Genomic DNA, 57,671 nt, shown 5'->3' with positions numbered 1-57,671 from the left:
CCTTTTATGAAAATGAAATTACCATCGAAAACTTAAAAGTGCTCTCCACTAAACATCACCTAGACTCGACAACCTTTAACCTCTCCCTAGCCCTCTCCTTCCAGGAGAGGGGATTTATTGACGACCGCTTCATGCCGTCTCAATGATTGTCAGAGTTCATTAAAACCAGGGTCTGGAGGTGTCAATATGAGTATCAACCGATACAATTAATGACTATGATGACCTTTTTCTTTAGCGTGTTTGTGTCCTTCCTTAACGCCTCGGTAAATCTGTTTAGTCATTCTTTCTGTGCTGATAAATCCCCAGGTCCATTTAGCATCGTATTTCGCCAATGGATTTAACTTAACCACTTCCGCTTCACTTTTACCCTGCTTGACTAATTTAGTAATGATTTTCCTCACATCAACTAACATTTCGATAGCCATTTTAAGGTCCTTTTTGTTCGCTAAAGGTCCATGTCCGGGAATGATTTTAGTGTCGTCATTACTCAGCTTATAAACCTTTTTCTGAGCTTTGATAAACCCATCAACACTACCACCGCTGTCTAAGTCGATGAAGGGAAACATCCCATTAAAAAAGGTATCGCCCATATGGATCACATTCGCATTTTTAAAATGGATGACCGCGTCTCCATCGGTATGTGCGTGAGCTACATGGAAAATTTTGGCGTCTTCTCCATTTAAGTGAAAGCTCATTGAGTGAGAAAAAGTGATAACAGGCAGAGCTGCCTTCGGCGCTTTCTCGTTGCCTTTTTGCGTTCGAATTCCTTTCGTCAATAAATGCTGGCGTAGGTTTTCATGGGCAACAATACGCGTACCCTCTTTACCCATGTTTTCATTGTTACCTGTGTGATCGCCGTGGACATGAGTATTAATTAAAAAATCTACCGGTTTATCAGTAACACTTTTAATCGACTTTTTCATTTTATCCAGCAATGGGGGCATAGAATCATCAATCATCACCACACCATCTTCACCCACCGATAATCCAATATTGCCGCCGGTGAATCCGCCGACTCCTGCTAACATATATAAGCCCGGCGAGACCTCCGTAGTGCTAAAATCAACTTCCTGCTTTTTTTCAGCAGCGAAAAGTGATGTGGTTAGAATGAGTGTGCTAGCAGCCACTAGCCCTTTTGAAATCGCAGCTTTCTTGAAGTATTTCATCGTTAACTCTCCCAAAGAGATTGTTTTTATTTGCATTAATATTTTGAAACTGTTCAATACTGAGAACTGATAGAGACTTCTGTTACAGTTTAGTTCGGGATCTGTAGCCCCTGATGACTGGAATTAACTATCTTAAACCAACTGGCTCGGTGCACAAGACTGTTTTCTCCATAAATAGCATTTTGAGATATAAATTATTCCTGGATAGAAAATGAAAACATTACATATCACCAATGGCAGCAATACCACTGATTTAATGGAGGCAGCTAATATTGTTGGAGATAAATTATCTTGGGACGACTTACTCCACGAAGGTCCCGTCATTTCGGGGCTGTCACTGGAAGAATTATCCGATATTCGTGCTGATTACATTGCTGAAATGAGCGGTGAAAGCAAGCAGTCCATCCGTGAGAAGTTCGATAAGCGAAACAGCACTCTAAACCAATTGAACAATTATGAGCAGGTCACCTTGTGGTTTGAACATGATCTTTACGATCAACTTCAACTTCTCCAGCTTCTGGACTGGTTCAAGCATCAGAATCCACGCAATACAACATTAGACTTAATCAACACCGATAAATACCTCGGTTATCACACTCCAGAAGAATTTGCCCAATTAACCAAATATCAAACCCCGGTTTCAGACAAACAGTTGGTATTGGCCGCATCCGCCTGGGAAGCATTTACCGCCAATGAACCAGCTCAACTAAGCCAATTACTCAGCCAGGATTTAAGCCCGCTTCCTTTTCTTCGGGCTGCTCTGGTGAGATTGTGCCGGGAATTCCCTGATGAACATTCAGGACTTCCAATGACGGAAAAACTGATTTTAGATGTATTACAAGAAAATCGACCGCTAGAAAACGGCCCCTTAGCGCCAGGAAAACTCTTCCAACAATACCAATCCCACGAAGAGGCCCAATTTATGGGTGATTCACCTTTTTGGTGGCGACTCAATCAGATGACATTCTGCAAATATCCATTGCTAGTCTATACCGTCAATGAGCCCATTAGCTTTCCATTAAACCCCATCCAAAAAATCAGTATTAGCCCTTACGGCGAACAAGTATTAGCCGGCAAGGCAAACTGGTTTACTGATAACGCTCTGTCTCGATTTATTGGCGGCTGCCAGCTAACAAAAGACAATCGATGGCGTTGGAGTAAAACCAATGGCAATTTAATCAAAAAATAATGATGGAATATTTATTGACGCACATCGTTTGCTTCACCATCAGGTTGTTTGTCTAATCAAGACTTTTTTGCTTGTCCAAGAAAAGCTTAGCTGCAGCAGTACTGACTCGTACTTCCTAACTGGCAACTCGCGATCAGCTACCCTGAACAGTGTATCAACCAAAATAACAATTGACATATTATGTCTAAACTTGCTAACCTAAGGACATATTATGTCGCACTTTCAGTGCAAAAATGTCAATATTAGGGAGTATTATTATGAATCTCGTAGACAAAATATTCACTTCAATTCGCGGTGGAGCCAGAGAACTGGGAGAAGCACTTGTTGATTCGCAATCAATCAGAATCTATGAGCAGGAAATCATGGATTCTAAAGAACATCTGGCAAACGCTAAAGAAAACCTGACAGAGATAATCGCTAAGAAGCTAGCTGCTGAAAGACAGTTATCGGCAATCAATGCTGAAATAGCTGAACACGAAAACTATGCAGTAAAAGCCCTGGAAAAAAATGAGCAAGAATTAGCCGTGCAGATCGCCGAAAAAATAGCCAGGTTGGAATCTAAAACTGAAATACTCAAGGAAGATATCAGCATTTATCAACAAAGCGCAGAGTCGTTAAAAATACAAATTCAACAAGCAGACACAATGATCAGCGAATATGAGCGTGACCTCGCTATTGTGGATACGACAGCTTCATTACAACAAGCTAGAAGCACAATGGTGCAAGCAACTACACTTGATGATTCTGCACTTAGCGCTGCGCAGCAGTCATTAGAAAAAATTAAACAGAAACAACAATTTCAACAAGATAAGATAGCCGCTTCCATTCAACTCAAAAAGGAATTGGAAGGTGAAGATTTGGAAGAAAAACTAAAATCCTCGGGCATTATTCAGGATAAAAATTCTGCTGAGGCAGTGTTGGCCCGGTTGAAGAAATCAACTTCAGAGGAACCAGCTACAACCAAAACTGAAGATGGCTCTTAATCAGGGCCCAACTTCTGCAAAACAGGTTAGCAATAAAAATTGCCCTGTGGAATAATCCATAATCTTAACTATGAGGAACTCATTATACAGTGAATCGAAAAACCGTTAACGACTACCGAATATTACTATTTTTCACCGCCTTTATCTGGCTGCTGGAAATAGCGAATTTAATATTCGATCACCAACTCAACCAATTCGCATTGCAACCAAGGCAGGTGAGTGCTTTACCCGGTATCGTTACAATGCATTTTCTCCACTGGAATTTATTCCACATAATCTCTAATTCAATACCACTATTGATACTCGGCTTTTTTGTTTGTTCAGTGGGAAAAGGTATTAAAGTCACCATCAGTATAATGCTAATATCAGGCGCGCTCGTCTGGTTATTTGCCAGAAACGGTCTACACGCAGGCGCATCAGGATTAGTGATGGGTTATTGGGGCTATCTAATCAGCAATGCAGTATTCGACCGAAGTTTAAAAAATATATTTTTTGCGATATTGACTATCGCTTTTTATGGCGGGATAGTATTCAGCCTTATCGATTTTAGAGAACACGTTAGTTTCGAGGGGCATATTTTCGGCTTTTTAGCAGGAGTCATGAGTGCATGGATTTGGCGCGACAAAGCCAACCATAGATAAACTCAATAACAATGAAAACGAATTTAAAAGGGAGTCAATAATGGATGCGTTTTTAATCAATATCAGTAGCTTCCCAACAATAATATTTACAATTGGATTAGGCGTAGTCATCGGGTTCTGGTTTCTTGTCATACTCGGCCTGTTCGATCTGGAATTTTTTGACATCGAAGTTGACCTGGATATCGACGCGGATATTAGTCAGGTTGGTGGTGTCGCCGGTTTACTCACCACATTGGGATTAACCGGAGTGCCGATAACGGTAGTCATTAGCCTGCTTATTCTTAATAGCTGGTTCATTTGTTATTTCGCCAGTAAGCTGGTTCCCAATTTCCCCGATTTAATCTCTCTCTTGCAGACATTATTAAATCTGGCGGTAGCGATCATCAGTTTTTTAATCTCAATTCCAATTACGGCACGAATGATAAGACCGCTAAAAGGTTTATTTAAGACTATTAATCAAGAGCCAATATCAAAATCTCTTATTGGAAAAACCTGTCGCATTCGCAGCAGTCGCGTTGATGAGGATTTTGGCGAGGCTGAATGCATTCACAACGGTGCAAGTTTAATCATCAAAGTAAGAACAACTGGAGATAACAGCCTGAAAACAGGCCAGAATGCCGTTCTTATTGAACATAAATCAGAAGATACTTTTTTCGTCATTAGCGAAGAAGAATTTAATAAAAGCATGACATAACATGCCGTTAAATTCTTTTTTGAAACTTTTAAAATAAATACTGGAGTACTAATAAATGGATACAGAAATATTAATAACGATAGGTAGCTGGGTTGGGCTGATTTTGCTATTCGTTTTCGGAATAGCAATCATGTTTAGCGCATTTTACAAAAAGGTACCGCAAGGATACGCGCTAATAGTTAATGACATGTCGTCAAAACCAAAAGTTCATTTTACGGGCGGTATGGTTTATCCAGTGATTAACAAAATGGAAATCATGAAGATATCCTTGATCACTTTAGAAATTGATCGTAGAGCAAAAGATGGCTTGATTTGTAAAGACAATTTGCGAGCAGATATCACAGTTGCGTTTTATTTGCGAGTTAACGAAACACGAGAAGATGTTCTTCGAGTAGCAAAATCAATCGGTGTTGAGAGAGCTTCAGACAAGGAAGCGGTTAACGAATTATTTAATGCAAAATTCTCCGAGGCGCTTAAGACTGTTGGTAAACAAATGATCTTTTTGGATCTATTCGAAAATAGAATTCAATTCAGAGAAAAAATCATTGAAGTTATCGGTAATGATCTGAATGGTTACGTATTAGAAGATGTCGCTATTGACTACCTTGAGCAAACGCCTAAAGAGAAACTTGATCCAACCAACATTCAGGATGCAGAAGGTATTCGCAAAATAACCGAAATTACCGCAGAGCAAAGCGTTGAAACTAACCGCCTGGAAAAAGATGAAAGCCTCGCGATAACCAAAAAGAACGTCGAAACCCGCGAAGCAATGCTTGCGCTGGAAAGACAGGAAACAGACGCTGAATTGAGACAGAGACGAGAAATCGAAACACTACGTGCTCGTGAAGAAGCTGAAACTAGAAAGGTTCAAGAAGAGGAACGATTAAAAGCAGAGCAAGCTCGAATTGAAACCGAAGAACAAGTTGCCATTAGAGAAGAAGTAAAACAAAGACAAGTTGAAGTGGCGGAGCAAAATCGAGAACGAGCCGTTGTTATCGAAAAGGAAAAAGTAATCCGAGCACAGCAAATGGAAGCGGTTAATCGTGAAAGAGAAGTGGAACTTTCGGAAATAGATAAAGAAAAAGCGCTGGAAGAAGAACGCAAAGTTATCGCGTTAACCATCAGTGAACGTATTGCCGTTGAAAAGAAAGTTGCCGAAGAAGAAGAAAGAATAAAAGAAGTACAAGAAGTGTCTGAAGCCGACCGTCAAAAGCAGGTAAAAGTATTAGCGGCCGAAGCCTCTGCGCAGGAAGAAATGGTACACACCGTTAAACGAGCCGAAGCGGAAGAACAAAAAGCTCAGTTTAAAGCACGAGAAATTAACCTGATAGCACAAGCCGAGTTAGAAGCAGCGGCTAAACAGGCAGAAGCAGAAAAGAAAATTGCTGAAGGCTCGCAAGCCAGTGAAGCAGCCAGCGGCCTGGCACAAGCGAAAGTGTTAGAAGCGAAAGCCGATGCATTTGAAAAAGAAGGTTTGGCACAAGCGAGAGTTCAAGAAGCGAAAGCCATTTCATCAGAAAAAGAAGGTCTGGCTGAAGCCAAGGTTCTGGAAGAAAAACTAACCGCCGAAGCTCGCGGTAAAGAAGAGTTAGGTAAAGCCGATGCAGTTGCGACGAAAGAAGTCGGTGTAAGTGAAGCAGAAGTATTGCGCGAAAAAGGAAAAGCTGAAGCCGATGCCCTGGTTGATAAGTTCGCGGCAATGAATAATATGGATAAAGATTCTCGTGAGTTCGAAGAATTCAGATTAAATCTGGAAGTTCACCTTAAAGAAGTCATGGCTTCGATTGAAGCTAACAAAGATATTTCAAGAGATCAGGCTGACGTATTAGCTGCCGCACTTAAAAATGCCAATATCGATATCGTCGGTGGTCAGGGAGATTACTTTGATAAATTGGCTAAAGGAATGGGCGCAGGAAACGCAGTCAACGGTTTTATTGAAAAAAGCCCAATCGTCCAGGCATTAATGGAAAAATTGTTAGGCGGCGCCAATAACGCCGAGTCTAATGTCCCTAAGCTTGATAAGGATGACGCTTAATCAAATAGCTGGCGGAGACACTTCGCCAGCCTTCCACAATGTTAATGCACGTGGATTATTAAACATTAATGTTAGCGTTATCGTTTCAAAGACGATGTTTTAGAGACCATGTTTTATAGGCTCCGTTTTATACCGACCATATTTTATAAATCATGTCTAAAGGGTTAAGTTTTTAAGGAATACCTCATTAGAATTCTTTTCATAGGGTAACAAATGAGTTTATTCCGATAAGGGAAAAGAACGTGACAGATCAAACACAAAACAACTCAATTGTAGAACAAGCAGTCGCCGAAGGTGGTGCTTACGATATCATTCGTCAGCGACTCACTGATCAGGGACGAAGCTTCGACAAATTAATTAGCGACATTAATCAAGCCAGGCAAGAAGAGTTCGGCTCAACTGAAATGAGCGTGCTGGGCCGAATGCGTTTGAGAACTGAGAATAATTGTCAGGCAAAAGACTTGGTCATCGTCGGTGATTATGTTTTGTTCGGTTACAATGTTTACATTGGTCTGCGCAAAGAAACTCGAATTGAAGATGTACTGTCTCTTTACCAACTATCTGAAAAAGAAGGCCAGTACGAACTTCGCTCTGTCGCCATCAAGGATTCTTTTCTAGCTGATCAGCGCTTCCAAAGCGAGTTTGGTGAACTTTACGCCTACTACAAAAATACTTCATTGTCCCAGCTGGTGCTTAAGGGAAATAAACTTTTAGCCTCATTCCAAATTGGTGACAGGCTAACCGATATTCGCGTTTTTCGCTGGGAAATTTCAGCCGACGGAAAGAGAATTGACTACATTGATAATCGTGGTGAGCGAGATATTCAACTACCGGCAAGCCACGATTTTGAGTGGGTAGAATGTCACAGAGACGATGTGGTCGATGGACGTAACCCGCATATCAATATCCTCGACACACTCTTCGTTGACTCACTACGCGGCGATATCACCATCAAAGTTGAGAATAACACCAATGTTGGTTTGGGAATTTATTCGGAGCCAGTAGAGGAAAAAAACCAATCGTTAGATGACGCAGAGTTTTATTACGCCGATCTCAACCAGATAATTTTACTCAAAATAAAGCCCTATCAAGAAGATGATTACCGCTACCTGGTTTTTAATCGTAACAATCAGGAAATTAGTCGCATTGATGCCATTGGCGATGCTTGTCTACAACTTCCAGAAAATCACGGTATCATATTTCCAGGTGGCTACTATCTTACCTCCGGTGACTATAAAACCTTTGACGACAGTCTGGAGGGTTTAGTTTACAAACGTACTTTGCGCTCACCTAATGGCGAAGATGTGTTGTACGTATTTTATCAACCAACAACCAATGTTATTGCGCTCTATCCCTACAATATTATCGATAAGTCGCTACAAAATCCGTTGTTCGGTCACGGTTACGGCTTTTATGAAGATGGTCGCATGATTATCTTTTACGCCGATGAAGAACCTAATCGAGTACACCCAATTCAAATCTGGCAAACCCCCTACTTCTCAGAAGTCTATGCCAGTGCTCAGCCGGAATCGCAAAGCTTCTATGGAAAAATAGGTAACGCAGAATTAGTTCGAGGTATTTCTGAGTTCTACAGTATTGCCAGAAGCATTATGTCAGAGGATGTCTCAGCACAGCACTATCACGATTTAAGCAAACAGTGCGTTAATATTTTTGATACCTATTTTTGGCTGGACTCGCCAGAACTCAAATCAATCGCTGACTTAGTTCGTCAAATTGGAGAAACGGCAGAATCAGTCATCGATGAATACGAAAAAGTTGAAAGCATTCGCAACCAGTCGGTGAAAGCACTCAATGAAGCGGAAGCGCAACAAAAAGAAATTATCCGGCATATCGAACCTGACAGCTGGCACTCGCCGCAAGAGTTTGTTGATGGCTTAAATCATATCCGCCAGTACCGCGGACACTTGATGACCATTCGCGAATACCGTTATATCGATATCGCAAGAATTGATTCACTCAACGAAGAAATTGAAAAAGTAGAGCAAACACTCAATCAACAAACTATTGAGTTTTTGGCATCGGAAGGTGCGCTAGAAAGTTATTATAAAGAACTTGATAAGATCACCAACGAAAGCCAAAAATGCCAAAGTAACGCGGAACTGAAACCTTTTTTACAAGCGCTGGAAAAAATGGCCCAGGGTTTAGATCTCATTTCCGAAATGATGGCAACCTTAAAAGTTGACGATGCCACTTTGCAAACCAAAATTGTCGACTCGGTATCTGAGCTTTATGGCAAACTCAATCAAAACAAAGCCAAACTCGATCATCAGCGTAAAAACATGGGAAGCGCTGAAGCCACGGCGCAATTCGGTGCACGACTTAAGCTTCTCAATCAAAGTATCCATAACGCAATCAGCCAGTCAACCACTCCAGCCAAATGCGACGAACATGTTTCTCGTTTACTTGTTCAACTGGAAGAGCTAGAGGGAGAATTTAGCGAATACGATGATTTCATCACTGACATTATCAGCAAACGAGACGAAATATTTGAAACGTTTGAAACCCATAAGCAAAGCCTGATTGAAGCACAGCAACGCAAAGCACAATCACTTGCCGATGCAGGCGAGCGAATTTTGCAAAGCATTCAAAGACGCGTAAAGCGATTTACCGAACAGGATGAATTAAACGCGTTTTTCGCTGCAGATGGCCTGGTCAATAAAATCCGCGACATAGTCACTCATTTAACAGAATTGGATGACAGTATTAAAGCCGAAGATATCGACGCAAAATTAAAAGGCATTAAAGAACAGGCAATTCGTGCTCTCAGGGATAAAAGCGATCTGTTTGAAGATGGCGGACAAGTGATAAAACTCGGCCCAAGGCATAAATTCTCAGTTAACAATCAAGAGCTGGATCTCACCATATTACCAAAAGACAACCAGTTGTACGCCAGGCTAACCGGTACTGACTTTTCAGAACCACTCGAAAGTGAACGACTGGAAAATTTACAGGCATTCTGGAATATTGAAATCGAGTCTGAATCTGAAAATTTATACCGCGCGGAATATCTTGCTTATCAAATGATTAACGCTGCTGAAGATGAATCGGACAATTTATCCTGGCACAAGCTAACCGCGGCCGCAGCTGATAGCAAACAGCTCAGCGCGTTAGTAAATGAATTTGCGACGCCTCTGTATCGTGAAGGTTACGAGAAAGGTATACACGACCATGACGCAACGCTGATTTTAAAACCACTGGTATCGGCCTATGAACTTGCCGGCGTTTTCAAATATTCGCCACAAGCTCGTGGACTCGCCGCTATATTCTGGGCTAACCAACAAAGAGATAAATCGACTCAGCTCTGGCAACAGCGCGCCGTTAATGCAGCCCAAATGGAAAAAGTATTTAACGACAACAAAGCCAAACGCTTATTGACTGAAGAAATCTCCCAATCGCTAAATACTTTTGTCAGCGAGAATAACTTGTCTTTCGACAACTTGATGCTAAAAAGTGCGAGTGAATATCTGTGCGAAGAACTGTCGCAAAACTCTGTCAGTTTTGCGACATCAAAGTACGCCAGACATCTTTGCGATGAATTTAAAACTCATCTGGAAATGCATAATGTTTGGCGAGACTACCAAAAATCGCTGGACGATTTAAAAGGCCAAGTAGGTAAACGCTGGATTTTATCTGAAAGTTGGTTAACCGCTTTTGTCCAATCACAGCAAAAAACGGAGTATCAGAACTTTATCGGTGAAGCGATAGGCATTCTGAACGCAGAGCAAAGGATTAGTCGCAATGATCGGGAAATTGATATTCAGTTTAACGTAGAGAACTTACTCGGCACGCATCCAAGAATAGAGAATCAAAGTTTATCCCTTCAGCTCGATGATTTTTTAGATCGCAACAAGCATCACTGCGAAATGATTATTCCGGGTTATCGAGAATTTATCAAAGTACGCCAGCAAGTTGTTAATGAACAAAGAGAATTTTTACGCTTGAACGAATTTAAACCCAAGCCGTTAGCCTCATTTGTCAGAAACCGTTTAATCAACGATGTCTATTTGCCAATTATCGGCGACAACCTGGCAAAACAGATTGGTACTGTTGGTGATAAAAAGCGAACTGACCTGATGGGATTATTATTAATGATATCACCACCGGGATATGGAAAAACCACTCTGATGGAATATGTTGCAGAGCGCCTTGGTCTGATTTTTATGAAAATTAATTGCCCGGTTATCGGACACTCCGTTACTTCGGTAGATCCGGAACAAGCCGACAACAGTGCTTCCAGGCAAGAACTTGAAAAGCTGAATCTCGCGCTTGAAATGGGTAATAATGTCATGCTCTACCTTGATGACATTCAACATACCAATAGTGAATTTCTGCAGAAATTTATTTCTCTTTGTGATGGTACACGACGAATTGAAGGGGTCTGGAAAAAACGTACCAAAACCTATGATATGCGCGGCAAAAAGTTTTGTGTCGTGATGGCTGGTAACCCTTACACTGAATCGGGAGAGGCATTTCAAGTGCCGGACATGTTGGCAAACCGTGCTGATATTTATAATCTCGGTGATGTGCTCAGCGGAAAGGAAGAAGTTTTTGCCTTGAGTTACATTGAAAACGCACTGACATCAAATCCAATTTTAGCGCCGCTGGCCACTCGGGAAATGAGTGATGTTTATAAGTTTCTTGATATGGCCAATGGTATCGACGTGGCCACAACCGATCTTTCACATCAATATAGTGGAGCAGAAATTAAAGAGATTGTTGGCGTATTGAAAAAGCTGCAGACAATTCAGCAGATTGTGTGGCGAGTTAACCAGGAATATATCGCGGCGAGTGCGCAAGATGATAACTATCGAACGGAGCCTGCATTTAAATTGCAGGGTTCTTATCGAAATATGAATAAAATGGTTGAAAAGGTTTCAGCCATTATGACTGATGATGAGTTGCGCCGTTTGGTCGATGATCATTATCAGGGAGAATCCCAGTTATTGACCACGGGAACTGAAGCTAATTTACTGAAACTGGCTGAATTGCGAGATTGTTTAACTGAGGAGCAAACTGAGCGCTGGAATCAAATTAAAACAGACTTCCTACGTAATAAAGCCATGGGCGGCGATGATGCCAATACCGGTAACAAAATTGTCGCACAACTCAATGATTTAGTGAGTGGCGTGAATGCCTGGCGCGAGTCGGCTCTACAATCAACAGATTCTTCAACAATGGAAAGCCAGGACAACTCAGGTGTTGAAATTACCAGGGCGATTGGCCAGCTTTCCAACAAACTAGAGCAACTTCTGGAAAAACAAACCACTCCAAAATCAGATAACACTATTGCGAGCATCACTAAATTGCTTGAAGAAACGCTTCACCCGCTCATTCGAGTTATGGATGGCAAGCTAGATCTTGATTTAGGCACTCACAAAAAAATGACTGAGTTGAATGATAAGTTAGATGCGATTGCCAGCCGAGCTGGGCAGCCATCTAAATCAATTCCTAAACCAAGCAAAACCGAAAGCTCGAAACGACCTAAAACCAGTAAAAAAGAGTAATTTGAAAATATGTCAGCAATAATTGTTAGCCGCACACATCAATACTCAATTGAAGAATTGAAAAATAAAATTGATAAAATAATTTTGGATATTCAACAAGAACTTGAGTTTCAATCAGAATGGGAAACTGAAAGTAATTTAGTATTTCGCCGCAAAGGTGCCAATGGTTCGATTGATATTGATGAGAATAATTTTGAATTAACACTTAGATTGGGAATGATGTTCAGAGCATTAAAAGGCACTATTGAGCGGCAGATAATTAAAGTGGTGGATAGTCATTTGAATGTTTAAATAACAGAGAACTTAACCTCAGATGTTTAACTAGACCAAAAGATTAATCCTCTCCCACTGATAAGGTTCCTAATTTTCTGAGCACTATTCGTCTAAGGAGCCTATAATTTAAATCACCAATAATTTAAACCGCCGGGTATAAATATCCGTTAATTGGAATGTTTGACGAACTTTGGTGAAGTAACCCATGACCACGAGCTTTACTGAATTAGCTTTCCTCTTATGAAACCTTTCGTGGAGGAAGTATGTGAATTTTGCCAACCAGCCATACCCGATACTCCGGCTGGTACTATCCTCACAGCTTGGCTTAAGGCATTCAATTCAGCCGAGTTGACGCAAATGCAGACCTTCGACAAAAACCACGGACACAAGGGAACTCCACCTCTGGCACAGATGCTAGATTTTCGTGAACAGACTGGTGGTTTCGCGCTATTGCAAATTGAAAAAAGTGAGTTCCATTCACTAATTGCGCTCATTCAGGAGAGGAATTCAGATACAGTTGCCAGGTTAATCTTGTCTACGAATTCCTCAGAGCCGCCACAACTTGTAAAAATGACTTTATTAATTACTGCCCGCCCTGCTGACTTAGCTATTCAACGGATGACGAAAGCAGACGCGCTGACGTCTCTCTCGGATCGCGCTGATGAGGAGGCCAAGAACGATCGTTTCTCGGGCGCTGTACTTATCGCAAGGCATGGAAAGATCTTGCTCCAGAAAGGATGGGGTTATGCTAATCGTGAGGAAGGTGCAGCCATCACTCTCGACACGCAGTTCCGCCTTGGATCGCTCAACAAGATGTTCACTGCTATTGCGACGTTGCAACTTATTGAAGCAGGTAAATTGAATTTGGATAACACAGTGGGCATGTATCTCTCGGATTATCCAAATGAAGATGTAGCCTCGAAAGTCACCGTACGTCATCTGCTCACGCATACCGGAGGCACGGATGATATCTTCGGTCGTGCTTTCACAGAAAACCGCCTGAAACTGCGAGAGCACTGTGACTATTTAAAGCTATATGGAGCACGAGATCTTGTACATGAACCGGGTGCTGAGTATCGATACTCGAATTATGGCTATGTCCTACTTGGGGCGCTTATAGAAAAAGTGACTGGCATATCCTACTACCAATATATGCGACTCAATATCTTTCAGATTGCAGGTATGGAGTCCACCGATTCGTTGCCCGAAACCGATGATGTGCCAAAGCGTGCCTGTGGGTACATGAGGTGTAACGGAATGTGGCAGTCAAATGTTGATACCCTTCCGTGGAGGGGGAATGCGGCGGGGGGAGGTTACTCGACTGTCGGTAATCTCTTTCGATTCGCTCAAGCGTTAGAGTCAGGGGCATTAATATCAAAGACGCTGCTTGCTGAAGCAACGAAACCACAAGCACAGCAATATGGTTATGGGTTTGAACTTTCGGGAGATGGGCTGCTACATAGTTATGGTCATGGCGGCGGTGCTCCAGGGATGAACGGTTACTTTCGCATTTTCCCACATCTCGGCTATGTGGTTGTTGGTTTAAGCAATTTCGACCCACGGGCTGCGTCACGGCTCATAGAGTACTTCACAAACCGAATGCCGGTGGCTCCATAGCCTGCCAGGAGACGCCTTTGTGGATTCTCTGGGTGACAGCTTGACCGCGCCCTGATATCTTTAAGTTGTTATTGAACGGCAACCAAGTGATCTGCCCTCCTCGATTGTAAATTTAAAACTGTGCAGATTAAGTTTCATTTTAGCGTGATTTGCTGCACTCAATAAGCTGTTATGTTTGTAGAGAACTCAATTTATGAAATCGAAGTTTGCAATAATCATATTGCTAACGATCTTTCTCTCTAGTTGTGCAGGAAGACAGATAAATATTATCGATCACGAAGGGAAAGTCATCGGTGAATGTATAGCTGGTTATGATTGGCATTTTTATGGGCTACAAGATTCAATAGACTATGCCTTGTATCTATGTGCTAAAGACTCGATTGAAAAAGGCTACGCCATATCTGATAAATCGCTGCTTGAACGTGATTTTACTCTTCCAAAACCACCTGAGGGTAAGTCTTGGAATAAGAAATTAGCTATGCACCACTTTAAAAATGGTGATATTACAGAACAAAAACTGGGGTATATTCTTGCTGCTATCGAGCATGAATATTTATTAATTTCAAGGGATGCAGAAGTTAAATTCACTCAAGGTACAATCAGTAAAGCCGAGTTTGATCAAATTATAAGTGATGCTAGACATGTTTGGCTTGGTGAATAAGAAACATAACAAAAAAATGCACGCGAATAAAAGCTAGACAAAAATAGAAACACACTTGAGTGAGAGTGCAATTAAAATTAGTAAGTCTCTATTCTGCGTTATATATTAAATAAAATTCTGAAATAAGTTGAAGGTTATTAAAATGAAGAGAAGGGATTTTATTAAAATATGTGGTTTACTAGGAATATCTTTCCCTTCCTTTGGAGCTAAACCAAAGAACGATGCTAAACACTCACAAGATTCGGATAACGTCTTAATAATTGGTTCTGGTGCTGCCGGAATAGCGGCAGGGTATTTGTTAGAACAACAAGGTGTTAATTATAAAATACTAGAAGCTTCTGAGACTTACGGCGGCAGGATGAAACGCACCACTTCTTTCGTAGATTTTCCGCTACCGCTGGGAGCCGAGTGGCTTCATGTATCAGAAAAGGAACTGGCTAAGATTGTTAATAAAAATTCAAAAGCTATCACTACTCAATTAAAAGAATACTCTGGCCGCGAGGCGATTGGCTACTATGAAAATGGTAGTTTAAGTTATTCAGCTTTATCAGAAGTATTAGGTAGCGACTTTTCCGACAAGAAGTTTATCAATTCCTCTTGGTTTGATTTTTTTGATGAGTATATCGTTCCACACATTCGAAAGAATATACAATTAAACACACAAATAGTTTCAATAAATTATCAAGGTAGTCGTATTAAGCTTATTGACGCCAAAGGCTCTCGTTACGAAGCCGACAAAGTTATCATTACAGTACCACTGAAAGTGCTACAAAATAACATAATTTCATTTGTACCAACATTAACAAAAAGGAAAAAAGAAACTATTCAAGAAGCACCAGTATGGGGAGGCATAAAAGTGTTTATTGAATTTGCTAAGCGGTTTTATCCAGCATTTTTAGCTTTTCCTGACAGTATAACGAATAAAGGGCAACGAACTTATTTTGATGCTGCTTTTGCGCAAAACACATCTTCTAATGTTCTAGGGCTGTTTGCTGTTGGCGAACAGGCAAAACCCTATCAACGCTTATCACACCGTGAACAATTAGCTTATATTTTAAATGAACTAGACCAAGTTTTTGAAGGCGAAGCGTCTCGCCAATATAAGCAACACATCGTTCAAGACTGGAGCAAAGAGCCGTTTATTCAATCAGCCTATTTGTCTGATGAAGCTCCATCCTATATCTCAAGCTATTTATTCACTCCTGTTAAAAATAAACTATTTTTTGCTGGTGAATCTTATACCCATGAAGATGATTGGGGTGGTGTTCATAATGCAACACGAAGTGCCAGGCGAGTTGTTGAAGAAATAATTAGTTTAAGGATGGAATAAGAATTAATTTTCTACGACGGTGAATTTAAGAAAATACAGATTCCAGAATCAGAATATATAGGAAAATTGAGAGCGTACTTGCTAAGTGGTAATAAACGTGACTTACTTGAGAAAATCGAAAATGTATAATAATTCGATAAAAAAGACACCAATAACAACACGCTTATTAGCAGAGCGTTAAGTTCGGGAGTATTTGCTATGAAGTATCTTATTTTCCGAAATCGTATGTTTGATCAAATCAAGACAAATGGGGTACTAGAAGTACTACCGTTAGAAAATGGTTCGTTTAGAATCTTTTTTGATATAGATGGATCTACAAATGTCCCAGATGTGGTTGATTGTGAAGGTTTAGATGATTTAGAGAATACTTCCTATCGCCATATAAGTGCTGACTTTGACATTACCCTCCCATATGAGGTCGGAATGGAGAAAGGGCTAGATTACTTCAGGAATTGGCAATTTTCTCCTTATAAACAAGAAAAGAAATTATTCGAATCCTACTTACGAGATGAAGTCATTAGAGATGCGTTTAGGATAATGTACTACGATGATGCACATGAAATGCCTATGTTCAATCTTATAAGAGTGTTAGAGAACGAGAGCGGACAATGTTTTTTATATTGGGAGTGTTACGGTCTTGAAGAAAGCGAGTACAAAGAAATAGTGGTTGATGATTCAGATTCTTGGCTTTGCCGCGAGCCGTTATTCATTATACATTGGCCTATAGAAATAAAATTTAAACAAAAAACTTAACAATGCGCTGAAATTTAGCGTAAAAAACTAACTTAGCGTTAACTTCTATTATGACTGAACTACTTTTATCAATTACGATTTTTATGACTCTCCATATATCTGCAATGGCAATTTTTGTTAAGCTTTGCGGAGTAAAGATCAAAGAAATCACCTATGGAGCAGGACCCACACTAGCAAGGATAGGTATTTTTCAATTCAAACCGCTTCCTCTAAGTGGATACGTTAAAACTCTTGATTCTAGAGAGAGTGAAGTATCTGAAAAAGAAAAGAGATTTGCATTTAATCATCAACCAGTATGGGTACAAGTTTTTGTTCCTTTATCAGGTTGCTTGTTTTTATTGATATTATCAATCCTTATTCAAGGAGAAAATGTGATGTCATCATTTATAGGTGCATTTCCACAAATGATATTTGGTGCATTTAGTCCACTTTCTGAAGCACAAAACTTAATTAGAGAAGCACATTTATTTATTCAGAAAAACTCTTTATTAACAGTTATTGTAATTGCGCAAACGAAACTTGTAGCTTTTAACCCATTACCTCTTACCATCTTTAATGGCGGTCAGGCAATTGTCGGTTTAATTAAGTGGGGCAAGTCATCTACAAACTGGGAGACTGTAGCGGCTCAAGTGTCGTTGGTTATAGCTATAGTTTTAATAGGCAGCTGGTTAACAGCAATAATATATTATGCTTGGTAATTTTAAAAAAGTTAACAAGTCAAGGCATAGGACACAAGCGCCTATGTCTGAGGCGCTGTTAAACTTCCGCTTATGGCGAATTTTGAATTCAATAAAAATATATGGTTATGGAAGAATTAAAACTCAAACTAGATGAATTAAAAAAGGAAGATGAACGCTGCAATGCTTTTGGGGCAAGTTCGCATGGATATGAATTGAATATTCCTTTGTCAGAAACCGAGTTTAAGGCAATTGAGGCAAAATATGGATGTATTTTTCCCGATGAGTATCGAGAGTTTATCACCACCGTCGGAAACGGAGGCGCAGGACCTTTTTACGGAGTTTTTCCAATTGAAATGGAAGATGACAACCATGATATGTGTTCTTGGACAGATGGAACACTTGTAGGAAATTTGTCGAAACCATTTCCTTATAGTTCAAATTGGAACTTGCCAGATTCGTTTTGGGAAAATGAGCCAGATTGTGACAATTGTGAATCCGACGAAGAGGAAGACGCACTTTGGGAGACATGGGAAGAACAGTTAAACGAAAAATATTGGGCTGAAAATGTTATGTCGGGCGCAATACCTATTTGCCATGCAGGATGTGCAAGAAGAATATGGATGGTTGTAAGTGGTCCAATGAAAGGAACTATTTGGAGTGACCTTAGAGCAGACTATGCGGGAATTGAACTGCTCAAAGATGATGACGGAAGAAACCTAAGTTTCAAAGGATGGTATCTGAGTTGGCTCAACAAATCATTGAAGGAAATTAGAGAATCGAAGAACTAAAGTAATCTACGCGTTTTGAACTAAGGTCCGCAATTGGCCGAATCACGACCAAATCTTAAAACAAAAATCAAACAACCTAAAACTTATTAAATAAACTCAAACTTCAATTCAAATAATCACCAAAAATTCACTTCACCACCTGCTCAAGAATTCCATTCGCTAGAAAAAGCCTGCGTCAAATAGCGCATAACTAATTTAATCCTTTCAACTTTACGTAAATCAGGATGAGTTAATAGCCATAAATTACTGGGAAGGCTCTCTTTAACTCGAAACAATTTTATCAGTTCAGGTCGTGACTGATCCTCAGGTAAAAACGCCAAGCCCTGCCCAGATTCTGCAAAATAAGACATCGCAGTTAAATCATCGCAGCGCGTTACAACTTGATTGGTAAAATGCTTGTCCTGCCAGACAAATGCCGGCAGGTTACTTAAAGCACCTGTCGCACCAATTAAAGAATGGTTTACTAACTCTTTCATATTGTCAGGTAAACCAAATTTATCCTGATATTTCTTACTCGCATAAACACTCCAGTTAAGCGTTGCCACCTGCCTGCCAACCAAATGTTCCGGCGGCGAAGGCGTTGCTCGCACTGCGATGTCAGCTTGACGGTTTGACATATTAAATTCCTGGTTACTAACCAAAAGCTCAATCTGAATCTCTGGATATTGACGATTAAACTCGGAAATATAACGGGGTAAATAACGATAGGCAATATTGGTGGGCGCCGTGATTTTTACGTTACCTTTGGGTTGAAAATCCTTGCCTACAATGTGACGGTCAATACTATCAAAAGAATCTTCAATGTTTTGTGCAAGATCAAGCAGCTCATAACCTAATGTCGTCAGCTCGTAACTATTGTTAATACGTTCAAATAGCTTGCCACCAATTTCCTCTTCAAAAGCATTCAAGCGCCTGAAGATAGTCGAGTGATTAACGTCAAGCTCATTAGCCGCCCCCGATAAAGATCCACAACGAGCAATCGCTAGAAATACTTTTAACGAGTTCCAATCCATACTTTTCTCTCTTTATCACTCTTGCAAAATTGCAATTCGAATTTGCATATATTGCCAATTTAAGTGCAAATTCGCAAGAGAGATAATGTTCGAGCATATGAAGCAATCGCACTTAACTGACCAGAAGGAAATCACAATGAACAATTTATTGAACCCAGATACCAGCCCATTGATCTTACGAATTTCGCTCGCCATGGTACTACTGGCGCATAGCCTCTATCTTAAGTTGGTGCTGTTTACTTTGGCTGGCACCGCGCAATATTTTGACTCGATCGGGCTACCTTCCATACTTGCCTATTTTGTTTTCGCTGTAGAAACTATATCCGGCGTGTCGCTGTTATTGGGCTTTAAAACTCGCTTTTTTTCCGCACTTGTCGTGCCTATTCTGCTCGGCGCCACCTGGGTGCATTCGGCCAATGGATGGTTATTTACCAACGCGGGCGGCGGTTGGGAATACCCGTTAATACTCACCTTAATGGCAATTGCGCAGATTGGTCTGGGAAATGGAAAATACGCGCTCGATACTTATTTTCAATCAAAACAACAACTAACCCAATCATAGGAGCGGATTCCATGACACAACCAGACTTTCATCTTATTGCACACGTATTATGTCCTTACGTACAACGCTCCATTATCACCCTTAAAGAAAAAGATATTCCTTACACCAGAACAGATATTAATCTTGCTAAAAAGCCCCCATGGTTTAAACAAAAATCGCCTTTGGGAAAAGTTCCGATTTTATTAGTTGATGAAGAATACACATTATTTGAATCTGCAATTATCTGCGAGTATTTGAATGAAATAACACCGGCTTCCTTGCACCCAGTCGATAATCTTGAGAAAGCTCATCACCGCGCGTGGATAGAATTTGGTTCTAGTATACTGAATAAAATCTCCAGCCTGTACAACGCAAATGAAGCACCACACTTTCAAAGGATTCACACTGAAATACAAGATAAATTTGGACATATTGAAGCAGAATTGAATGACGGCCCTTTCTTCTCCGGAGAGAAGTTTCATTTGATTGATGCTGTTTACGGACCAATTTTTCGATACTTTGATGTATTCGATACGTTTGCTGATTTAGGCACCTTTGACACTCTGCCTAAGTGCCAGCTTTGGCGAAGCACATTGCAACAACGAAAATCTGTTCAACAAGCGGTATCGCAAGATTACCCGGATCTTTTAATCAAATTTTTAATTGCTCGTGAAAGCTATCTATCAAAGTTGATCAAGCTAAAGAAGATTTCAAACTAACAAGGTATAATAACTATACTGTATAAATGTAAACATAACTTACGCCTTCTTATCGATGTATTAAAATGAATTCAGTGCTTTTTGCCCAGCTCACCGTCATCTTCACGAGTCTAACGCTTGCGCTTATTTTTCTTATGGCCTGGTATACGATGGGTAGAAAAAAGTATATTTTGCTTTGGTCGATTACATTTCTGATTATCGTTATTCAACGTGTCTTTAACGTTTTTAGCGAAGACATCAAGCCCCATATTCTGTATTGGATGATTGTGTGCAGCCTTTCAATGTTGTCGGTTGTTATCGGAAGCTGGGGGCACTTCCTCAGAACTCGCTCTCGCTTAAATATCAAATATTTCTTTTCTAGTACCATAGTACTATTGATTCTCACCTACTATTTTACTGCCGTAAATAACCATACTGGCTTAAGTATGTCTCTATATATTTATCACAATGCAATCATTTTATTCATTGTAGGAATCGTCATACTAAAGTATCGAGAGAAGAGTCCGCCAGCCGACTTGGGTGCTTCAATATCTTACATCCTACTTTCTATCTTTCAATTTATGGCAGCAACTTTTGCCTTGTTACAAGGCGCAGAACTCAATCCATTTTTTCGAGAGTTATACATTTATCTGAATTTTGTCACCATGCCTGCAGCGTTTACGGCGATGGGTTTATTTGTTGTTTTTATGCTGGCTTCGGATCTTTCGGAAAATATGAAGACGTTAGCAATGACAGATCCCTTAACTCGATGTTTGAATCGTCGAGGCTTTTACGAACAGGCACAGAAAAAAATCACCAATATGTTAAAAAGATCTCAACATGTTTGCATTGTCCTAATGGATATCGACAAGTTTAAATCGATTAATGACAAATATGGTCACGCTGCCGGTGATCAGGTGTTAATTGAAACCGTTGATCAGGTAAAAACTCATATTAAACACGAGGATTTGCTGGGTCGGTTAGGTGGCGAAGAATTTGTTATTTTACTTGGCCGCATCGAGTTTAATGAAGCGAGTAATGTTGCGGAACGATTGAGGAAAATAATCGAAAACCATACGATTTTTTTCGACGAATTAGAAATTAATGTATCTGCCAGTTTTGGTGTGGTATTTATAGAAGATGATAATTCTGACGTTGAGAAAGCCATTGATAGAGCCGACAACGCACTCTATCAAGCGAAGGAATATGGTCGAAATCAAGTAGTGATGACAACTTAATCAGCCTGAGCTTGGGATAAGAACAGATTAATCAGCAGCGTCGAGACGAGTGCTCAAACTGTCGTGGCATTTTGATTGATAAACTCTTTCGGTGAAACCCCGGTTTTATTCTTGAAGACTCGATAAAAACTTGCCTCGGAATTAAAGCCCGACTCAAGTGCTAAAGACAAAATAGATACCTTACTTTGTCTATCGAGTAATTTTTCTTTTACATCTTCGATACGATACTCATTGATTAATTCTCGAAAGCTTTTATCAAAATGCGTATTAACCACTTGCGAAAAATTGGACTGACTCACATCAAGTCGCTCAGCAACCTGTCGAATGTTAAGTGTAGGCTCCAGGTAGATTTTCTGTTGCTCTAGCAAGTGACGAAAACTATTGGCCAACTTTTCCGTTTCAGCACATGAAGCCTTTTTATTAGCAGATTTTAATTCTGATGGATAAATTTGATCGAGATCCGGTGCCTGTTGGCGATAGGCCATAAAACTAAGATAATAAGTGATCGACGCAATGTAGACAAAATAGACTTTCCAATGCAGGTCGGTGTGCATTTCAAGGTCAGTTAAACGGCTGAGAGTCATATTTGATAAAAGAAACAGCCACAATACGATACTCAAAACAAGAATGTTTCGTAACCAGCTAAGTGTCGGGTAAGCGCTATCAGCGGTGCTGTTTCTTACCTGCTGTTGGAAAGCAATAAATCTTCGATAGCCCAAATAAAGGTAGCTCAAAATAGAAACAACTATCGCCCAATCTTCTATTTCTTTGAATAATTTGTAATAGAGTTGATGAGCAACCTCATCTTGTATGACGGCAGTTGGGTAAGTGTAAACTGACCCGTATATAAAAAACGCATAAAATTGAGCGATAATAAATGGAATGAAATGCTTAATAAATTTCCACTTCCATGTAAAACCTTTCTTCGTCAACGCAACAACATAGAAGTAAAACAGTGGCGCAGTCGCTAATTCAAAAGCATTAGGGAAATAACGAAACGGAACGTCACGCGCCAGACCGGTAAAATTTATTAATATTTTAAAAAATAGTAGACAAAATGACAGAATAGCCAACGCCAAAAATACGTTACTTAATCGCTTGTCTCGAGCAAAAAGTAGTAGTGGGACCGCCACCAGACCTTGGGTTATCCCTATCATTAATAGAACGTCAAAAAATGAAAAAGACATCATAAAAACTAATTTTCCTAATTCGTGTTCATCTTAAACCCAAGTGCCTGAAAATGAAACCCCAGGTTAAGTCTATTGCAACATGCGGCCCAGGTTTCACCAAGCTCTCATCAGCAGAGACTCACAAAAAGAAACTCTCAAAACTTATTCTAAGAGGTAAGAACGACTCGTAATCGCTATGTTGAGTTTTTTTGTTATGAGAAAAACCATGAAAAACATAAGCGATAAAAACCTGTTTGTAACTGCTACATCATTAGCCTTGATCGCATCAATCTTGCTGATGCTATTTTTTGAATTTCGTGGTGTTAACGCTTTGATAGTCGTGCACGTTATTTTAGGGAGCCTGGCCTTTGTTATCGGTGGCATTGCCTTAATATCAAAAAAAGGCAGCCCGCTACATAGGTTGACTGGGAAACTATTCTATATTTCGATGACGGTATCAGTATCTCTCACCCTCCTGGTGTCAATGATGCCAAACCATGTCAGCCCTTCCTTGTTTCAAATTGGCGTCTTGAGCCTGTATTTTTTAATTGGCGGCAGACGAAGTCTTGCCTTCAAACGGTCTGAACACCAGTTATTGATCGACCGGATACTCGCCTACAGCGTAATATCAGTCAGTCTGGTCATCATGTTATATTCAGTGGTTCTAGACGGCGAATTTTACCCTTTACGGACCGTCTTTGGTTCAATCGGTATCGCATTCGGCTTGATTGATTTAATCTTGTTCAATCAACCTCAAAATATCAAAAGAAAGTGGTTAGTCCTACATATATCTAAAATGTTGGGGGGCTACACCGCGGCGGTAACAGCATTTTTTGTCGCTCAAAATATACTCTCCGGTTACTACAATTGGTTTATCCCCACCGTTTTCGGCTTGATCTATATATTCTTCTGGCTGGTTAAATTAAAGACATTCAAGCCAGCATTAAGCACCTGAAAAAGCCTATTTTTCTAAAAAATTACTATCAAAGCGTCGTTTGAGAGGTCTGTTGGCGCTAAATCCTTATGATTTAGCAGGCTTTTGCGAATACGACGATCATTTTTCAATACTGAGGAAGGTAGTTAATGATAAAGAATTTACTGATTTTATTTAATATCACTGGTGAAAAAAATAGGCCACTAACTATTCAGTGGCACCTGGCGACAGGTATCTTGCTACTCACTATTTTTAGCTCTACTACAACGCTTAGGGCTAATGAGACCCCCCTTAACCAGGCGGAAGCCGCTTTGGAAAACCAACAATATGAACAAGCACTGCATTTATTTAAAAAAATAGAGAATGATCAATCGTTTAAAACCCAAGCGTTGTTTGGATTAGCTAGAATCGCTTTTTATACCAATCAATTAGACGATGCCGAAGATTATGTGACTGAAGTCCTAAAAGCATCTTCAGATAACCCAGAGCATTTATTTATCGCCGCCAGAATTGCTGCAAAGCAAGCACAGTCGGCGAGCATATTTAGCAAGCTTGGCTACGCAAAAGATGCCAAGCGCTATTTTACCCGGGCACTAGAAATAGATAACAGCCACCAACCATCATTGATTGGCCTAATCAGATTTCACCAGCAAGCGCCTGTGATGGCCGGCGGTGATAAGGATGCAATTCCGGAACTGATTAACAAACTGCGTCTAATTGATAAAAGAGCTGCATTCTCTTTTGAAGTGCCCGATCTTCTCAAAAACAAAAAAGTCGAGGAAGCCATTGGCCTTTATCGAGATGCATTGAACTCCACATCAACGATTGATATTGGGAGGTTCAAGTTTGATTTTGCAATGATGCTATCCAACCAGGGGCATTATGAATCTGCCCTCAAAGAACTAATCTCCATTGAATTAAACAATGATGGCAATGAGCCGGATTTTGCCGACATGCGATTGTATCAAATCGGCAAACTGGCAGCAGAGTCAAAATCACACCTTCAACTTGGCTTAAGGAGTATCGCGCAATATGCCGCAATACCGGCTGAAAACAGGTTAATATCGAAAGATTGGGTTAATTTCAGGATAGCTCAATTACAGTTTCTCAGCGAGGGCAAACCTGGCGATACGCAACCTTTGGTAAAACTGATGACTTCAACATCAGACAAAGACCTTAAAAACAAAATTCAGTCATTGCTAGAAGAAAACAAATTGTAGAGAAAATTATGAAATCAATTGTAAAAAAATTGGCCATAGGCACTTTAATCCTGACGATTATATTGACTGCCGCAACTTATCTGCTTTTCCGGTCTGAAATCGATCATATGTTAGGCGGTAACACGGAAGTTGTTGACGTCACACAGTTTAAAACGATTTCAGGCGACCTGGCGATAACCAATGTCAGCGTGCTTTCTGCTGATTCACAATCAATGCGGCCTAACCAAACTGTATTGATTAACGATGACACCATTGTTTCCGTTGATCAAAACCTGGTAATTCCGGAGCGCTATCACGTTATTGACGGTGAAGGAAAATTCCTGATACCCGGCCTGGTTGATTCACATGTCCACATCAAAAAAAGTAAAAATGATTTCTTACTGTATATCGCTAACGGCATTACTCAAATCGGCGAAATGACGGGCATGGAGCAGCATTTTGATTACCGTCAAGACATCAGAAATGGTGCCATCGGCCCCGGTATTTTTATTGCGTCGCCCAAAATTAACAGCTTACAAGGCATTTACCCGACAATTAGAAGCCTATTCGAAAAAAGGCACCAAAACTTTTTCGATACAGACTCGGTACGTCAAGCGGTTAAGAAATTTAAGTTAATGGGTTACGACGCAATCAAATTAAGTTCTGACATTGATGCTGATATTTATTACGCAATCAACGACGAGGCGCAAAAACAAAAAATCCCGGTGATTGGTCACTTGCCCGTCGGATTACAATTGGACGATTTGTACCGTTCAGGGCAATCTCAACTGGGTCATATTGACTCGATTACCCATAACTTGTTGGTTGAATTTGGCGGAGTATATTCCAAAAATAGCCAAGCCTTTCTTGAGCAAGTCAGCGCGCTTGCGGATTCCATCGCAGTCAAATTTAAGCAAAACGATATCGCATTGGCTTCTACAGTTTGGCTACATAAGACGATACCACAACAAGATTTTAACCTGGCCGATTTCCTTAAAAGCATCGAACTGGAATACCAAAACCCTGGCTGGCTTGAAGGCTCCATTGTTTCAAGAGGATGCTTACCGGGTAGTAATTCTTATGAGAACCCACACAATACCGATCCTGAAAGCAAACTTGAATCGGAAATCTATTTTCAAACCTATAACAAAGCAATTGCTATCATCACTCAGGCCCTGGTACGCCATGATGTAGTGATAACTGCTGGTACTGATGCACTCGGAGCCTGTGGGATGATAGCCGGTTTTTCACTTCACTATGAATTAGAAACACTTCATGAATTAGGACTGAGTAATGCGCAAGTTCTTCATTCAGCGACCTTGGCGCCAGCCAAGTGGATGGGAACTAATGCAGGTATTATTGAAAGTGGATTTCGCGCCGATCTGGTTTTGCTAAACAAAAATCCGTTGGAAAATATTAGCAACACCAGAACGATTAATTCGGTAATCACCAAGGGAAAATACTTAGACCGTTCTCAGTTAGACAAAATTCTGGCAGCTGTGAAAGAAGCGAATAAAAACAGTAGAAAAGTTAACATCGACTCATATCTGAATTAGGGCGTGTAGGTCTTGTCTGTATAAAAAAATGCCAACCTGAGGTTGGCATTATCAGGTTAATTTTAATTAAAATGAAGCATCACGGTACACTTCTTTGCCCGCTAAAAGCGTTTGCAAAACTTTAGTTTGATTCACTTTATTCGGCTCAATTTGAAACAGGTTTTGGTTAATCACAATAATATCTGCTTCTTTCCCTACCTCAATAGTTCCAACTTTATTTTCCTGACGCATGACATACGCAGAATCAATAGTGTAAGCTCGAATCGCCTCTTCCAGAGAAAGATTTTGCGGTGTTCGAGTTATTGCATGTTGTAATCCGATAAACGGATTAAAAGCACTAACACTCCAATCGCTGCTTAATGTTACCCGTGCACCGGCATCTTTCAATCCTCTAAGTGGAACCAGATTATTCGCTTTGTCAGACCCAATAAATTCAGCAAGTTCGCCCCAGTGTTCTGGATTGGTAAACTCACCTGCAACCTGACAATCAGCGGTAACATTTAACGCTGCAAAGCGTGCATAATCATTTGGATCAACAATTTCTAAATGGGTTAGTCTGTGCCTGCCATTTGCGGTTCCAGACTTTTCGATTGCGTTAAGCGCTTCAAAAATACCTCGTTCGCCGATCGCGTGAATATGAAAATCAAACCCGGTCGGCTCTAATTGCTTGAGATAGTCAGCAAGCCTTTGCTCAGTAAAATAATTGAGTCCTCGGTTACCGGGGAGCCCTAGTAAATCAAACTGATAGGGCGTGTGCATTGCTGCTGTTGTATTAGACGGAATACCGTCACTATAAAACTTTATCTGATTAATTCGCAGTAAACTATTTTCGTCGTTACTATAAAGAGACTTTAACATTTCAATTTGTGAAGTATCTTCTTCCATCGGGTACGCCCAAAGCCCTAGTACGACTCTCGCGGTTAGCTTTTTTTCCTGTTCAACTTTCCGCCAGGTTTTATGGTGGTCTCGTTTCCAATAGGCCCGAGCATCCGCGATTGAAGTGAGTCCGACTTTTGCGAGTTCAGGTAAGGTAAAATTAACCAGGCCATCATAATCATTTTTTAAACTGCTTTCAGTTGGCGCCATAGCGATATCCATGACGATATTACCAGCATTGTCGATCAAGATACCGTTAGGTTCTCCGGTAGTTTTATCTTTCATGATCACGCCGCCGACGGGATCTGCAGAATCTTTATTGATCCCCGCTAATTCAAGTGCCTTCGAGTTAACCCACATGGAATGAGAAGTTTGCTCCATGATTATTACTGGGCGGTCCGATACGGCTTCATCGAGAATTTCAAGCGGTCGGCGTTTCGCATCTAACAACGTAAAAACGCTATGACCGTATCCAATAAGCCAATCAGAGCCAGGATTATTTTGCGACGCTTGTCGAATGGCTGGAATAAACTTTTCAGGGTCGTTTTCTTCAGTGTTAAGTACAAAACTGGAGTTATCGGAGCCCGATTCAAGTGGGTGAATGTGTACATCGTGCATACCCGGCATCACCATCTTGCCGGCCAAGTCGATTATTTTGGCACCATTCACTTCAAATTGAGCCGCATCAGCACTACTACCAACAAAGGTGATCTTGCCTTTGTCGATAACAATTGCCTCAGCCCATGGCTGCTCAGGATTAACAGTGTAGATATTGCCATTTTTGTAGACAGTGGCAGTGTTGGTCGCCGTTGGCGGCGGAGGCGTCGTACTAGAATCTGTGCCACCGCCACCACCTGCACAGCCGGTAAGGCATAACAGTCCAATTGAAACAAAACTCGCCAACTGTTGCTTAAAACTTCTCGATTTATCGTTCGGTTGAGATCTACTCATTGTATATTGTCTCCATTGCTGCTCGGAATAATTGGGACAGGTTCAACTCTCCACTAAGCAAATAGAATAACGAGTAATAGGTAACAGGTAGGTAACGGGCGCTTACATCCGCAACACACAGCAGAAATCTCAAATCACAATAACAAATCAAATAAGTAACAAACCAGGCAAAAATAAATAGTCATTCTAATGATTAATCGTCATGATAAACTCTTTATTCTTAGGTGGTTTTCGCAGTCACAACTTAACCAAGCATTTAGCCTAATCATTCAACCTAATTTATTAACCTAAATATAAGGATTCAGAGCAATGACCATTCAAGCAAATGACACAATTCCAGCGGTTGACGTTAAAATCGTCAAGAACGGTGAAACTAGCGACATCAGTACCTACGAGCTGTTTGAATCAGGTAAAACGGTACTTTTCGGCGTACCAGGCGCATTCACCCCTACTTGCTCTCAGGCTCACTTACCCGGCTTTGTTGTTCAGGCTGACGAATTGAAAAACAAGGGCGTCGACCAGATTATTTGTATGTCAGTGAATGACGCTTTCGTGATGAAAGCCTGGGGAGATGCCAGCAATGCAGAAGCAATTACAATGCTCGCCGATGGCAATGGTGACTTTAGTAAGGCGCTAGGTTTGGAACTGGATGCTTCCGCAGCCGGCATGGGACAGCGCTGTAAGCGATTTGCCATGATCATCGAAAACAATCAGGTGCGAGCAGTTTTTGTTGAAGAACCAAAGCAATTCGAGGTTTCTAAAGCGGAATACGTGCTCTCACAACTTTAATCTGAAGCATCAGTTAATGGAGACTCGGGGTCGCCTGATTGCACCGAGTCGCCAGCGCCTGTTGAGTCAGCCTTTCATCCAACGGTGTTACAATCGTTGTGAACTATCTGCGAGTAAGGCCATCTAAAGAATAATGTGCCTTACTCGGCAGCATCCGTTAGGGTTCAGCTTGAATTTGCCTCACTAAAACGGGAGGTCATCTGAAATGACTACTTTTTCTTCAAAACGCCTTTTATACCGCCTGATTTTACTACTCCCACTAATAGCAGGATTGTCCGCCTGCGCCACAGCCACCATGTCAAATGCAGAAAAATCAGTCGCTTATAAAGAATATATCGACAAAAACAAGCTTGATGAACTCAACAGGATCACCGCTTTTAAATTTTACGGCTGGCGCTATCTGAATAAAGAGCATTTGATACTTTCGACCGCACTTAACAAGCCTTATTTGATCACTCTGAAAAATAGCTGTATTGACTTACATTTTTCTAACGGGATCGGCGTTGAACCCAGAGGAAACTCTCTCAACGCTAAATTTGACTCGATTTTTCCGCTCACATTTCCTGAGCAGAGGTGTTTTATTAAGTCGATTCACAAAATATCTCGTCAACAAGCCGACGAACTTTCCCAAATCGGTAAGGAAAAAGCTTCTTAAATTAGAAGTTTGCGAACCCAATTTTTGCAAAGTTTGGCGCTGGGCTTTGTATCACAGAGCCCAACTTGAATTGGCTCAACTTTGAGCTTCTCTATCAAAATAGAAGGTAAGATTCTTATCTTCAAACCCGCCAGAAACCAACACGCCGCACCAACAGAGTAATTAGAAAACTTCTGATTGTTACATAAAGCTACAAAACTCAAACGGAAGCTACATAGGCTTCCAGTAATAATAGACCAGCATTGATTGTGCCCTGGGGGGGCCAAACTATGCACATAGCAGTGATAGTTCAGGCAGATTACACTTAGTTTGCCTGTTGTTATCAGGAAAACGGATCACCCTCCTAACCTGATAATGATTGCGGCAAATATATTCCTGAGAATATTTTGCCGCTTTTTTAACTGGGAAAAAGATGCGACGCATATCATTAATTATGATTCTCTTTTTCGTTTGTGGGATGTGCACCACAGCCTCAGATTCGACCTCAAAAAACGCAGAAGTTTATCAGAGCCGAGAAGCGATTTTATATGGAATTAACACTTCTGCAGATCAGTTAGAGGTTAAAGTCTTGAGTTTTGGATGCACTAAAACAAGTCACTTTGAACTGGACTATAATCATATCAAGCTTGGTATTGCCAACATCTCGGTCATTCGATTGAAGCAGGATCAGTGCAGGAGCAATCCTTTTGTAAAAACCATTCAATTTCAAATCGATCCAGCGATTAGAGAACGAGTGTCACAATTAGTAATAACGAACACCTTTAGAACTGACACGTTTAATAAAGGTGCCTATGAAACACAATATAGCGGTATTTAATTAGAGAATATGCAACAGGACAATCAGCCAAACCAGTCAGAAGAAGTACCGACGCCAATCTTACTCGTTGAAGATGACGTTAAACTCGCAGAACTGGTGATTACTTTTTTAACCAAGAATGGATTTCAAGTACACCATGAAGTGAATGGGCTTCATGCGATCGAAGCAGTATCTGAACACGCGCCTCAATTAATCATTCTGGATATCATGTTACCCGGGCTAGATGGGCTGAGCGTTTGTCGCAAGCTCAGAGATTCTTATCCTGGCCCAATTCTGATGTTAACAGCGCTCAATGACGATATTGATGAGGTGGCCGGTCTTGAAATGGGGGCTGATGGCTATCTGGGAAAACCAATCAAACCACGAGTTCTTCTGGCGCATATTCGTGCTCACTTGAGGAGAATTTCATTGCAAAGAATAGAAAATAATCTCAGCGAAAACGAACAGCTCATTTTAGCGGGGCGATTAAAAATTGACGCCGGGAAAAGGCAAGTCTGGGTTAACACCAGGGAGATTGAATTAACGGCTGCTGAATTTGACCTGTTATGGCTGCTCGCCGAACAAAAAGGTCAAATTACCGATCGTGAAGAATTACATAAAAAAATATTTCGACTGGAATATGATGGGCTTGATAGAAATATCGACATTCGCGTGTCAAGATTAAGAAAAAAACTCGGCGATGATCCGAAACATCCCGAACTAATAAAAACCGTTAGAGGTCAGGGCTATATATTAGCCGATTAATTCAATTCGTCTATGAATCATTATATAAAAATCTTTTTGTCTTTTGCGCTTGTCAATTACATACTGATATTTACCTATGATAATTATTATCTCTCTAGCCTGGAGTCAAACTATTTAACGGAATCTCGAGATCAGCTTCGCCAATATTCGCTCGACTTACGAAGTGAGCTTTCCAGCAGCAGTGTTGCCAGGGAAACTAATGGTGACCAATCGAGTGAGAGTATCCTGAAAGATAAGACCTCGATCATTAATCGGTGGGCAAGCCAACAAAATATTCCATCGCAAATATGGGCACTAGAAGAGTTGCAGGTTGACCCTGATATTCTGTCAGAGTTGAATAAATCTGATTATATTATCGACCTCTATTCTGGCATGGGCCCAAGTGCCTATGTCAAGATTGACGAAAAGCAAATTGTAGAAATTGGGCCGCTCGATCCGCTCTACATGGAAACAACTTCCTACCAACCGTTTTTTATTTTCCTCATCATATTAGTCAATGGGATCACTGCAGGCATTCACTTTTATCTATTCAGATTAAAAAGCAAAAAAATAGAATACGCAATATCCAGCTTAGTGGAACGACAGCACTTATCTCATGAGATGCTGGGCGTTCAGGATGTACTACAAATAATCGCGAAAAAACTCATCGTTCTTGATAATTACATTCAAGATATTGAGCAAACTAACCATCAGATCATTAACGACCAAAGAGATTTAATGCACGCGGTTGCGCACGAGTTGAGGAGCCCAATTGCACGGTTCAGTTTTGCATTAGAGTTGGTTGAAGATAGTAACCAGTCGCCGGAAGACAGTAAACTCATTAAGGATATGCACGACTCTATTGATGAGTTGGAAGCCTTGATCAAAGAAATTTTAAGTTATTCGCGACTTTCTCACGGCAAAATGATTTTGAATTATGAAGCCGTTTATCCAATCGACTTAATCACCACCATAACTGCCAGGCTGCAATCCCTTTACACCCAACAAGAGTTTTGTATTCTTAATGATCTCGCCGATATCGAATTAGTTGCTGACCGACGGTTATTAGAAAGAGCATTCATCAATTTATTGAGAAATGCGGCGAGATTCGCCAAAAACCGAGTCAACATTACTTTGCATGGAGACGAAGAGCAAATCACCGTGGTTATTGACGATGACGGGATAGGCATACCTCCCGGCAAGCGTGAACGAATTTTCGAAGCTTTTACTCGCCTCGACCCCAGTCGTTCAAGAGATTCAGGCGGCGTAGGTTTAGGACTGGCCATTGTCAAAAAAATTGTCGAAAAGCACGAAGGAGAAGTGACTGTCGGTGACAGCCCAATGGGAGGAGCGAGGTTTAGTGTTTCTCTCCCACTAACCAGTAAAGATGAGTGATCTTATAAGTGATTAAAATGGAATTTTTAGGTTAGAATAAATCAATTCGACAATGGAGTGAGATCATATCAATGCAACTATCACAATTAGAAACTCGAGTTATCGGCTGTCTGATCGAAAAATCAATAACCACGCCAGACCAGTATCCCCTTTCCCTTAACTCACTGACCAATGCCTGTAATCAGAAAAGTAACCGAGATCCAGTGCTATCTCTTTCAGAAACGGAGGTACAGGAAACCCTTGATTCGTTAAATGAAAAACGGTTGATCATGAACCAATCAGGTGCCTCAAGCCGTGTACCGAAATATAAACACCGATTCTGTAACACTGAATTTAGTGATCTGCAATTTTCAGCTCAAGAGCTCGGAGTCATCTGCGTGCTATTTTTGCGCGGACCTCAAACTCCCGGAGAATTACGTACTCGCACCAATCGATTGTGCCAGTTTGATAACGTGCAAGAAACTGAGGCATTGCTTAACAAACTGAGCGAATCTGATAATGGTCCCTATGTGGTCAAATTGCCGCGGGAGCCAGGCCGGAGAGAATCCCGGTACGCTCATTTGTTCGGTGACCAGGAAGAGAGTGTCGCTCAAATCGCCGAACCAGAATCTACAGGCAGTTCCGTACAAGATTCTGATAGACTCAGCGCACTGGAGGAACAGGTGGCTTTAATGCAAATGGAAATTGATGAACTTAGAGAGAAACTTCAGGAGCTATCTTAGCTCCTTTGTCTTTTTGATTTTCGCAAAAATTATTGAGGCGGTTTCTTTTCTTTTTTGCTGTCCTCTTCTACTTTTTTCTTTTGCTCTTCTTTATCTTGCCCTTCTTTATCCTTTAGAGGAAAACGATTCGGCACAACATAAAGCTCATCAAACTTATTGTCTTTAGCGTTACCAGAAGACTCAGATAAGGGTCTGGAGGTTTGCGAGCTTGAGGTGGACACTTGTGGTTGATCAGTCTGATTTTGCGGCGTAGCCTGATCATCAGTAGTCACCGACTTGGCAGGCGTTTCAGCAGTTTTGTCGTCTTTTTTTTCAGACATAGTTTGATTGGCGTTTTCAGCCTGCTCTTTATTTTGATCGGTCACAGAACAACCTATCACAAACAATAGAGAAACAGTTACAACAGTGAGAATTTTTTTCATAAAGACTATTGACCCAAATCTGACAAATCATTCAGATACGTTGATGTTAGCTATTTCTATTATAACGAAACATGTTGAGAAAAGGGCTAATAATTGAATAGTCTACGCTGACTTATCTTGATAATTCAGCGTAGTCAATGTCGACGCAAAATGCATCGACACTAAGCGAACTTTACTATCAAATTAAAACTCGTATCGAAATCCAATGGAATAACGATCACTATCCGATTCATTTTCATAACCGGCATAAACCGCCATATCGTTATCAAATTGATAGTTAGCACCCAATACAACAAAAGTTGGATTGTAATCACCAAAAGTAGGATCAACTTCACCCGCATCTAAATGCTTTATTGCAGCTTGAAGCTCAACCGAATCAGCAACCTGACTACGCACACCAACACTCAGTTGATAACCTGGTTCATCAAACTTACCCGCATTATCTCGCTCCATCACAACTCTGGCCCAGTCTAACTGCGTATATAGCAACGTGCTGTCTGCAATACCATACTGGTAACCAATTCCCAATGACGAAGTACTCAGGTCGAGTCCTCGATCACTGGTTAATACGTGACTTCCAGCTAGATAAAGACTTTGGTCAAACTCGTAACAACCGGCTAATTCAAATCCTCCCAGATCGCCACCAACTGCATCGTGTTCTTGAGTAGTCGTTCCAACTTCAACAAAATTGAATGATGGTAGCTCTGCGTTCGCCCCGAAAGACAGCGCCGATAGTGTCGCAGCGATCAGAATTTTTTTATTCATCGCTAGTTTTCCTTTTGTTAATAGTGAAACGAAAGCGCATACCACTTTCGTTTCGGTTAATACCTGTTTAGTAATAACAAAATTCAATGGGGAGAAATTCTCCCCAAAGAATTTACCCAATATGCTTTATTTAACGCTCACTTTTCTTCTTCTGAAAAGTGTTGTCAAAACAAACAACATGAGTAAAGGAGCCCCAAACGAACCACTACCGCTTTTTGGCTGGTCGATAATAGTTACAGTTGCCGCTGTTTTGGCACCAACTGCCGCACCGCCTTGAGGATTAGACAAGATAACAGTAAATGTTTTATGTACATCAAGTGCCGAGGTGGGAACGCTAATTGTCTTCGCTGCTGTATCTCCATCAGCCCAGTTCAAAGTCCCTGAAGTTGCAGTGTAATCAGCGCCGGCAATAGCGGAACCATCGATAGTGTTAAAGTCAACACTAACTGCGTAATCAGAACCATCAACACGCTCAACTGAAAGTACCGCATTTTTTTCTTCATCGACATCAACATGAGTCACTGCAAATTGCGCAGTACCGTAGCTTGGCTCATTCACTGTTACTTTCAACGGAATCGCACTTACACTGTAAGGCGTATCATGTTTGAAAGCGATGGTAGCCTCATAATCACCTGCGGCTAGATTCGCAACGTCGAAGGTCAATGCAGACTCTGCAGTCTCGCTTGCAGCAAGAGTCACAGGGTCGATCGACGCAGCGGTCATCCACGGAACATTGTTCCATTCGCACGCACCAGTTTCTCCAGATGCAAAACCGATGACTAATTGTTGTGCTTGATCAACAATCCATAAGTTACCGTCGCAATCGATATCAAGACCAGCCTGACTAGTAATTAAGTTACCGGGGTAACCATCACCATCTAAGTCGAACTGAACGTCGATACCACCTAGCATGTCCATACCTTCAGTCATCGCATCAACAGCTACCACATCGTAGTTGTCACCGGCATTGTTGATACTGACAAATAAATGTCCAGTTTCAGCGTTGTAAGCTAAACCAGCAACTGAAAGTCCAACATTAACGGAACGAATAATTGTGCCGTCCATAGTGAACTGATGAATAATTCCATCGTTCCAGGAACCTGAGTAGAAAGTATCGGTTATTGGATCGTAGGCTAATCCACGTTGTGAAGTACCGAAGGCTGGACAAATAGTATTGCCAGTATCTTCTAACGCTTCAATATCAACTTCATGGATACAGTTGTCACCGCCAACATTAACAATCCAAAGTGATCCGGTACGTTGATTAAATGCAGAACCCGCGTGGAATGAACCACCCCAACCAACAGCAACATTTGTCGTTGTTCGCGTTCCGTCTGCATCGAACTTCCACACAGCATCAGCAAGAGCACCACCGGCTTGTAGATCACCAACCCAGAATTCACCCGTTGTACGGTTTCTTGAAATACTCCAGCCGTAGGTAAGATCCGTTGCGAAGACACTGCTTGCTTCAACAGATTTGATTTCTGCCAATTTATGGTCTGGGAAGTGGCGAATTTTCGCCGTATCAAGATTGTTCAAATCCTTTGGTCCAAAGTGACGAGTAGAAGGATGGAAAGGTCCGTGAATCAGGTTATTTTGACCACCCTTAATCAGCAATAAGTCAGATACCGATGCATCGGCGGTTCCAACATTGCTGATTGTCAGCGTTGAGTTGTCAAGAGCTCGTCCTTCAGTTACACCAAAAGTGACTTCATCAGTATTTATCATGCCGGCATTCAAACTGACAGGTGTCGCCAACGCGATATCCGCTGAAGTTGGTGTGGCCGTGACATATTTTTCTTTTGCCACTTCAATACTAGTCGCACTATCTGAAACAAAAACCTGGAACAAACCGTCATTAATTGCTTCGTCTTCGCTTGTTGCAACAGAAGCGGTTACCGCATTTCCGTCAATCGAAATAGACGCGCCATTAATAGCTGTGCCTGTATTTGCATCTGTAACGTAACCAGTAAGCATTGAGCCCGCAACCATATTACAGGTACGTGCGATAAATCGGACATTATCAATTAAAGTGTAGAACTCCCAGTTAGCATTGTAGTAACGGAATCTAACCTGGAAGCTTGTCGCCCCTGTTAACAAATCAGTGATGTCTAATGCATAGCTATCAAGCGAAGCACTTTTACTTAGTTTGCCAACATTTGTCCAACCGGCGGAATCAACATTCACATCAATATCAACATCATCCTGACCAGTCCAGGTTGCGAGGTATCCATCAAACTCAAGAATATAATTCTCACGGTCAACGACGTTAATCACTGGAGAAACAAGCGATGTGTCAGCATTAACTCCTGGGCCCGCTGCGTCAGAGTCAGCAAATGCCGCTTCACCTTGCGCACCGGAAATATTTCTGCCAGAACCAACATATGAAGACCAGACTACACCTTCACCTGAATGATCAGTGACAGTCCAACCAGCTGCAGGGAAAACATCAAAGCCTTCGTAAAAACCGTCAACAGAATCGAACGCATAACCCGGTGCAGTACAGTTTGAATTAGGTGTTAATTCAAAGTTAACGCCGGTGTGATCTTTTTGAGCATTCGTTTCGTTAGTTGGTAATACGTCAGTTGATTCAGACTTTAGATATCCACCCACTCTGATTTCTTCAGCGCTGAAACTGACAGTTGTTCCTTCAAATAACGAAATTGAGTACGCACCCGTTTCAGGATTGGTATAGGTACTGAGGGTATCTCCAGGAACACGAACTGAAACTTTCGCATATAGAGAATTACCATGGCCGCCACCATCAGATACCTTACCAGAAACAACCACAGGTGTAGCACCTTCTAGTGTAATATTATTAGTAACCGTCTCATCTTCTGTCACCGTTGAAGCAGCAGCAGTAGAAGTAACCCAACCATATTTTGAGCCGGAAACATCATAGTCTCCAACAGGTAACGTAACCCTGTAGTTCCCTTCAGAATCAGTTTTTGTAGTGAAAAGCCCGATTGTGATAGTTGCGTTTGCAATCGCCTCACCAGAGGTCGTGTCTGTTACTTTACCGGTAAGCTCACCGCGCGGGCCTGAGCTACAGGTTGGAATTTTAAAAGAAGAAATTCTGGTAGACCATGCAGTCGAACCATCGTCGTCAGTCTTGTAGTATTCGGTGGTAAACCAGAAAGTACAATCGTCTTCAGGGTCAATACTCAAACTTGAGTAGTCTCCCCATCGACTCGCGCCAGACTGAGAACCTTCACCATTGTGAAGCATGATTTCGTCAGTTAACGTGTTAGCTGGATCGGTTGCTAATCGAGTAGCAGCAGCAATCGATGGCACCATTGCACTGCTCGCAATGCTATAGCCAAAAGCAACATTTCCATTAACATCCATGGCACCACTTCCCATCCATCGAGAATTAGTGTCTGGAGCAAAAGTACCTTCATTCGCAACTGCGACAGTTCCTTGAGATTGATCAACATCGATCTCATACCAACGCAGGGCAGTTTCACCCTGACCAGCCGGTGCAGCAACATTATGAGTGAAGACAATCTTACCCTGGCCGTTCAAGTTTCGGTATGCCGCTCTAAACATTGAACGAATGCTCAACGAATCAAGTGCCTGCCCGTTCGGCTGAGTAATTGCCGGCGCGCCGCCGTATGGCGTAACGCTCACCGTTTGAACCGGTGTAAAGGTTGAAGCACTGGTGTTATCCCAATCAACATCAAATTCCCAAACATGCAGTCGATCAAGTTCACCAGAATCTCCGCTAGACCAGATAAAATATTGGTTAGCGTCAGCTGGAGGCGGCGTAATGCCATCGATATCAAGCGGCATCGGCGTATAAACTGTTGGCGTAGCACCGTTCATATCAAACTTGACCTGTTGTGCTGGCGCACCAATGAGCATCTTTTCACGCTCATAAGCAACAACACCACCACCAGACCAGGCGAAACCAGCCGTTGAATCAAACTGGTTAACTCCCATGTAGTAACCGTCCGTCCACACGCCAAAATGCGGGTAGTCATTCATGAGTTCGCCATAGGCAAAATCATAAAGATAGTAAGAACCGGTTGGATCGCCGGTTGTAGAAACCGCTATACACTGGTGGTTATCTGTACCATTAAGCGCGAACTGGCTAATCATCCAACGATCAGCAGCACCATCATAAAGTACGATTGGATCACCGTTGTTGTTGGTTTCACAAATTCCCCCGAATCCACTCCAAAGAGAGTTGACGGCGGCAGGTGCCATTAGCTGGTTTCCTTCTTTATCCCAAATCGCTAAAGCAACATTCACCGTTTGAACATAATGGTTAGGACCAACGTCACCGTTTGTATCTGGTGGAACAGCACCGGTAACATTACCAACGCCATCAAAACTGACACCAAGCTCTGGTGCCTGTCGTTTAAATTTACTTTTCTTTAAGCTAGTTTGCGCGACAGGATCAACGAATCCTTCCGGCAATTTGTAATCTTTATCTTTAAAAGGGAAACGATTTGGAACTTCCCAAACTTTGTCGTATCCGGGTACTTCTTTTCCTGCAGATGTTAACTTGAATTTTCTCTCTTTACTTAAAGTAGGTAGAGGTTTTGCTAGTTCCCTTAAAGGCTCTGAAACCTTAACTGGTGCAGACATTGTCACACTTTTTTTGATGCTGACATTATCTGTTGCGTTAGCAAATATTGAAACGCTACTTAAAGCAACAAGTCCAATTGTTGTCACTTTTTTCATTATTTGATTTTCCTATTGATAGTTTCTTTTATATAAGTCCATTGTCTGTAAACTCTGCGCAGACGTAACGGATGCTATCATTAGGAATATCTAATTTAATGGGTAATATTTACCGGACCACCCGTTACTATTACCGATAATTTTTTGAACTATCAGCTTGACTTTTTATTCATGTTTTTTATTCATCAAATAGAAAAACATCTCAAAAATCAATAATTTAGCAAAAAACATTACGATGTTATAAAAAATTAAATCGGTAAAAAATAAACGCTAAATTTAGGTCTTAAAAACCTTACAAAACAAACTAATAATCGGATTGCATTTACCCCCAACTGGCCTTATAAAACCTAATTGAATTTAAGGATTCGAGTTGTTAATGCAGTACCAATAAAATGAATGGAAGCGATAGCAATATCGACTTGAGCAGTCAATTGCCGTTAGAAGTTTTAACTTGATCGAAACGCGTCAAACTAGCTTTGTGTGATGTGATTTTTTTCTACCGCGAGAGGGTCGAAGACAGAGTGTCCAGTTCAAGACGCCTAATACTAGGCACTCTGTCAATATAGACTTAATAAGGTTTATTTTGAGTTAAAAGTCGTACCGGAATCCAACAGACTGTCGTTTGCTATCAGACTCTTCCTGATAATTGGCATAAATAGAAAACTCATCAAATACTTTAAAGTTTAAACCCACAAAACCATAATCGATTCGATAATCACCAAAGGTCGCATCAACTTCACCTGCATCTAATCGCTTAACGGCGACATCAACTTCAAACCAGTCGGTGACGTTACTTTTAAGACCAATAGTAAACTGATTACCTTGCTCATCAAATTCACCGGCATTTGGTCTGGTAAATACGACGCCAACAGCGTCAGCTTGAATGTACATGACAGTGTCAGTAAAAATGAGTTCTTGATAACCAATACCAATTGATTTGGTTTCGTTTTTCAGATCTCCATCACTCGTTGAAATAACTTTTCCAGACAGGTAAAAGAAGTCTTTTAACTCATAACTAATTTCAAAATCGTAGCCAGTAAAATCACCGTCAACCACCTCGTGCTCTAGTTCTGTTTGACCGACTTCAACAAAAGTGAACGAAGGTCTTTCAGCCATTGCGCTAAACGACATTAATGCACAGGCGCCCCAAAAAAACTTTTTTATCATTTATTTATTTCCTTTTCTAAAAACAGTGAAAGCCAATGTCTTTCACTAATAATTTATTTTTATTCGATACCAGATTCAACGTGAATTTTAAAACGCTGAACTTTTTGGTTGGGTTACACTGAATGAAAATAAGCTCAGCTAACCCAACCTACAATCCAATTATTCTATGTTCTAGTTTTTATGAAGCATTCGTCTTCTGAATACTCCAATGGCGATAAGCAAACTAATTGCAACGAAACCGAGCCCACCACTTCCTTTTGGTTTGTCTTTGACTGCCAGTGTGATTTTAGTATTTTCACCTAAAACCGCACCGCCCTGAACGTTCGATAACTCAACTGAAAATGACTTATTGCTATCAACCGTTGTAATCGGCACAGTAATGATTTTTGCTTCACCATCCAGATCTACCCAATTAAGCGTTCCAGAGGTTTCAGTGTACTCAGTCCCCGCTACAGCCGTACCGTCAACTGTGGTGTAGTCAACGCTAACAGCAAAGTCTGCACCACCGGTTCGTTCGACCGTTATTTCTAGATTTTGTTCTTCGTCGACTTCAGCATTAGTCACTAAAAATTGGAGCGTTCCATATTGAGGGGCGGTGACGTTCAGTGTGACAGGGACAGTAAAGCTTCCATAGGGTGAATTATTATCCACCAACAACTGTGCTTGATAAGTCCCTACTTCAACCTCTGAAGAATTAAGTACGATACTCTTTTCTTCGTTGGCTTCGGCTGCAAGTTCTCCAGAAGCTGATGCCCCCAACCACGACACTTCTCCCCACAAACAGGCACCGGGCTCATCGGTATCAATTTTAAAAGCGAGTTTTTTACTTTGCTCAACCATCCAGATCGAACCATCGCAGTTAATTGACAATCCTCCTTGAGCCAAATCGTCCATGGCATCTTCTGCAGTACCATCTTCATCAAGATCGTAAAGAACATTAAATCCACCAACAACGGAATAATCAGAAACATTCAAAATAGCAACATCAAGCTCGGGCGCTTCCGCATTGACGCTGACATACAAGCGTTCCGACGCTGGATTATAGGCTAAACCGGCAACAGCTAAACCAGTGTTAATCGAGCTTAATAATTCACCCTGTGTGCTAAACCGATGCACAACAGAATCGCTCCATGAGCCGCTGAAAAAAGTGTCAGTAACAGGGTCATAAGCCAGCCCTTGTTGACTCACGGAAAGCCCTTCTGGACAAATTTTATTGCCAGTAAATGCTAGTGATTCTGGGTTAATTTCATGAATGCAAAACTCGTCATCGACTTCACTAATCCACAGCATGTTAGTGCGAGAGTTAAATGCGAGGTCTCCGACAAAACCATTATCGGTGTCAAGAATAGAAGACGCATCGATAGTGTCGTCTGTCTTAACGCCATCTAGCTGATAACGGTGAATGTGATCATCACCACCAAGATCAAGTGCACTAACGCTACCGAACCAAAGACTATCACGGTGTTGATCGACCCCAACCCCAAAGGCAAAACCAGTTCTCCCTACATCAATCATTTCAGTGGCATCCCCAGGGGCCATAGGTGCCACATAAGGCGGTCGATAATCCCTGATATGGCCGGCATTTAACTTCAACATATCTTTTGGCCCGCTATAACGCAATCCTACGTCGAATCGGCCGAGTTGACTGATGGCAGCAGAATCCGGCGCAGCGTTGATTTCACTGATACTGTATGTACCGGTGGCGCTACCGCTATTGGTAATAGTAATCGTTTGTTCTGAAATACGACCCGCGGCTACGCTGACTTCTATCGGATTAGGTGCGATTTCGATTAGCGCGGCTGATAACTGAATGTCTTTTCGAACTAAGGTACCAGCGACAGGGCTGACATCTGTTGAAACATCCGCATAGTTACTACTGGTCACACTCATTTCGGTTGTATTTTGATCAGCGAAAACAAAATATATTCCGTCAGCAACGGCTGAATCTCCGCTGGTTGATTGTGAAGTTGCTTTACCTTTCGCGTTAATTGTCGCCCCGACAACGGCTCCATCGGTGTTAGCGTCAGTAATATAACCAGCCACCAATGAACCAGCTCCATCAGTGACGCAGGTGTGGCCAAGTGAAACATCATCTACCTGGGCAAACCATTCATCGTCAGCATTGTAATAGTGCCATCTCAATTGAAAATTGGTGACACCATCAAGGTGTGAAGCAATATCCAGATTAACGAGTTCACCCGGGCCAGCAAACTCTCCATGATTACCTGTCCAGGCAATAATGTTCTGCCAGCGCTCGCTGTCATCGGTGCGAATATCCAGGTCAAAATTGTCTTTGGCTGAAGAAGTTTGGAAATTAGCCAGATAGCTCAATGTAGTTCCATTAAGACTGGCGACAGCCAGCGTTGGTGAAACTAACGAAGTATCAATGGTCACGCTACCTGCAGCATCGCTATCGATCAGTGCTGCTTCGCCTTCACCACCAGTGACGTTATCTCGGCCAGACGTAGTGCTGCCCCACGACTGCCCGCTACTATTCTCATCAACACTTTGCCAACCATCGGCAATGAAATCGCCGTCAAAATTCTGGAATAGACCATTGCTTTTATAGCCTGGCGCGTTACAGGCATTAACATTTATTTTTAAATCAAAGTCTTGCGTTACAGGCGCATCGCCAGCAGGTGTAATTGTCTCAGTTTTTTCAGCATAGCCAATCACTTGAGAATCAATTATAAAAGGCACAGCAATATTGGGCACTAGATCGACGGTGTACTGGCCGGTAAAGGGATCGGAATAAATATCGAGATCTTGATTATTGGGAATATCAATCTCAATTTTCGCATAAAGGGGCCAGCCCTGACCGCTTCCGTCAGTAATTTTGCCAGTCACAGCGATAGTCGGTGCTTTATTCAGTGTAATGTCACGAACTGTTGTTTCATTTTCTGCGACAGCCACATTACTGACGCTACTCGCTTGATACCAATAACTATCATAAGTTAATTCATAACTATCAACAGGAAGGCGAAGTGAGTAGTTACCATCAGCGTCAGTATGAGTTGCCAATGCACCAGCAGTGACACGGACATTAACAACAGGTTGCTCAGTCGTCGCGTCAATCACTTTACCAGATACAAAACCGGTAGGCAGCGCAGTACAGTTGGGGAATTTGAAACTACCAATTTGCGTTGCCCAATTAGTCGTGTTGTCGTCAGCAGCTTTATAGTATTCATTGGTGTACCAGAAAGTACAATCGTCAGAAGGATCAACACTTAAACTACTATAGTCAGCCCAGCGACTTCGATTTACATTACCCTGAGAACCAGTTCCAGCAACGATAACGCCTTCGCCCTGCGAAAGTTCACCTGCAGGATCAGTTGAAAGTCGACCAGTGTAATAAACAGATGGATGAAGCTGGTTGCTGGTTGCGTTGTAACCAACAGCAATATTACCAACTGCGTCCATGGCAATACTGCCCATCCATCGATCAACGCCATCACTTGGCGCGAAAGTGCCTTGCTGATTTAATGAGATGTCACCAGAACTATTGTCGATTCGCACTTCATACCAACGAATGCCAGCCTGGCCCGCGCTATCAGCGTCCACATTATGGTTAACAACCAAAGCACCATAATCGCCCATATTTCGATAGGCCAGGCGGTACATCGCATAACCTCTTAAAGAATCGAGCGTTACACCGTTAGGTTGCACAATCTCTGAAGTCTCAATATTCATGTCCATCGCGGCGATCGGCATTTCCTGTGCCATAGTGAACGTTGAACTAGCAGGGTTTTCCCAGTCGACCACAAATTTGAATACCTGAATAACATCCGCCGGAACTTCATGAAACCAGTCATCAAGAACGGCAAAGAAATAATTGGGTGAGTCGGCCGGTGCTGGAATAACACCATCGTGATCCGCTGGTAAAATTGAAAATAGTTTGGGGAATGATTCCGTCAGGTCAATTTTGACTTGTTGCGCCGAAGCACCATTTAGCATGGCTTCTCGCTCGTAAGCGACAACAGCCACATTCGCATAGTTATTGCCAATAAACTGGTTAACGCTCATGTAGTAGCCGTCTTGCCACACGCCGAACTTCGGATAATCGTTAAACTTTACATTGTCGAACTCAAAATCATAAACGTAATAAGCTTGAGTTGGATCTGGCGTTTGGGAAATCGCGATACACTGGCGGTTATCAGTCATCGCGTCATTAAAGGCGAACTGGCTAATTAGCCAGCGATCAGCCATAGAATCATAAAGAACAATTGGATCACCGCGGTTAGTAGACTCACACAACCCACCTAAACCGCTCCATAGCGAATTAAGCGCCACAGGTGCTAATAACTGATTGCCTTGCTTATCCCAAACAGCCAGCGCAGTATTAACACTCTGAACATAGTGATTAGGACCAACATCACCGTTAGTATCGGGCGGAACAGCAGCCATTACATTGGGTATACCAGGAAAGCTAACAATTGGGTCTGGAATAACTTTAGCGGCGGCCTTCGATTGTCTGGCACCATCTTTTTGCGAATTTTGCGATTTTTGTCGATGCCGGTTATTTAGCTTAAATGGAAAAGGCTGATTTGGGATAGCATAATCACTGCCATCACCAGGCACTTTCTCACCTCGCGCCTGAAGTTTCCGCTTACGTGAAGGATTAATTTCCCCGATTGTTTTGGCCATTTCCGTAAGTGGTTTGGTCGCATGCCGATGCAGCGCTTTGCTGACTTCAGGTGCAGGTTCATTTTTTGCGCTGACTGCTGAGCTAAACAATCCAGAGATGGCGAAAATAGCAACCAATAAAGTTGAAGCAAAAGAACCCGAAAGTGGTTGAATGTGACTTCTGTTACGCATTATTGTAATCCATAGAATAGTTATTTTTTAATCCAAGCAGCTTCACTTCACGTCCCAACCGCTCTTTACGCCGACTATCGAAATCGCGAGATTAGCAAAACTACGATCTAATCGGCAATACCCTAAAATTAAAACCTGAAATGCATCTATCGAAAATCCTTCTTAATATACGAGACGGAGCTTTCAGAGAACCCTTGATACTATCACTACCGACACTGGGTTGGATATGCAATATTTACCAGAAGAGATAAATAAATAAGCCAAAATCAGCTGTTATAACTTTTATCTATCAGAGCTAAATATACTCTCTAAAGCCCCAATAATCCGGGGCTTGAAGAAAATTGAGTGGTATTTGTCAGGAATTTTTTTGGCGAGAAAAGCGAACTAATAACAGGAGAAAAATTAAGCCAAACCAGCTAGAACTTCCTCCGCCGGAATAACCTTTTTTGTAGCTAACCGTTGCTATTTTTTCTTCTTTAACTCTCGCACGAAACTCACTTAGTTCTTTGTCTAGATTCTTGGTCATTTGCTCGACGGCAACGTTAAAAGTTTTCATCTGAAGCCGGCGTTTTTTCTTAATTTGACCGAGTGCATTGTGGCTGCTGTCTTGACTGTTCGCGCCAGGGGCTCTAAACAACAGTTTTTTAGTCGCTACGTCAAACACAGCAGTGTCTACAAAAGTTTGAGATTGAGTGGTCTCACCGGGAACGATGAAAGCACCGACAATTGTCCAGTATGCCAGTGATAAGGAGTTTTCCTCGGTAATTGAAACCTGGTCATAGGAGACTAGCGCCATCACATCAAGATCATGGAGCGCGGCAATCTGTGACAGTGTATTGAAGCCTTTTCCCTGTCTTAAATAAAGTTCGGGGATTATGTCGAGAGACTCAATATAAGCTCGCCCTTTAAATTGCGCGGCAACTTTAGCCAATAAATCGTGTTTTTCTGCCTCTGTCAGCGAAAACTCGATATCTCTGCGAGTTTCCGGCACAAATGCGATACCGACTCTAAGCGGCAATTTTAAATGGGGAATTTGATCGCTGGAGTGATCAGGTCTTTTTCCATCTGGGTAGAGATAATTTACAAGATTACTGGAAACACCTTGTCGTGAATGGGATAAACAACCCGTTAAAAACAAACTACTAATGATGATAATCAGTGATATTCGGCGCATGATTTGCTCTCCATATAGTTTCATCTAAGCAACTCGCTACCTGTAATTGATAGAAAATTGTTCTGAAATGGAGAGTAGCGATCTACTCAAATTGACTCAAAATGAAACAGGAAAGAATAATAAAAAACCACTGACAGTCGCAAAATCTGATACTCCCTCTGGTGTTTGTTTTCACTGACAACTAATTTTGAAACAGGAGCCCGAATTCTAGCTAAGATTTACAGCTCAACATTAAACAAAATGCATTATGCTAATTCGTTCATATTCAATTAAGTGAATTAGAGTAAAGTATCCTGAAAGAGTAAGTGAAATTGAGATCAGCTATGTTATCAATTAAAGAAAAGCCATGACCAGAAATTACAACTACATTATTGGCGTTTTTGGTATTTGTGGTCTCAGTGCTTGTTCAATTGGGATCCAAAACTATGAGGTGCCAGCAGAACATACTGCCGCAACAATTCGCTTTGTAGCCCCGGCGGCAACGGCATCACGGCGCATACTGTCAGTTGAGGCATTTGATACGCTGCAATGCCCTGTCAATCCGCCACTAACAACCAGTCATAAAAACTACCAAGGCGTACTACTTCATCAGGAAATAAACGATGGCACGCCCATAGTAAGGGAGGTTCAGGTTTCAGCTCAGCTGCCACTCACCTTGACTGCATCCCTGTCTAAACTTTTGGAAGATAGCAGCACTGATATTTGTTATTACCAGTCTCACGCATTTGTTCCAATTGCAAATACCCACTATGAAGTGATTTTTAACTCGGCTTGTGAGATGGAAGTCTATGAATTGCAACCAGTAGCGGAGCCTACTCAAAGCGTCAAGTCGCAGGGTAATACTTCGACAAACCGAATTCCATTAAAGCAGAACTCTTTACTCGAAACCTGCTTTTAAACTGGAAATTAACAGCAAAAAGTGAAGAAACAAAGCCCAACTCTTGGTGCTATTTCTGAAGGTAGTAAAATTTCAGGCGCGATATCCGCGCTATGAGTAAACGATGTTTTATTGTCTACAGTTCAAGCTCTTTGGCCCGATATTGAGGATCAGTCCAACATTTAGGTAGTTCTTCTCCCGATGAAAAAGCCAAATCAGACTTTTTAAATGATTCAGTTACCAAAACTTCATCACCCACCTGATACCTTCCTTGTAGTTCTTCTTCGTATAAACTGAACAACTCACTTAAATACAAAACTTCAACCAAATTACCGCTCGACTTTTCCTTTAATAGCATCTTATCCTCCGGAAAGTAGAATGCGTTCAACCCTCTGTTTTATTCTAACCAGCTTAATTTTTTCACAAAAAGTACAATTGCTTTAAAAGCAATATCGAAGTCAATTTAACCAACAGCGTGGAAGTGCTTCACCCGACATAAACTCTAAATTTGTTTTTGAGAATACTTCTTCATCCTGATCATCTTCACCGATTTGGTACTTTCCGCGTAATGACAGTTTTTCTGGGTCAAACAACTCACCAGTATCAATCACTTCAACTAAGTGACCGCTGTATTTTTCTTTAAGAAACATATTTCCTCCCACCCTCTAACATGCCGTTATTTCGCCTAAAAAACAATATTTATCAGGTTAATATAGAGAGCAGATATAAATCTTCTAATGTTTATAGTTTCTTTAATTAAAAAAAGCAAAATTCCCTATTAAATTAGCCAAATATTTCAATCCATTAAGACAAAATCTTATACAAATCAGCCACCCTGAATTCTGACAATTCCAAAATAAAAATACACAAAATGCTGCATTAGCAATATAAAAATAGAATCACATCCGTTTTAGACTGGTAGGAGCACTAATAATTACCAGATTACACATTAAAAGTTGTATGTGATGTTAAGAAAGGGAAGTTCATTTACGCCTTACCACTATACATTCCACTCTTATTAATGACGCAATCACTAAGCCTAAAAAATTAAAAGGGCAGCCCTAAAGAGGTATTAATCTGATATTTTCGCGAATTTCTGGATTTTGCCTTGCGGACGATGGGTATTGATATTTGGCGAGGATTTATCAGCCAACTTAATTTCTGAGCTCAAAATGTCCGATTTTTATTAGTGATTGTCCGATTTGTGCTATCTGCAAAAACACTATTTAACAGACAATCTACCCAGTTTATCAGCAACCACCTGTAACACCAGGAAAATGGATTAACTCCAGAATTTTAAAGAGGAAATTTTTAATGAGATTAAAAGTAATTTTAGGGATAGCCTGTTTATCACTATCTTCGACGGTTTTCGCGTCCATTCAACCAAAATACGATTTTGAAGAGATCACGAGTGACATCAGTGCGAAAACTAACTACGAGGCCGATATTCCGTTAACACTTGAGTCTGACAAATTCCAATTGCCGACCTTGCTTAACGCTAATAACTTCTCTCAGGGAAACAAACGACTTGTTAGCTTCACATCTGGCACAATTTCTCTACTAGACATACTTGATGGGGACGCAATTAAAATAAAAGAAGAATTCACAACCAGCGAAATTGGTCTGCACAATACCGAAATTGAAGAAGCCAAACTAAGCAGTGACGACAATTCACTTTATTTGCTTGTTTACACCAGAGAGCCTGAGACAGGCAGCCGAAAAATTAACCTGCACCGCTATAACATTAAAGAAAGCGGGCTAGAACTAGCTCAGACGTTGGAAAATGTTATCAGCGGTTACTGGTATCATGGCGCTCAGTTGCATCTTTCAAGTGACTCTAGCCAACTAATAGTGCTAGGTGAAAATAACCAGAGTATGGCTGTATTTAGTGTGAATGCCGAAAACGGCGAACTTAATTTAAGCCATAGCGGAGACAGAGCCACCGACTACTCAGTAATCAATGCATCAATTAACGCCGAACATCAAATACTGGCAATTGTTTATAGCAATTACTATGCGTCTGACCGTAACTGCGTTGAAGCTTATCAGTTAAAAGAGGATGGAACCATTGGGTTAGTTGACTCCATTACCTGTAATAACAGTGAAATATCAAGCCAAATTAGTACTGCACAATATAATGCTAAAACAGGTCATCTTCTCATTTTAGGATATAGTGGATTAACAATCATTGAAATTGATGAATCGGGCAACCTGACACCATTAGTTAATACCACTAAAAATGCAGCGTTTAATAACTTAAGTTCAAGCTTTATCACGCTTAAAGAACACACCCTTAGCTTTACTTCTAGCGGCTATCCACGCACTTTTGAAGTGTTCAGTTACGATGATAACGGTAATTTTAGCCATAAGTCATCCACCGACATTAACGCGCTTACAGGCTCTTATTCGTTTAGATTTGTAAAAGGGCTGGATAGTGATAAATTTCTGGTCAGACTGAGCTACGATCGCGACTACGGCATTATAACACTCAATAATGACTACACCCTCAACTACGCCGGGACAACGAGCATAGAAGAAGAGCATATTACCAAAAAGTTGGGGAATTATTTCGTTCCCGTTGATGAGAATATGTTTTTCACGGCTCATTCGAACTCACTCAACTTGATAAGTACCAGTCAGTCGAAGAAATTTGAGCTGGTTGATGCAATAACGCTCGAAAACAATACTTACTATTACGGCTATTCATCGCATTTCAAACTGGATGATTCAACTTACCTGGTTATTGAGCCTCACCGGTATCTCGTCGTCAACTATGACCAAACGACGCGAAAATTAACTGTTTTGACAGAAGAACAATATACAACATCAAATGATGAAACGCTTTCGATCCTCTCTGCAAATAACAAGCTAGTACTTACATGGATTGACAACAAATACCTGATCGCAAAAACAAATTATGATCGTCTCGCAGTGTTTGAATTGGTAGACTCCACACTTATTTTTAAAGAATATTTAGTAGACCTAGTTGCAGGGTACGAAGGGATTTCTGATACGGTTGATTTTATTTCCCTGGAAGATGAAATTTTTCTGCTGCAAAATAACAGTGACCACTTGTATCAACTATCAATCAACGATGGTGAAATCACACCAGCGGCGGAACCTACACACATTCACGGACTTGGTTCTAACGGAAAAGTAGTAAAAGTTGGTAATAAACAGCTCTATATTCAGGGTGACAATGTCTTCGCATTTGAATTAAACGATGGTCAGCTCGAACTATTGACAATATCACCATTAGCCCGTTCACCAAGTTCAACGATTAACCTGGATGAAAGGCATATACTTTTTTCATATGATACTTACTTCGATGTTTACAAGTTTAATCAAGAGAAAGGCGCACTGACTTTCGCTGATAGAATATCTTTTAGCGACACCAAATTACCGGTAAGCCGAATTAACTTTCAAAATGCGAGTTTCGATGGAAAAAAGATTTGGTATCAATCCAACTATAGCTGGAGTTTAATTGGAAATATCGACTTAAACAGAGCGCCAGTATGGACAAATGATAATGTTCATTCAATTACTTTGAATGAAGGACAACAACAGTCTCATGAATTAGCTGATTTTATTGAAGATCTGGATGGCGACATAGTCAATTTCACTGAGTTGGAACTACCACCCAGTTTATCAATCGGAGAAGAGAAATTTTCGATTGAATTTGACGGCTCAATTGAAACTTTTGATCAAGCCACGATTAACGCAAGCGATAGTGTGTTGGAATCGAAGTTTACGTTTGATCTCAATTATAATTTTGCACCGACACTAAAAGATCCCACGAATACCATTGCTGTGAATGAAAATGCATTAATCACACTCGATATATCGACATTATACGATGACGTTGAAGGTGACTATTTTGTTCTGAGCTTAGGCAGTGAAGCTACTCTCGAAGTCTTATCTAATGGTACTTTGGTTGGGAATTTTAGTAACCATGGAGAAATTGGACTTGAAGTAACTGCAACAGATGAGCGAGGAGCCAACAAAACTGAAACCGTTAATTTCATTGTTAACGGTGCGCCGAAAATATCGGGTTCATCGTCGATAACGGTTACTGTTGATGAACAAGTCAATATCGATTTAAATAGTTTGTTCATTGATCCTGAAAATAATCCAGCAACCTTTTTAGCACAAGGATTGCCCTCGGGATTAAGTCTTTCTACGGGAAGTCTATCAGGGAAAATTTCCGATAGTGGGAGTCACTCGTTTGTCATTACTGCCACAGACAGCGAAGGAGCAGAATCGCATGCCTCGTTTAAAATCACGGTTAGTTCAAAATCTGGTGGAGGTGGTGGTTCTTTGAACTTCTTATTATCCTTTTTACTACTAATGGTTGGTGTGCGTTATTTGAAACGCTAATCAGCCATTTGTATGAAAATCGAAGGTGCCTGTTTTGCAGGCACCATTGCATAAGCAGAAACCAATAGTGATTTCTCTTAATCTATACCTGCTTTATATTCTGATGGCAAGCAGCCAAACTGAGCCTTAAAACATTTACTAAAATAACTCTGCGAAGAAAAGCCAACTTCAAGATAAGCGAAGCTTGCTGGTTTACCCTGTTCTAATAACAATTTTGCTTTCTCTAGTCGAAACCTTCGAATATATTCTGTGGGTGATAAGTCAACAACACTTTTTAATTTCCTGAATAGTTGTCTCTCGCTCATGGCGATTTTTGCCGCCATATCGCCGACCTTTAGCTGACAGTCTGTGTAGTGTTTTTCTAATATCTCATCTAACTTTTGAATAAACTTGTCGGAAAGTTCCTGAGACCGAACAGTCTTACTAGCTGTTTTCGTGCCTTTAGCTTGAAATAGATTTTCCGCAAACCTCTTTTTCAGAATGCTTCTAATATCAAGCAGGTTTTTAACTCGTATGTGCAACTCTTCCACGTCAAACGGTTTGGTTAAATACTCATCCGCATTTTCTTGCCAACCTTTCAAACGACTTTCTTTATCACCTTTGGCTGTTAACAGAATGATGGGAATGTGATTGGATTCTTGGAAGCGCCTCGGTCACCTCATAACCAACTAGTTTTGGCATCACGGCGTCGCTAATAATAATATCGAGAGTCTACTCTTTCGCGACGATAACACCTTGTTCTCCATCCTGGACAATGGAAATTGTTGACTCGACGGTAATTGAACTTCCAGTTATATAATTGCGTTAGAAAATAAGTTAAGAATGAGCTCTTCAAGTGCATCTGATGAAAATTCAAAACGATTGTCTACTGACTCTTTTTGGTGCCTTTTATTGTTTGTGCTAATGGCCTTAAAGTCAGGGTCAGAAATATGTGGAACTCATGGGAGACATTCGCAAATTTCTCAATTTTTCGAGGTAACTATCTCTTTACTTTTTTCCTGGGCTAGCACTTTTGTTCGATAAACAATAAAACTATAAAGACAAAGAATAATTAGTATTGCAACAGTGATCACTATCGCTACAGTCGTAAAAAGAAGTCTGTTTTTGGGTAGCGTTCCTACTCCTGAAACTAGTAGGGTACATTGACAATACGCTGGCAATAGTAAACTACCAAGCAACACCACATTTTTAGCAAACTTCGTCATATTTGCCCAACTACTTATATCATTCAATCACATAACTCACTTAATCAGCTTTTCTAATGGAGTAGTCAAGAAAATTAGACTAATTTAGTAATAGATAAATGAACACTTAAAACTTCGACTCATCGACGTTAAATAAGTGTTATTTTGCTCGGAGAAATACAATGAAACGACTATATTTCCTCACCAAAAATATTGATAGTACCGAATCTATTTCACATGATATCCATGCTGCTGGAATCACAGACTGGGACTTCCATGTGTTAAGCAAAAACGATAAAGGACTCTATCAACGCCACATTCACTCCGCCAACATGCTTCAAAAAACAGATTTTATCCATAGTGCCGAAATAGGAGTATTAAAAGGTACAGCAATAGGACTCACCGTCGCTTTGGTTCTATCGCAGATTCCCATTCATGATAAACAAGTGCCATTTGAAATACTCATTGGAATATTTTTAGCGGGTATTCTGTTTGGTGCGTGGCATGGTGGATTATTCGGTGCACAAAATGAGAACTTTAGACTCAAGCCATTCCACGACAAAATAGAAGAAGGCTATTATCTGATAATGATTGATGTCGCCAAAAAACAAGTCGATGAAATCGTTGAGTTGATGAAGTCTAAACATCCTGAAGCGCGTTACTGCACCAAAGATAGTGTCATGGTCTCTCCATTCGAAAATTCAAAAGAAATAACATTCTAGTTCGTAAAACACACAGTCTAATATTAGCCCTCCAAGTAAAAAGCAGTCGCTTACTTGGGGGCCATATCATCTTAACGAGTTAAACAGGAACCAAAATTTGATCTGATTTTAGTCACATTTGTGCAAAACAACCGGGTTAAATTCAGTCAAGGTTCAGCAAACAGCATTTTTAATGATAGAACGACTAATTGTTTATTATTTAACCCCAATTAGCCAATATTGCGTTAAATAGTCCAATATTTACTAACAAATGTCTGAATATTACTAATTCAAAGACGTTTCTTGTGGGAATATACACTTGGTTTGAATGGACAGATTTAGGGCGTGTTTATCTTTCGTTCTTTGAGATTGTTGCGGCTAAAAGTTTGCTAATCAAGTGGTTCGGCACCCCGACGTGCGGAGCGCAGTTTAGTCATTCTAAATAAGCGACAAACAACGCAGAGTAGTAAAGTTTTAGCCACAACCCGTAGGGCCGAGCCATTTTTTCGTCCAGCGGCGTTAAAAGCTGAACCTGTAGAATGACTACATGGCTCATCTTTTGTCGGGATGCCGCATCACTTGCTGGACAAAAAAATGACTTCGGCAATCTCAAAGAACGAAAGATAAACACGCCCTAGCTTAAAGGAAAATTATGACAAGTAAACGAATAAGCCTGGGCGGCCTGGTGTCTGTTATCAGTTTAACGATAGCGATCATATTATCACTGGCCTTAACGCTCAGCTAAATAAATAGACCTGAGCGCGTTATATTTTTGTGTTCAGTTAAATAACAACGACGAATCTCAAAAAGCTATTTAGTTTAGAGGATGGAATGAACCTTTATAAAATTTTATTTGCCACCGCTATCGGGTGCTGTCAATTCTCCTGCAGCCTGACACCTGCTATCAGCAATAATAAAATTACGCATCAAAGCGAAGAAATGGCAGTGCTAACAGACTATCAACTTAAAGACGGTTTTATCACAATTACCGCTGTGAGTAATGGTTGTACATTTTTTGATAGTTTTCGAGTCGAAATAGAAGATACTGACGAAAACCGCTTAAAAATCGTCAGGGTCAAACCTGATTTATGCCAGATGAAAAGACGTGCGGTAGACCTGCAATACTCCTATAAACACTTAGGCTTAAACCCCAAAAAATCAGTATCTGTCGCAAACAAACTCGACAATTCTGAGGGTTAGCTCTTTATTTCATCACCAAATTTGCAGTATATTGAGGATCTTCATAATCGATAATAATTCTCAATGCTCAAAAATACTCCAAATTCCTATGGGACACTTGGCAAGACCTTTCACTGGTTGAGCGCAGTCATTGTTATCGGCCTGTTTGCGCTTGGCTGGTGGATGGTAGACCTCACTTACTACAGCGAGTGGTATCAAACAGCTCCCTTTTATCATGAAAGTTTCGGAATACTTTTCGCGATATTATTAATATCGCGCTTTATCGTCATATTATCCCAGGGTAAACCTGAGCCTATTGCTTCGCAGGCAATGTGGGAGAAAAGGTCGGCGACCATTGCACACAATCTCCTATATTTATTGATGTTTATTTTGATTATCACCGGCTTTCTGATTTCCACTGCCGACCACCGAGGCATTAATGTTTTCGGGTTGTTTGAAATTCCACCTTTATTTGACGCTTTTGATAACCAGGAAGATATTGCCGGAGATATTCATGAATGGTCAGCTTATGTTTTGATTGCAATCGCCGTTATTCACACATTAGGCGCGCTCAAGCACCATTTTATTGATAAAGATGAAACCCTGAAAAGAATGTTATAGCAAAAAATACACGCATAATTTAATTGAGGAGCTATTGATGAACACCAAATTAATCACGCTAAAGAAGGCTTTGTTTGGCGCGGCCTTACTGACCGTTAGCGCTGCGGCATCCAGCGCCGAGTACATAATTGATAATAAAGGCGCGCACGCGTCAATTAATTTAAAAGTTAAGCACTTGGGCTATTCTTGGCTAACGGGCCGATTTAATGAATTTGAAGGTAAATTCAGCTACGACGCCAAAAATGTATCTGCCTCTAAAATCAAGGTCCACGTTAATACCGGCAGCTTTGATTCCAATCACGCAAAACGAGACAAGCATATAAAAAGCGCTGACTTCCTCGAAGTTTCAAAATTCCCCGAAGCGTCCTTTGTCAGCACTTCGGTTAAAGATTTAGGCGATGGGAAATTAAAAGTCAAAGGAAAAATCACCATCAGAAAGATCACAAAAGAAATCGTGATTAATGCAGAAAAAATTGGTGAAGGCCCAGATCCATGGAATGGTTATCGAGCGGGATTTAGCGGCGAAGCCAAAATAACCATGGCTGACTTCGGCGTACCAATGGATTTAGGACCAGCTTCTGCAGACGTTTACCTGGAATTACATATCGAAGGAATTAAAAAGAAATAAAACTTTAAAAGCGCCTTCTGAAATAACAGTTGGCGCTTTTTTAAGAAAAAGTTTGATTGATTCTGATTAGTTCATGTCATCTATTCACATCACACTATCGAATAACAAGCGCTCGATCATTTTTCTCAGTCGTTAAATCTTTTTCAATAATTTTTTAGCGCGTTTCGCCAAAGTCACATCGTCCTTATTCTTCGAAACTTCCAGCGCCAACTGTCTGGCATCTTCCTTATTTCCCTGCCGCAGATATAAACTCGCTAACCGAAATTTTGCCCAATAGATGCTCGGTAAATCTGAACTGATATCTTTTTCAAGATAACGCCTAAGAGCTTCAATCCCTCGTTGAGTGTACTTTTCACTTAACGCAGCCGTTCTACCAATTTGATACAGAGCACCAGTTAAATAATTCGCTTCGTCCTCATTTTGCTTTTTAACTGCTTTTTCAAAAATCTCCAGCGCTCGCTCATATTGTTTTGCATATTGATAGGCAAAGCCTGCTTTAAGCAATGCCCTTGGAGAGTCTGGAAAATCGTTCATTAGCTGTTGCGCTATTTTTAATTCATCATCGAGCTCTTGCTGCTCTCGATAAATGGCAATTTTACTAATTAGACCTTCCTTAGCATCCACTGCATAGAGTTTATCAGCCATAGCAAGCGCCTTTTCATCGGAACCACCGGCGATTGCAGGTGCATTACTATAAAAACTAATTAAGCCTTTCATGGCTTTTACATGAGACGGATTTATCGCCAAAGCCTTTTTAAAATGCGCTTTTGCATCGGACGCATATCCTGGCGCAGTAAAAATTGAAGCGTTGGCCGCTTGGCGTGCGTTAACCAATCCATACCAGAAATGATAATCAGGATTTTCAGGTAATGCTTCAACCGCTTTCTCCAGGTAATCCTCAGCCGTGTCCAGTTCTTTTTCAATCAAAGCAATTCTACCAAGATAATAATCGGCCTCTATTTTGTCAGAATGAGAACGAAATAACTTTTTCGCCTTTGGATAGTCTTCTTGCTCGAAGGCATCAATTGCCGACGAGGCCCAGGCCGCAGAAGCCGACATAATTGACGCTAATAAAAATGAAATTAACAGAAAGTGTGTACGAACAGTTGGCTTTGACATGTAAAGGAACCTCTTATTTTTGGCTCAAATGAGTGAGTTCTAACAACGGGTAAGCTAATTCAAGCCACTCGAAATTGCTGTTGGTATTTTTTTGTCAGGTAAATAGAACTAACAACACCGATGACTCCCGGCGCTATCCAGGGAATAACCTGTAAGTTACCTGTCAAAATTTCTGAAAATAGGCGACTTCCGCCAAAAGCAAAAAAAGCAGTATAGGCCCCGATACCCGCCCCAAGAATATTTCCCAGATGAGCGATAATCCATTCACGCTGCTTGAGATTTGACTTATAAATATAATGCAACATCCCTATCGAATTTAAGACCGACAATACTGAAAAAATC

General features: G+C 41.0%; 47 protein-coding genes (2 of these 47 cut by a window edge). 32 read left to right on the top strand and 15 right to left on the bottom strand.

Annotated features, from left to right (window positions below; translation table 11 throughout):
• Positions 1 to 36: the end of a GNAT family N-acetyltransferase gene (locus FLL46_RS03965; protein ID WP_142892147.1), read on the top strand. Its footprint begins 441 nt before the window's first position; the window shows 36 of its 477 coding nt (coding positions 442-477); its start codon lies beyond the left edge, outside the window; it ends in the stop codon at positions 34 to 36.
• 170 nt (positions 37 to 206) lie between these two features.
• Here the strand turns inward: FLL46_RS03965 and FLL46_RS03960 are convergent, their stop codons facing one another.
• Positions 207 to 1,166, bottom strand: a complete 960-nt coding sequence (locus tag FLL46_RS03960) for an MBL fold metallo-hydrolase (protein WP_142892146.1) — start codon at positions 1,164 to 1,166, stop codon at positions 207 to 209.
• Positions 1,167 to 1,377: 211 nt separating this feature from the next.
• On the opposite strand from FLL46_RS03960, the gene FLL46_RS03955 reads away from it, so the two are divergent.
• The 13 genes from FLL46_RS03955 (at position 1,378) to FLL46_RS03895 (ending at position 18,335) form a co-directional block, all read left to right on the top strand.
• Complete coding sequence (locus FLL46_RS03955) at positions 1,378 to 2,355, top strand: DUF1835 domain-containing protein (protein ID WP_142892145.1); 978 nt, start codon at positions 1,378 to 1,380, stop codon at positions 2,353 to 2,355.
• Between the two features lie 257 nt (positions 2,356 to 2,612).
• Positions 2,613 to 3,338, top strand: coding sequence for a PspA/IM30 family protein (locus tag FLL46_RS03950; protein ID WP_168204036.1), 726 nt, complete (start codon positions 2,613 to 2,615; stop codon positions 3,336 to 3,338).
• Positions 3,339 to 3,427: 89 nt separating this feature from the next.
• Positions 3,428 to 3,979 (top strand): rhomboid family intramembrane serine protease, encoded by a 552-nt coding sequence (locus FLL46_RS03945; protein ID WP_142892143.1) that lies wholly within the window; start codon positions 3,428 to 3,430, stop codon positions 3,977 to 3,979.
• 40 nt (positions 3,980 to 4,019) lie between these two features.
• Positions 4,020 to 4,673 carry an OB-fold-containig protein gene (locus tag FLL46_RS03940; protein WP_142892142.1) on the top strand — a complete coding sequence of 218 codons (654 nt, stop codon included), beginning with the start codon at positions 4,020 to 4,022 and terminating at the stop codon, positions 4,671 to 4,673.
• A gap of 55 nt (positions 4,674 to 4,728) precedes the next feature.
• A complete protein-coding gene (locus FLL46_RS03935) occupies positions 4,729 to 6,708 on the top strand; it encodes a flotillin family protein (protein ID WP_142892141.1) in 1,980 nt (659 codons plus the stop codon).
• Positions 6,709 to 6,950: 242 nt separating this feature from the next.
• Positions 6,951 to 12,233 carry a DNA repair ATPase gene (locus FLL46_RS03930; protein ID WP_142892140.1) on the top strand — a complete coding sequence of 1,761 codons (5,283 nt, stop codon included), beginning with the start codon at positions 6,951 to 6,953 and terminating at the stop codon, positions 12,231 to 12,233.
• A gap of 9 nt (positions 12,234 to 12,242) precedes the next feature.
• A complete protein-coding gene (locus FLL46_RS03925) occupies positions 12,243 to 12,524 on the top strand; it encodes a polyhydroxyalkanoic acid system family protein (protein ID WP_142892139.1) in 282 nt (93 codons plus the stop codon).
• Between the two features lie 222 nt (positions 12,525 to 12,746).
• Positions 12,747 to 14,123: a serine hydrolase domain-containing protein gene (locus FLL46_RS03920; RefSeq protein ID WP_142892138.1), complete on the top strand. Its 1,377-nt coding sequence runs from the start codon at positions 12,747 to 12,749 to the stop codon at positions 14,121 to 14,123.
• A 193-nt stretch (positions 14,124 to 14,316) separates the two neighbouring features.
• On the top strand, positions 14,317 to 14,784 hold the full coding sequence (locus FLL46_RS03915; protein WP_142892137.1) for a hypothetical protein: 468 nt from the start codon (positions 14,317 to 14,319) through the stop codon (positions 14,782 to 14,784).
• Positions 14,785 to 14,926: 142 nt separating this feature from the next.
• The gene (locus FLL46_RS03910; protein ID WP_142892136.1) at positions 14,927 to 16,114 is read left to right on the top strand and encodes a flavin monoamine oxidase family protein; all 1,188 of its coding nucleotides are present in this window, start codon (positions 14,927 to 14,929) and stop codon (positions 16,112 to 16,114) included.
• Between the two features lie 198 nt (positions 16,115 to 16,312).
• The gene (locus tag FLL46_RS03905; protein WP_142892135.1) at positions 16,313 to 16,867 is read left to right on the top strand and encodes a hypothetical protein; all 555 of its coding nucleotides are present in this window, start codon (positions 16,313 to 16,315) and stop codon (positions 16,865 to 16,867) included.
• A gap of 50 nt (positions 16,868 to 16,917) precedes the next feature.
• Positions 16,918 to 17,565, top strand: coding sequence for a site-2 protease family protein (locus FLL46_RS03900; protein ID WP_142892134.1), 648 nt, complete (start codon positions 16,918 to 16,920; stop codon positions 17,563 to 17,565).
• 107 nt (positions 17,566 to 17,672) lie between these two features.
• Complete coding sequence (locus tag FLL46_RS03895; RefSeq protein ID WP_168204035.1) at positions 17,673 to 18,335, top strand: SMI1/KNR4 family protein; 663 nt, start codon at positions 17,673 to 17,675, stop codon at positions 18,333 to 18,335.
• A 143-nt stretch (positions 18,336 to 18,478) separates the two neighbouring features.
• Here the strand turns inward: FLL46_RS03895 and FLL46_RS03890 are convergent, their stop codons facing one another.
• Positions 18,479 to 19,348 carry a LysR family transcriptional regulator gene (locus tag FLL46_RS03890; protein WP_142892132.1) on the bottom strand — a complete coding sequence of 290 codons (870 nt, stop codon included), beginning with the start codon at positions 19,346 to 19,348 and terminating at the stop codon, positions 18,479 to 18,481.
• Positions 19,349 to 19,484: 136 nt separating this feature from the next.
• Here FLL46_RS03890 and FLL46_RS03885 point away from each other — a divergent pair, with 136 nt between their 5' ends.
• The 3 genes from FLL46_RS03885 to FLL46_RS03875 all read left to right on the top strand — a co-directional run bounded on the left by FLL46_RS03885 (position 19,485) and on the right by FLL46_RS03875 (position 21,825).
• On the top strand, positions 19,485 to 19,910 hold the full coding sequence (locus tag FLL46_RS03885; protein WP_142892131.1) for a DoxX family protein: 426 nt from the start codon (positions 19,485 to 19,487) through the stop codon (positions 19,908 to 19,910).
• Positions 19,911 to 19,921: 11 nt separating this feature from the next.
• Positions 19,922 to 20,608: a glutathione S-transferase family protein gene (locus tag FLL46_RS03880; RefSeq protein WP_142892130.1), complete on the top strand. Its 687-nt coding sequence runs from the start codon at positions 19,922 to 19,924 to the stop codon at positions 20,606 to 20,608.
• 65 nt (positions 20,609 to 20,673) lie between these two features.
• Complete coding sequence (locus tag FLL46_RS03875; protein WP_142892129.1) at positions 20,674 to 21,825, top strand: GGDEF domain-containing protein; 1,152 nt, start codon at positions 20,674 to 20,676, stop codon at positions 21,823 to 21,825.
• 53 nt (positions 21,826 to 21,878) lie between these two features.
• Here FLL46_RS03875 and FLL46_RS03870 read toward each other — a convergent pair whose 3' ends face one another.
• Positions 21,879 to 23,015 (bottom strand): helix-turn-helix domain-containing protein, encoded by a 1,137-nt coding sequence (locus tag FLL46_RS03870; protein ID WP_142892128.1) that lies wholly within the window; start codon positions 23,013 to 23,015, stop codon positions 21,879 to 21,881.
• A gap of 205 nt (positions 23,016 to 23,220) precedes the next feature.
• Between FLL46_RS03870 and FLL46_RS03865 the strand changes: the two genes are divergently transcribed.
• From FLL46_RS03865 to FLL46_RS03855, 3 genes are all read left to right on the top strand, one after another.
• Complete coding sequence (locus tag FLL46_RS03865) at positions 23,221 to 23,949, top strand: DUF2306 domain-containing protein (RefSeq protein ID WP_142892127.1); 729 nt, start codon at positions 23,221 to 23,223, stop codon at positions 23,947 to 23,949.
• A 128-nt stretch (positions 23,950 to 24,077) separates the two neighbouring features.
• Positions 24,078 to 25,148: a tetratricopeptide repeat protein gene (locus FLL46_RS03860; RefSeq protein WP_142892126.1), complete on the top strand. Its 1,071-nt coding sequence runs from the start codon at positions 24,078 to 24,080 to the stop codon at positions 25,146 to 25,148.
• A gap of 8 nt (positions 25,149 to 25,156) precedes the next feature.
• Positions 25,157 to 26,683, top strand: a complete 1,527-nt coding sequence (locus tag FLL46_RS03855) for an amidohydrolase family protein (RefSeq protein ID WP_142892125.1) — start codon at positions 25,157 to 25,159, stop codon at positions 26,681 to 26,683.
• A 66-nt stretch (positions 26,684 to 26,749) separates the two neighbouring features.
• Here FLL46_RS03855 and FLL46_RS03850 read toward each other — a convergent pair whose 3' ends face one another.
• Entirely contained in the window at positions 26,750 to 28,510 is a 1,761-nt protein-coding gene (locus FLL46_RS03850) for an amidohydrolase (RefSeq protein WP_142892124.1), read from the bottom strand.
• Positions 28,511 to 28,819: 309 nt separating this feature from the next.
• Here FLL46_RS03850 and FLL46_RS03845 point away from each other — a divergent pair, with 309 nt between their 5' ends.
• The 6 genes from FLL46_RS03845 (at position 28,820) to FLL46_RS03820 (ending at position 33,611) form a co-directional block, all read left to right on the top strand.
• Complete coding sequence (locus FLL46_RS03845) at positions 28,820 to 29,299, top strand: peroxiredoxin (protein WP_142892123.1); 480 nt, start codon at positions 28,820 to 28,822, stop codon at positions 29,297 to 29,299.
• A 205-nt stretch (positions 29,300 to 29,504) separates the two neighbouring features.
• The gene (locus FLL46_RS03840) at positions 29,505 to 29,954 is read left to right on the top strand and encodes a DUF6491 family protein (RefSeq protein ID WP_142892122.1); all 450 of its coding nucleotides are present in this window, start codon (positions 29,505 to 29,507) and stop codon (positions 29,952 to 29,954) included.
• A gap of 412 nt (positions 29,955 to 30,366) precedes the next feature.
• The gene (locus tag FLL46_RS03835) at positions 30,367 to 30,771 is read left to right on the top strand and encodes a hypothetical protein (protein ID WP_142892121.1); all 405 of its coding nucleotides are present in this window, start codon (positions 30,367 to 30,369) and stop codon (positions 30,769 to 30,771) included.
• A gap of 9 nt (positions 30,772 to 30,780) precedes the next feature.
• Complete coding sequence (locus FLL46_RS03830) at positions 30,781 to 31,515, top strand: response regulator (protein WP_142892120.1); 735 nt, start codon at positions 30,781 to 30,783, stop codon at positions 31,513 to 31,515.
• A 12-nt stretch (positions 31,516 to 31,527) separates the two neighbouring features.
• Entirely contained in the window at positions 31,528 to 32,889 is a 1,362-nt protein-coding gene (locus tag FLL46_RS03825) for a sensor histidine kinase (RefSeq protein WP_142892119.1), read from the top strand.
• A gap of 71 nt (positions 32,890 to 32,960) precedes the next feature.
• On the top strand, positions 32,961 to 33,611 hold the full coding sequence (locus FLL46_RS03820; protein WP_142892118.1) for a YceH family protein: 651 nt from the start codon (positions 32,961 to 32,963) through the stop codon (positions 33,609 to 33,611).
• A 29-nt stretch (positions 33,612 to 33,640) separates the two neighbouring features.
• On the opposite strand, the gene FLL46_RS03815 is transcribed toward FLL46_RS03820, so the two are convergent.
• From FLL46_RS03815 to rhlP, 6 genes are all read right to left on the bottom strand, one after another.
• A complete protein-coding gene (locus tag FLL46_RS03815) occupies positions 33,641 to 34,033 on the bottom strand; it encodes a hypothetical protein (protein WP_142892117.1) in 393 nt (130 codons plus the stop codon).
• Positions 34,034 to 34,216: 183 nt separating this feature from the next.
• The gene (locus FLL46_RS03810; RefSeq protein WP_142892116.1) at positions 34,217 to 34,798 is read right to left on the bottom strand and encodes a porin; all 582 of its coding nucleotides are present in this window, start codon (positions 34,796 to 34,798) and stop codon (positions 34,217 to 34,219) included.
• A gap of 126 nt (positions 34,799 to 34,924) precedes the next feature.
• Positions 34,925 to 39,487 carry a Calx-beta domain-containing protein gene (locus FLL46_RS03805; RefSeq protein WP_142892115.1) on the bottom strand — a complete coding sequence of 1,521 codons (4,563 nt, stop codon included), beginning with the start codon at positions 39,485 to 39,487 and terminating at the stop codon, positions 34,925 to 34,927.
• A gap of 588 nt (positions 39,488 to 40,075) precedes the next feature.
• Positions 40,076 to 40,654, bottom strand: a complete 579-nt coding sequence (locus FLL46_RS03800; protein WP_142892114.1) for a hypothetical protein — start codon at positions 40,652 to 40,654, stop codon at positions 40,076 to 40,078.
• Between the two features lie 171 nt (positions 40,655 to 40,825).
• Positions 40,826 to 45,469 (bottom strand): carboxypeptidase regulatory-like domain-containing protein, encoded by a 4,644-nt coding sequence (locus tag FLL46_RS03795; RefSeq protein WP_142892113.1) that lies wholly within the window; start codon positions 45,467 to 45,469, stop codon positions 40,826 to 40,828.
• A 355-nt stretch (positions 45,470 to 45,824) separates the two neighbouring features.
• Positions 45,825 to 46,667, bottom strand: a complete 843-nt coding sequence (gene rhlP, locus FLL46_RS03790) for a rhombotarget lipoprotein (protein WP_142892112.1) — start codon at positions 46,665 to 46,667, stop codon at positions 45,825 to 45,827.
• Positions 46,668 to 46,989: 322 nt separating this feature from the next.
• On the opposite strand from rhlP, the gene FLL46_RS03785 reads away from it, so the two are divergent.
• Positions 46,990 to 47,541: a hypothetical protein gene (locus FLL46_RS03785; protein WP_142892111.1), complete on the top strand. Its 552-nt coding sequence runs from the start codon at positions 46,990 to 46,992 to the stop codon at positions 47,539 to 47,541.
• 115 nt (positions 47,542 to 47,656) lie between these two features.
• Here FLL46_RS03785 and FLL46_RS03780 read toward each other — a convergent pair whose 3' ends face one another.
• The gene (locus FLL46_RS03780; protein WP_142892110.1) at positions 47,657 to 47,878 is read right to left on the bottom strand and encodes an acetyltransferase; all 222 of its coding nucleotides are present in this window, start codon (positions 47,876 to 47,878) and stop codon (positions 47,657 to 47,659) included.
• A gap of 100 nt (positions 47,879 to 47,978) precedes the next feature.
• Positions 47,979 to 48,170: an acetyltransferase gene (locus FLL46_RS03775; RefSeq protein WP_142892109.1), complete on the bottom strand. Its 192-nt coding sequence runs from the start codon at positions 48,168 to 48,170 to the stop codon at positions 47,979 to 47,981.
• 664 nt (positions 48,171 to 48,834) lie between these two features.
• Here FLL46_RS03775 and FLL46_RS03770 point away from each other — a divergent pair.
• Complete coding sequence (locus FLL46_RS03770; RefSeq protein WP_142892108.1) at positions 48,835 to 51,897, top strand: putative Ig domain-containing protein; 3,063 nt, start codon at positions 48,835 to 48,837, stop codon at positions 51,895 to 51,897.
• A gap of 77 nt (positions 51,898 to 51,974) precedes the next feature.
• On the opposite strand, the gene FLL46_RS03765 is transcribed toward FLL46_RS03770, so the two are convergent.
• Positions 51,975 to 52,523, bottom strand: a complete 549-nt coding sequence (locus tag FLL46_RS03765; protein WP_281281940.1) for a response regulator transcription factor — start codon at positions 52,521 to 52,523, stop codon at positions 51,975 to 51,977.
• Between the two features lie 740 nt (positions 52,524 to 53,263).
• On the opposite strand from FLL46_RS03765, the gene FLL46_RS03760 reads away from it, so the two are divergent.
• The 4 genes from FLL46_RS03760 (at position 53,264) to FLL46_RS03745 (ending at position 56,210) form a co-directional block, all read left to right on the top strand.
• Positions 53,264 to 53,803, top strand: coding sequence for a hypothetical protein (locus FLL46_RS03760; protein WP_142892106.1), 540 nt, complete (start codon positions 53,264 to 53,266; stop codon positions 53,801 to 53,803).
• Between the two features lie 810 nt (positions 53,804 to 54,613).
• Positions 54,614 to 54,982 (top strand): hypothetical protein, encoded by a 369-nt coding sequence (locus tag FLL46_RS03755; RefSeq protein ID WP_142892105.1) that lies wholly within the window; start codon positions 54,614 to 54,616, stop codon positions 54,980 to 54,982.
• A gap of 63 nt (positions 54,983 to 55,045) precedes the next feature.
• The gene (locus FLL46_RS03750) at positions 55,046 to 55,582 is read left to right on the top strand and encodes a cytochrome b (RefSeq protein ID WP_142892104.1); all 537 of its coding nucleotides are present in this window, start codon (positions 55,046 to 55,048) and stop codon (positions 55,580 to 55,582) included.
• A gap of 37 nt (positions 55,583 to 55,619) precedes the next feature.
• Complete coding sequence (locus FLL46_RS03745) at positions 55,620 to 56,210, top strand: YceI family protein (RefSeq protein ID WP_142892103.1); 591 nt, start codon at positions 55,620 to 55,622, stop codon at positions 56,208 to 56,210.
• A 132-nt stretch (positions 56,211 to 56,342) separates the two neighbouring features.
• Here FLL46_RS03745 and FLL46_RS03740 read toward each other — a convergent pair whose 3' ends face one another.
• The gene (locus FLL46_RS03740; protein WP_142892102.1) at positions 56,343 to 57,329 is read right to left on the bottom strand and encodes a tetratricopeptide repeat protein; all 987 of its coding nucleotides are present in this window, start codon (positions 57,327 to 57,329) and stop codon (positions 56,343 to 56,345) included.
• Between the two features lie 59 nt (positions 57,330 to 57,388).
• Positions 57,389 to 57,671 carry the end of a DUF2306 domain-containing protein gene (locus FLL46_RS03735; RefSeq protein ID WP_142892101.1) on the bottom strand. Its footprint extends 461 nt past the window's final position, so only the last 283 of its 744 coding nucleotides appear in the window; its start codon lies beyond the right edge, outside the window; its stop codon occupies positions 57,389 to 57,391.

It is taken from the genome of Aliikangiella coralliicola (genome assembly GCF_007004725.1).
Lineage (GTDB): Bacteria > Pseudomonadota > Gammaproteobacteria > Enterobacterales > Kangiellaceae > Aliikangiella > Aliikangiella coralliicola.
The sequence above is the reverse complement of the archived record's forward strand: the minus strand, read 5'-3'. Positions and strand labels throughout refer to the sequence as shown.

Excerpts from the sequence above, each read along its gene's own strand:
- FLL46_RS03880 (WP_142892130.1), top strand. The coding sequence starts at position 19,922 with ATGACACAACCAGACTTTCATCTTATTGCACACGTATTATGTCCTTAC.
- FLL46_RS03885 (WP_142892131.1), top strand. The coding sequence starts at position 19,485 with ATGAACAATTTATTGAACCCAGATACCAGCCCATTGATCTTACGAATT.
- FLL46_RS03795 (WP_142892113.1), bottom strand. The coding sequence starts at position 45,469 with ATGCGTAACAGAAGTCACATTCAACCACTTTCGGGTTCTTTTGCTTCA.
- FLL46_RS03870 (WP_142892128.1), bottom strand. The coding sequence starts at position 23,015 with ATGATGTCTTTTTCATTTTTTGACGTTCTATTAATGATAGGGATAACC.
- rhlP (WP_142892112.1), bottom strand. The coding sequence starts at position 46,667 with ATGAAACTATATGGAGAGCAAATCATGCGCCGAATATCACTGATTATC.
- FLL46_RS03895 (WP_168204035.1), top strand. The coding sequence starts at position 17,673 with ATGGAAGAATTAAAACTCAAACTAGATGAATTAAAAAAGGAAGATGAA.
- FLL46_RS03960 (WP_142892146.1), bottom strand. The coding sequence starts at position 1,166 with ATGAAATACTTCAAGAAAGCTGCGATTTCAAAAGGGCTAGTGGCTGCT.
- FLL46_RS03875 (WP_142892129.1), top strand. The coding sequence starts at position 20,674 with ATGAATTCAGTGCTTTTTGCCCAGCTCACCGTCATCTTCACGAGTCTA.
- FLL46_RS03905 (WP_142892135.1), top strand. The coding sequence starts at position 16,313 with ATGAAGTATCTTATTTTCCGAAATCGTATGTTTGATCAAATCAAGACA.
- FLL46_RS03775 (WP_142892109.1), bottom strand. The coding sequence starts at position 48,170 with ATGTTTCTTAAAGAAAAATACAGCGGTCACTTAGTTGAAGTGATTGAT.
- FLL46_RS03855 (WP_142892125.1), top strand. The coding sequence starts at position 25,157 with ATGAAATCAATTGTAAAAAAATTGGCCATAGGCACTTTAATCCTGACG.
- FLL46_RS03865 (WP_142892127.1), top strand. The coding sequence starts at position 23,221 with ATGAAAAACATAAGCGATAAAAACCTGTTTGTAACTGCTACATCATTA.
- FLL46_RS03760 (WP_142892106.1), top strand. The coding sequence starts at position 53,264 with ATGAAACGACTATATTTCCTCACCAAAAATATTGATAGTACCGAATCT.
- FLL46_RS03820 (WP_142892118.1), top strand. The coding sequence starts at position 32,961 with ATGCAACTATCACAATTAGAAACTCGAGTTATCGGCTGTCTGATCGAA.
- FLL46_RS03890 (WP_142892132.1), bottom strand. The coding sequence starts at position 19,348 with ATGGATTGGAACTCGTTAAAAGTATTTCTAGCGATTGCTCGTTGTGGA.
- FLL46_RS03750 (WP_142892104.1), top strand. The coding sequence starts at position 55,046 with ATGCTCAAAAATACTCCAAATTCCTATGGGACACTTGGCAAGACCTTT.
- FLL46_RS03835 (WP_142892121.1), top strand. The coding sequence starts at position 30,367 with ATGCGACGCATATCATTAATTATGATTCTCTTTTTCGTTTGTGGGATG.
- FLL46_RS03830 (WP_142892120.1), top strand. The coding sequence starts at position 30,781 with ATGCAACAGGACAATCAGCCAAACCAGTCAGAAGAAGTACCGACGCCA.
- FLL46_RS03785 (WP_142892111.1), top strand. The coding sequence starts at position 46,990 with ATGACCAGAAATTACAACTACATTATTGGCGTTTTTGGTATTTGTGGT.
- FLL46_RS03850 (WP_142892124.1), bottom strand. The coding sequence starts at position 28,510 with ATGAGTAGATCTCAACCGAACGATAAATCGAGAAGTTTTAAGCAACAG.
- FLL46_RS03840 (WP_142892122.1), top strand. The coding sequence starts at position 29,505 with ATGACTACTTTTTCTTCAAAACGCCTTTTATACCGCCTGATTTTACTA.
- FLL46_RS03915 (WP_142892137.1), top strand. The coding sequence starts at position 14,317 with ATGAAATCGAAGTTTGCAATAATCATATTGCTAACGATCTTTCTCTCT.
- FLL46_RS03815 (WP_142892117.1), bottom strand. The coding sequence starts at position 34,033 with ATGAAAAAAATTCTCACTGTTGTAACTGTTTCTCTATTGTTTGTGATA.
- FLL46_RS03925 (WP_142892139.1), top strand. The coding sequence starts at position 12,243 with ATGTCAGCAATAATTGTTAGCCGCACACATCAATACTCAATTGAAGAA.
- FLL46_RS03810 (WP_142892116.1), bottom strand. The coding sequence starts at position 34,798 with ATGAATAAAAAAATTCTGATCGCTGCGACACTATCGGCGCTGTCTTTC.
- FLL46_RS03860 (WP_142892126.1), top strand. The coding sequence starts at position 24,078 with ATGATAAAGAATTTACTGATTTTATTTAATATCACTGGTGAAAAAAAT.
- FLL46_RS03825 (WP_142892119.1), top strand. The coding sequence starts at position 31,528 with ATGAATCATTATATAAAAATCTTTTTGTCTTTTGCGCTTGTCAATTAC.
- FLL46_RS03955 (WP_142892145.1), top strand. The coding sequence starts at position 1,378 with ATGAAAACATTACATATCACCAATGGCAGCAATACCACTGATTTAATG.
- FLL46_RS03800 (WP_142892114.1), bottom strand. The coding sequence starts at position 40,654 with ATGATAAAAAAGTTTTTTTGGGGCGCCTGTGCATTAATGTCGTTTAGC.
- FLL46_RS03740 (WP_142892102.1), bottom strand. The coding sequence starts at position 57,329 with ATGTCAAAGCCAACTGTTCGTACACACTTTCTGTTAATTTCATTTTTA.
- FLL46_RS03900 (WP_142892134.1), top strand. The coding sequence starts at position 16,918 with ATGACTGAACTACTTTTATCAATTACGATTTTTATGACTCTCCATATA.
- FLL46_RS03950 (WP_168204036.1), top strand. The coding sequence starts at position 2,613 with ATGAATCTCGTAGACAAAATATTCACTTCAATTCGCGGTGGAGCCAGA.
- FLL46_RS03780 (WP_142892110.1), bottom strand. The coding sequence starts at position 47,878 with ATGCTATTAAAGGAAAAGTCGAGCGGTAATTTGGTTGAAGTTTTGTAT.
- FLL46_RS03910 (WP_142892136.1), top strand. The coding sequence starts at position 14,927 with ATGAAGAGAAGGGATTTTATTAAAATATGTGGTTTACTAGGAATATCT.
- FLL46_RS03940 (WP_142892142.1), top strand. The coding sequence starts at position 4,020 with ATGGATGCGTTTTTAATCAATATCAGTAGCTTCCCAACAATAATATTT.
- FLL46_RS03935 (WP_142892141.1), top strand. The coding sequence starts at position 4,729 with ATGGATACAGAAATATTAATAACGATAGGTAGCTGGGTTGGGCTGATT.
- FLL46_RS03805 (WP_142892115.1), bottom strand. The coding sequence starts at position 39,487 with ATGAAAAAAGTGACAACAATTGGACTTGTTGCTTTAAGTAGCGTTTCA.
- FLL46_RS03755 (WP_142892105.1), top strand. The coding sequence starts at position 54,614 with ATGAACCTTTATAAAATTTTATTTGCCACCGCTATCGGGTGCTGTCAA.
- FLL46_RS03770 (WP_142892108.1), top strand. The coding sequence starts at position 48,835 with ATGAGATTAAAAGTAATTTTAGGGATAGCCTGTTTATCACTATCTTCG.
- FLL46_RS03745 (WP_142892103.1), top strand. The coding sequence starts at position 55,620 with ATGAACACCAAATTAATCACGCTAAAGAAGGCTTTGTTTGGCGCGGCC.
- FLL46_RS03920 (WP_142892138.1), top strand. The coding sequence starts at position 12,747 with ATGAAACCTTTCGTGGAGGAAGTATGTGAATTTTGCCAACCAGCCATA.
- FLL46_RS03845 (WP_142892123.1), top strand. The coding sequence starts at position 28,820 with ATGACCATTCAAGCAAATGACACAATTCCAGCGGTTGACGTTAAAATC.